The organism is Paenibacillus provencensis, from assembly GCF_042678545.1.
Lineage (GTDB): Bacteria > Bacillota > Bacilli > Paenibacillales > Paenibacillaceae > Paenibacillus > Paenibacillus provencensis.
Genome location: NZ_JBHTKX010000005.1, coordinates 1 through 57,182 on the forward strand (window position 1 = coordinate 1; position 57,182 = coordinate 57,182).

The 57,182-nt window shown below is 45.4% G+C and carries 55 protein-coding genes, 12 tRNA genes and 1 other annotated feature (1 of these 68 running past the window's edge); of the genes, 52 read left to right on the forward strand and 15 right to left on the reverse strand.

Annotated elements, in window-relative coordinates:
- Window positions 1-48 precede the first annotated feature (48 nt).
- The 12 genes from ACFQ3J_RS21775 (at window position 49) to ACFQ3J_RS21830 (ending at window position 1,114) form a co-directional block, all read left to right on the forward strand.
- Window positions 49-125: transfer RNA gene (locus tag ACFQ3J_RS21775), tRNA-Asp, on the forward strand.
- Between the two features lie 23 nt (window positions 126-148).
- Window positions 149-224: transfer RNA gene (locus ACFQ3J_RS21780), tRNA-Phe, on the forward strand.
- Window positions 225-239: 15 nt separating this feature from the next.
- A tRNA-Thr gene (locus ACFQ3J_RS21785) sits at window positions 240-315 on the forward strand.
- A gap of 11 nt (window positions 316-326) precedes the next feature.
- Window positions 327-412: transfer RNA gene (locus tag ACFQ3J_RS21790), tRNA-Tyr, on the forward strand.
- A gap of 7 nt (window positions 413-419) precedes the next feature.
- Window positions 420-493 (forward strand) — tRNA-Trp (locus ACFQ3J_RS21795).
- A 20-nt stretch (window positions 494-513) separates the two neighbouring features.
- Window positions 514-589: transfer RNA gene (locus ACFQ3J_RS21800), tRNA-His, on the forward strand.
- Window positions 590-600: 11 nt separating this feature from the next.
- Window positions 601-675 (forward strand) — tRNA-Gln (locus ACFQ3J_RS21805).
- 8 nt (window positions 676-683) lie between these two features.
- Window positions 684-758: transfer RNA gene (locus tag ACFQ3J_RS21810), tRNA-Gly, on the forward strand.
- 6 nt (window positions 759-764) lie between these two features.
- Window positions 765-838, forward strand: a tRNA-Cys gene (locus tag ACFQ3J_RS21815).
- Window positions 839-847: 9 nt separating this feature from the next.
- Window positions 848-933: transfer RNA gene (locus ACFQ3J_RS21820), tRNA-Leu, on the forward strand.
- A gap of 13 nt (window positions 934-946) precedes the next feature.
- Window positions 947-1,020: transfer RNA gene (locus ACFQ3J_RS21825), tRNA-Arg, on the forward strand.
- A gap of 14 nt (window positions 1,021-1,034) precedes the next feature.
- Window positions 1,035-1,114: transfer RNA gene (locus ACFQ3J_RS21830), tRNA-Leu, on the forward strand.
- Between the two features lie 182 nt (window positions 1,115-1,296).
- On the opposite strand, the gene ACFQ3J_RS21835 is transcribed toward ACFQ3J_RS21830, so the two are convergent.
- Window positions 1,297-3,282 (reverse strand): helix-turn-helix domain-containing protein, encoded by a 1,986-nt coding sequence (locus tag ACFQ3J_RS21835; RefSeq protein ID WP_251584088.1) that lies wholly within the window; start codon window positions 3,280-3,282, stop codon window positions 1,297-1,299.
- A gap of 396 nt (window positions 3,283-3,678) precedes the next feature.
- Here ACFQ3J_RS21835 and ACFQ3J_RS21840 point away from each other — a divergent pair, with 396 nt between their 5' ends.
- From ACFQ3J_RS21840 to ACFQ3J_RS21890, 11 genes are all read left to right on the forward strand, one after another.
- Window positions 3,679-5,199 (forward strand): extracellular solute-binding protein, encoded by a 1,521-nt coding sequence (locus ACFQ3J_RS21840; RefSeq protein WP_251584090.1) that lies wholly within the window; start codon window positions 3,679-3,681, stop codon window positions 5,197-5,199.
- A 238-nt stretch (window positions 5,200-5,437) separates the two neighbouring features.
- On the forward strand, window positions 5,438-6,976 hold the full coding sequence (locus ACFQ3J_RS21845; protein WP_251584092.1) for an extracellular solute-binding protein: 1,539 nt from the start codon (window positions 5,438-5,440) through the stop codon (window positions 6,974-6,976).
- 115 nt (window positions 6,977-7,091) lie between these two features.
- The gene (locus ACFQ3J_RS21850; protein WP_251584093.1) at window positions 7,092-8,039 is read left to right on the forward strand and encodes an ABC transporter permease; all 948 of its coding nucleotides are present in this window, start codon (window positions 7,092-7,094) and stop codon (window positions 8,037-8,039) included.
- Between the two features lie 22 nt (window positions 8,040-8,061).
- Window positions 8,062-8,937, forward strand: a complete 876-nt coding sequence (locus ACFQ3J_RS21855; protein ID WP_251584094.1) for a carbohydrate ABC transporter permease — start codon at window positions 8,062-8,064, stop codon at window positions 8,935-8,937.
- A gap of 273 nt (window positions 8,938-9,210) precedes the next feature.
- On the forward strand, window positions 9,211-9,534 hold the full coding sequence (locus ACFQ3J_RS21860; RefSeq protein WP_251584095.1) for a hypothetical protein: 324 nt from the start codon (window positions 9,211-9,213) through the stop codon (window positions 9,532-9,534).
- A gap of 36 nt (window positions 9,535-9,570) precedes the next feature.
- Window positions 9,571-10,242, forward strand: a complete 672-nt coding sequence (locus ACFQ3J_RS21865) for a PspA/IM30 family protein (RefSeq protein WP_251584096.1) — start codon at window positions 9,571-9,573, stop codon at window positions 10,240-10,242.
- Window positions 10,243-10,246: 4 nt separating this feature from the next.
- Window positions 10,247-10,705, forward strand: coding sequence for a PspC domain-containing protein (locus ACFQ3J_RS21870; RefSeq protein ID WP_251584097.1), 459 nt, complete (start codon window positions 10,247-10,249; stop codon window positions 10,703-10,705).
- Between the two features lies 1 nt (window position 10,706).
- Window positions 10,707-11,402, forward strand: a complete 696-nt coding sequence (locus ACFQ3J_RS21875) for a PspA/IM30 family protein (protein WP_251584098.1) — start codon at window positions 10,707-10,709, stop codon at window positions 11,400-11,402.
- 210 nt (window positions 11,403-11,612) lie between these two features.
- Window positions 11,613-12,260: a cell wall-active antibiotics response protein LiaF gene (gene liaF, locus ACFQ3J_RS21880; protein ID WP_251584099.1), complete on the forward strand. Its 648-nt coding sequence runs from the start codon at window positions 11,613-11,615 to the stop codon at window positions 12,258-12,260.
- Between the two features lie 25 nt (window positions 12,261-12,285).
- A complete protein-coding gene (locus tag ACFQ3J_RS21885; RefSeq protein ID WP_091161242.1) occupies window positions 12,286-13,338 on the forward strand; it encodes a sensor histidine kinase in 1,053 nt (350 codons plus the stop codon).
- Window positions 13,339-13,357: 19 nt separating this feature from the next.
- Window positions 13,358-14,002, forward strand: a complete 645-nt coding sequence (locus ACFQ3J_RS21890; protein WP_251584176.1) for a response regulator — start codon at window positions 13,358-13,360, stop codon at window positions 14,000-14,002.
- Between the two features lie 102 nt (window positions 14,003-14,104).
- Here the strand turns inward: ACFQ3J_RS21890 and ACFQ3J_RS21895 are convergent, their stop codons facing one another.
- On the reverse strand, window positions 14,105-14,434 hold the full coding sequence (locus ACFQ3J_RS21895; protein ID WP_091161240.1) for a hypothetical protein: 330 nt from the start codon (window positions 14,432-14,434) through the stop codon (window positions 14,105-14,107).
- Between the two features lie 314 nt (window positions 14,435-14,748).
- Between ACFQ3J_RS21895 and zwf (ACFQ3J_RS21900) the strand changes: the two genes are divergently transcribed.
- A complete protein-coding gene (gene zwf, locus ACFQ3J_RS21900; RefSeq protein WP_251584100.1) occupies window positions 14,749-16,305 on the forward strand; it encodes a glucose-6-phosphate dehydrogenase in 1,557 nt (518 codons plus the stop codon).
- 357 nt (window positions 16,306-16,662) lie between these two features.
- Entirely contained in the window at window positions 16,663-18,243 is a 1,581-nt protein-coding gene (locus tag ACFQ3J_RS21905) for a peptide chain release factor 3 (RefSeq protein WP_091161237.1), read from the forward strand.
- 107 nt (window positions 18,244-18,350) lie between these two features.
- Here ACFQ3J_RS21905 and sspI read toward each other — a convergent pair whose 3' ends face one another.
- Window positions 18,351-18,584 carry a small acid-soluble spore protein SspI gene (gene sspI / locus ACFQ3J_RS21910; protein WP_091161235.1) on the reverse strand — a complete coding sequence of 78 codons (234 nt, stop codon included), beginning with the start codon at window positions 18,582-18,584 and terminating at the stop codon, window positions 18,351-18,353.
- A gap of 231 nt (window positions 18,585-18,815) precedes the next feature.
- Here sspI and ACFQ3J_RS21915 point away from each other — a divergent pair, with 231 nt between their 5' ends.
- The 5 genes from ACFQ3J_RS21915 to ACFQ3J_RS21935 all read left to right on the forward strand — a co-directional run bounded on the left by ACFQ3J_RS21915 (window position 18,816) and on the right by ACFQ3J_RS21935 (window position 23,290).
- Window positions 18,816-19,478, forward strand: a complete 663-nt coding sequence (locus ACFQ3J_RS21915) for a potassium channel family protein (protein WP_091161233.1) — start codon at window positions 18,816-18,818, stop codon at window positions 19,476-19,478.
- Window positions 19,479-19,495: 17 nt separating this feature from the next.
- A complete protein-coding gene (locus ACFQ3J_RS21920; RefSeq protein ID WP_091161232.1) occupies window positions 19,496-20,290 on the forward strand; it encodes a TrmH family RNA methyltransferase in 795 nt (264 codons plus the stop codon).
- 159 nt (window positions 20,291-20,449) lie between these two features.
- Window positions 20,450-20,968 carry an NUDIX hydrolase gene (locus ACFQ3J_RS21925; protein ID WP_285850295.1) on the forward strand — a complete coding sequence of 173 codons (519 nt, stop codon included), beginning with the start codon at window positions 20,450-20,452 and terminating at the stop codon, window positions 20,966-20,968.
- Between the two features lie 311 nt (window positions 20,969-21,279).
- On the forward strand, window positions 21,280-22,167 hold the full coding sequence (locus ACFQ3J_RS21930) for a DUF1002 domain-containing protein (protein ID WP_311287553.1): 888 nt from the start codon (window positions 21,280-21,282) through the stop codon (window positions 22,165-22,167).
- Window positions 22,168-22,369: 202 nt separating this feature from the next.
- Window positions 22,370-23,290 carry a hypothetical protein gene (locus tag ACFQ3J_RS21935; protein ID WP_251584101.1) on the forward strand — a complete coding sequence of 307 codons (921 nt, stop codon included), beginning with the start codon at window positions 22,370-22,372 and terminating at the stop codon, window positions 23,288-23,290.
- A 105-nt stretch (window positions 23,291-23,395) separates the two neighbouring features.
- On the opposite strand, the gene ACFQ3J_RS21940 is transcribed toward ACFQ3J_RS21935, so the two are convergent.
- Complete coding sequence (locus ACFQ3J_RS21940; RefSeq protein WP_091161227.1) at window positions 23,396-23,722, reverse strand: winged helix-turn-helix transcriptional regulator; 327 nt, start codon at window positions 23,720-23,722, stop codon at window positions 23,396-23,398.
- A 432-nt stretch (window positions 23,723-24,154) separates the two neighbouring features.
- On the opposite strand from ACFQ3J_RS21940, the gene zwf (ACFQ3J_RS21945) reads away from it, so the two are divergent.
- From zwf (ACFQ3J_RS21945) to yunB, 4 genes are all read left to right on the forward strand, one after another.
- On the forward strand, window positions 24,155-25,609 hold the full coding sequence (gene zwf / locus ACFQ3J_RS21945) for a glucose-6-phosphate dehydrogenase (protein ID WP_251584103.1): 1,455 nt from the start codon (window positions 24,155-24,157) through the stop codon (window positions 25,607-25,609).
- Between the two features lie 50 nt (window positions 25,610-25,659).
- Entirely contained in the window at window positions 25,660-25,797 is a 138-nt protein-coding gene (locus ACFQ3J_RS21950; RefSeq protein WP_170862581.1) for a hypothetical protein, read from the forward strand.
- A gap of 12 nt (window positions 25,798-25,809) precedes the next feature.
- Window positions 25,810-26,703: a phosphogluconate dehydrogenase (NAD(+)-dependent, decarboxylating) gene (gene gnd, locus ACFQ3J_RS21955; RefSeq protein WP_251584106.1), complete on the forward strand. Its 894-nt coding sequence runs from the start codon at window positions 25,810-25,812 to the stop codon at window positions 26,701-26,703.
- A 182-nt stretch (window positions 26,704-26,885) separates the two neighbouring features.
- A complete protein-coding gene (yunB, locus tag ACFQ3J_RS21960; protein WP_251584107.1) occupies window positions 26,886-27,731 on the forward strand; it encodes a sporulation protein YunB in 846 nt (281 codons plus the stop codon).
- A gap of 262 nt (window positions 27,732-27,993) precedes the next feature.
- On the opposite strand, the gene ACFQ3J_RS21965 is transcribed toward yunB, so the two are convergent.
- The gene (locus ACFQ3J_RS21965) at window positions 27,994-29,049 is read right to left on the reverse strand and encodes a M23 family metallopeptidase (RefSeq protein WP_251584109.1); all 1,056 of its coding nucleotides are present in this window, start codon (window positions 29,047-29,049) and stop codon (window positions 27,994-27,996) included.
- Between the two features lie 196 nt (window positions 29,050-29,245).
- Here ACFQ3J_RS21965 and lipA point away from each other — a divergent pair, with 196 nt between their 5' ends.
- A complete protein-coding gene (lipA, locus tag ACFQ3J_RS21970) occupies window positions 29,246-30,133 on the forward strand; it encodes a lipoyl synthase (RefSeq protein WP_091161221.1) in 888 nt (295 codons plus the stop codon).
- Window positions 30,134-30,188: 55 nt separating this feature from the next.
- Complete coding sequence (locus ACFQ3J_RS21975) at window positions 30,189-30,713, forward strand: YutD family protein (RefSeq protein ID WP_251584111.1); 525 nt, start codon at window positions 30,189-30,191, stop codon at window positions 30,711-30,713.
- A gap of 16 nt (window positions 30,714-30,729) precedes the next feature.
- On the opposite strand, the gene ACFQ3J_RS21980 is transcribed toward ACFQ3J_RS21975, so the two are convergent.
- Both ACFQ3J_RS21980 and ylbJ read right to left on the reverse strand, forming a co-directional pair.
- Entirely contained in the window at window positions 30,730-31,533 is an 804-nt protein-coding gene (locus ACFQ3J_RS21980; protein WP_091161217.1) for an NAD kinase, read from the reverse strand.
- Between the two features lie 85 nt (window positions 31,534-31,618).
- Complete coding sequence (gene ylbJ, locus ACFQ3J_RS21985; protein ID WP_251584113.1) at window positions 31,619-32,842, reverse strand: sporulation integral membrane protein YlbJ; 1,224 nt, start codon at window positions 32,840-32,842, stop codon at window positions 31,619-31,621.
- A gap of 510 nt (window positions 32,843-33,352) precedes the next feature.
- Here ylbJ and ACFQ3J_RS21990 point away from each other — a divergent pair.
- A complete protein-coding gene (locus ACFQ3J_RS21990; protein ID WP_251584114.1) occupies window positions 33,353-33,736 on the forward strand; it encodes a globin domain-containing protein in 384 nt (127 codons plus the stop codon).
- Between the two features lie 46 nt (window positions 33,737-33,782).
- Here the strand turns inward: ACFQ3J_RS21990 and ACFQ3J_RS21995 are convergent, their stop codons facing one another.
- Both ACFQ3J_RS21995 and ACFQ3J_RS22000 read right to left on the reverse strand, forming a co-directional pair.
- Window positions 33,783-34,016 carry a hypothetical protein gene (locus tag ACFQ3J_RS21995; protein WP_091161211.1) on the reverse strand — a complete coding sequence of 78 codons (234 nt, stop codon included), beginning with the start codon at window positions 34,014-34,016 and terminating at the stop codon, window positions 33,783-33,785.
- On the reverse strand, window positions 34,013-34,207 hold the full coding sequence (locus ACFQ3J_RS22000; protein WP_091161210.1) for a YycC family protein: 195 nt from the start codon (window positions 34,205-34,207) through the stop codon (window positions 34,013-34,015). Before ACFQ3J_RS22000 ends, ACFQ3J_RS21995 begins: the two co-directional genes overlap by 4 nt.
- 143 nt (window positions 34,208-34,350) lie before the next feature.
- On the opposite strand from ACFQ3J_RS22000, the gene ACFQ3J_RS22005 reads away from it, so the two are divergent.
- Together ACFQ3J_RS22005 and ACFQ3J_RS22010 are read left to right on the forward strand one after the other, a co-directional pair.
- On the forward strand, window positions 34,351-36,153 hold the full coding sequence (locus ACFQ3J_RS22005) for a M3 family oligoendopeptidase (RefSeq protein ID WP_251584115.1): 1,803 nt from the start codon (window positions 34,351-34,353) through the stop codon (window positions 36,151-36,153).
- Window positions 36,154-36,423: 270 nt separating this feature from the next.
- A complete protein-coding gene (locus ACFQ3J_RS22010; RefSeq protein ID WP_091161206.1) occupies window positions 36,424-36,819 on the forward strand; it encodes an O-methyltransferase in 396 nt (131 codons plus the stop codon).
- A 172-nt stretch (window positions 36,820-36,991) separates the two neighbouring features.
- Here ACFQ3J_RS22010 and ACFQ3J_RS22015 read toward each other — a convergent pair whose 3' ends face one another.
- Both ACFQ3J_RS22015 and ACFQ3J_RS22020 read right to left on the reverse strand, forming a co-directional pair.
- Window positions 36,992-37,207, reverse strand: a complete 216-nt coding sequence (locus tag ACFQ3J_RS22015) for an alpha/beta-type small acid-soluble spore protein (protein ID WP_091161205.1) — start codon at window positions 37,205-37,207, stop codon at window positions 36,992-36,994.
- Window positions 37,208-37,416: 209 nt separating this feature from the next.
- A complete protein-coding gene (locus ACFQ3J_RS22020; protein ID WP_251584116.1) occupies window positions 37,417-38,382 on the reverse strand; it encodes an aldose 1-epimerase in 966 nt (321 codons plus the stop codon).
- A gap of 231 nt (window positions 38,383-38,613) precedes the next feature.
- Window positions 38,614-38,843 (forward strand) — a binding site (T-box leader).
- Window positions 38,844-38,909: 66 nt separating this feature from the next.
- Here ACFQ3J_RS22020 and trpS point away from each other — a divergent pair.
- Entirely contained in the window at window positions 38,910-39,890 is a 981-nt protein-coding gene (gene trpS / locus ACFQ3J_RS22025; RefSeq protein ID WP_091161201.1) for a tryptophan--tRNA ligase, read from the forward strand.
- A gap of 31 nt (window positions 39,891-39,921) precedes the next feature.
- Here the strand turns inward: trpS and ACFQ3J_RS22030 are convergent, their stop codons facing one another.
- Window positions 39,922-40,092: a hypothetical protein gene (locus ACFQ3J_RS22030; RefSeq protein WP_251584184.1), complete on the reverse strand. Its 171-nt coding sequence runs from the start codon at window positions 40,090-40,092 to the stop codon at window positions 39,922-39,924.
- 130 nt (window positions 40,093-40,222) lie between these two features.
- On the opposite strand from ACFQ3J_RS22030, the gene ACFQ3J_RS22035 reads away from it, so the two are divergent.
- Window positions 40,223-40,438: an alpha/beta-type small acid-soluble spore protein gene (locus ACFQ3J_RS22035; RefSeq protein WP_076315001.1), complete on the forward strand. Its 216-nt coding sequence runs from the start codon at window positions 40,223-40,225 to the stop codon at window positions 40,436-40,438.
- A 157-nt stretch (window positions 40,439-40,595) separates the two neighbouring features.
- Here the strand turns inward: ACFQ3J_RS22035 and ACFQ3J_RS22040 are convergent, their stop codons facing one another.
- Window positions 40,596-41,582, reverse strand: coding sequence for a metal-dependent hydrolase (locus tag ACFQ3J_RS22040; RefSeq protein ID WP_251584117.1), 987 nt, complete (start codon window positions 41,580-41,582; stop codon window positions 40,596-40,598).
- A 267-nt stretch (window positions 41,583-41,849) separates the two neighbouring features.
- Here ACFQ3J_RS22040 and cyoE point away from each other — a divergent pair, with 267 nt between their 5' ends.
- Complete coding sequence (cyoE, locus tag ACFQ3J_RS22045) at window positions 41,850-42,782, forward strand: heme o synthase (RefSeq protein ID WP_251584121.1); 933 nt, start codon at window positions 41,850-41,852, stop codon at window positions 42,780-42,782.
- Window positions 42,783-42,955: 173 nt separating this feature from the next.
- Entirely contained in the window at window positions 42,956-43,573 is a 618-nt protein-coding gene (locus ACFQ3J_RS22050; protein ID WP_091161196.1) for an SCO family protein, read from the forward strand.
- A 12-nt stretch (window positions 43,574-43,585) separates the two neighbouring features.
- Here the strand turns inward: ACFQ3J_RS22050 and ACFQ3J_RS22055 are convergent, their stop codons facing one another.
- A complete protein-coding gene (locus ACFQ3J_RS22055; RefSeq protein ID WP_091161195.1) occupies window positions 43,586-43,927 on the reverse strand; it encodes a toprim domain-containing protein in 342 nt (113 codons plus the stop codon).
- A 141-nt stretch (window positions 43,928-44,068) separates the two neighbouring features.
- Window positions 44,069-45,229: an MFS transporter gene (locus tag ACFQ3J_RS22060; RefSeq protein WP_251584122.1), complete on the reverse strand. Its 1,161-nt coding sequence runs from the start codon at window positions 45,227-45,229 to the stop codon at window positions 44,069-44,071.
- A 263-nt stretch (window positions 45,230-45,492) separates the two neighbouring features.
- On the opposite strand from ACFQ3J_RS22060, the gene ACFQ3J_RS22065 reads away from it, so the two are divergent.
- The 9 genes from ACFQ3J_RS22065 to ACFQ3J_RS22105 form a co-directional block, all read left to right on the forward strand.
- Window positions 45,493-45,927, forward strand: a complete 435-nt coding sequence (locus ACFQ3J_RS22065; protein ID WP_091161191.1) for a hypothetical protein — start codon at window positions 45,493-45,495, stop codon at window positions 45,925-45,927.
- 34 nt (window positions 45,928-45,961) lie between these two features.
- Window positions 45,962-47,101, forward strand: a complete 1,140-nt coding sequence (locus tag ACFQ3J_RS22070; protein WP_091161190.1) for a transglutaminase domain-containing protein — start codon at window positions 45,962-45,964, stop codon at window positions 47,099-47,101.
- A 48-nt stretch (window positions 47,102-47,149) separates the two neighbouring features.
- Window positions 47,150-49,195: a peptidoglycan D,D-transpeptidase FtsI family protein gene (locus tag ACFQ3J_RS22075; protein WP_244533643.1), complete on the forward strand. Its 2,046-nt coding sequence runs from the start codon at window positions 47,150-47,152 to the stop codon at window positions 49,193-49,195.
- A gap of 167 nt (window positions 49,196-49,362) precedes the next feature.
- A complete protein-coding gene (locus tag ACFQ3J_RS22080; RefSeq protein WP_091161188.1) occupies window positions 49,363-51,399 on the forward strand; it encodes a peptidoglycan D,D-transpeptidase FtsI family protein in 2,037 nt (678 codons plus the stop codon).
- A 176-nt stretch (window positions 51,400-51,575) separates the two neighbouring features.
- Window positions 51,576-53,621: a peptidoglycan D,D-transpeptidase FtsI family protein gene (locus tag ACFQ3J_RS22085; protein WP_091161187.1), complete on the forward strand. Its 2,046-nt coding sequence runs from the start codon at window positions 51,576-51,578 to the stop codon at window positions 53,619-53,621.
- 262 nt (window positions 53,622-53,883) lie between these two features.
- Window positions 53,884-54,855, forward strand: a complete 972-nt coding sequence (locus tag ACFQ3J_RS22090) for a metal ABC transporter solute-binding protein, Zn/Mn family (protein ID WP_091161185.1) — start codon at window positions 53,884-53,886, stop codon at window positions 54,853-54,855.
- Between the two features lie 54 nt (window positions 54,856-54,909).
- Window positions 54,910-55,710, forward strand: a complete 801-nt coding sequence (locus ACFQ3J_RS22095) for a metal ABC transporter ATP-binding protein (RefSeq protein ID WP_091161183.1) — start codon at window positions 54,910-54,912, stop codon at window positions 55,708-55,710.
- A gap of 6 nt (window positions 55,711-55,716) precedes the next feature.
- Window positions 55,717-56,649, forward strand: coding sequence for a metal ABC transporter permease (locus ACFQ3J_RS22100; RefSeq protein WP_379294023.1), 933 nt, complete (start codon window positions 55,717-55,719; stop codon window positions 56,647-56,649).
- A 17-nt stretch (window positions 56,650-56,666) separates the two neighbouring features.
- On the forward strand, window positions 56,667-57,182 hold the 5' portion of the coding sequence (locus ACFQ3J_RS22105; RefSeq protein WP_091161180.1) for a metal ABC transporter permease. The gene runs 375 nt beyond the window's last position; 516 of the gene's 891 nt are visible here — the first part of the coding sequence; its start codon is at window positions 56,667-56,669; the stop codon falls past the right edge of the window.

A 57,182-nucleotide genomic window follows, 5' to 3' on the forward strand; every position in this document is an offset into this window, starting at 1 on the left:
AACCCGAAGGTCGCAGGTTCAAATCCTGCCCCCGCAATTGAATTACATGGAACTGTGGTGTAGAGGCCTAACATGCCTGCCTGTCACGCAGGAGATCGCGGGTTCGAATCCCGTCAGTTCCGCCATTTTAGTTATTATGTTATAATATGGCTCGGTAGCTCAGTCGGTAGAGCAGAGGACTGAAAATCCTCGTGTCGGCGGTTCGATTCCGTCCCGAGCCACCATTTACAACACCTTATGCCGGTGTAGCTCAACTGGTAGAGCAACTGACTTGTAATCAGTAGGTTGGGGGTTCAAGTCCTCTCGCCGGCACCACAGTTTCATATGGAGGATTAGCGAAGTGGCCAAACGCATCAGACTGTAAATCTGCTCCCGTAAGGGTTCGGTGGTTCGAATCCATCATCCTCCACCAGTTTCATAGGGGCATAGTTTAAAGGTAGAACAGCGGTCTCCAAAACCGTTAGTGTGGGTTCAATTCCTGCTGCCCCTGCCAATTACCTTATAATTTATATGGCGGTCGTGGCGAAGGGGTTAACGCACCGGATTGTGGCTCCGGCATTCGTGGGTTCAAGTCCCATCGATCGCCCCATTTATATTTATTGGGGATTAGCCAAGCGGTAAGGCAACGGACTTTGACTCCGTCACGCATAGGTTCGAATCCTATATCCCCAGCCAGTTTATACGCGGACGTGGCTCAGCGGTAGAGCATCGCCTTGCCAAGGCGAGGGTCGCGGGTTCGATTCCCGTCGTCCGCTCCATAATAAGGCGCCATAGCCAAGTGGTAAGGCACAGCTCTGCAAAAGCTTTATCCCCAGTTCGAATCTGGGTGGCGCCTCCATTTTTTTAAGCGGGAGTGGCGGAATCGGCAGACGCACAGGACTTAAAATCCTGCGGTAGGTGACTATCGTACCAGTTCAAGTCTGGTCTTCCGCATGTTAGACAATATGTGCCCTTAGCTCAGCTGGATAGAGCGTTTGACTACGAATCAAAAGGTCAGGAGTTCGAATCTCTTAGGGCACGCTTTAATTAAATAAGCCGGTGTGGCGGAATTGGCAGACGCGCGCGACTCAAAATCGTGAGGGAAACCGTGGGGGTTCGAGTCCCTTCACCGGCATACATAAGCGAGGAGTATTACTATTACAGTAATGCTCTTCGCTTTTTTGTGCTGCAATCATCCTTTCTATATGTAAGGAGTTCCGTCTACAAATAAGTGACTATAAATCAAGTTAAACCTTCAGGATATCCGGATATTGTGATTTTAAATAGTGACAGAATAGGAGGTGATTTCGCCTATTCTTAGATTGCTTTCCTGTCTTCTCGGTATTTTCCAGGTGTGACGCCCTCAATTTTTCGGAAAGAGCGGATGAAGTTTTGTGAATTGTTGTACCTCAGTTTGGTGGCGATGTCCTTAATGGATATATTCGACGTTGTAAGCCACTTTTTTGCCATATTAAATCGATAAATTGTCAGGTATTCGCTAAAAGAACAGCCGGTCTCTTTACGAAAAACGCTGCTAAGATAATTGGCATTGTAGTGAAGACGATGAGCACATTCCTCGAGCGTAAGATCGGTATCATAATAATTCTGTACAAGGTCGATGATCTTCTCGGAAATATGATGATACTGTGTATCCTGGCGGTTGCGAAATACACCCACAACTGGATGGATCAGCTGGAACCAGAACCAATTACGGATCTCATCAACGGTGTCCAGCTTCAGAATATCTTCAAAGACGGAGCGTTTCTCATGATAGATTTGATGAACACTAATTCCAGACTCCTGCATGATCAGCAGAAGATTATTAAGCAGCCGAGTAATCGGTATTTGATACTCATGGGGGAGCAGCTCAAGATCGAAGATACTGTCAAGCAGCTGCTCAAATATATCTCGAGCCTTTCGCTCATCTGCCAGCTTGATGGCCTCTACCAGCTCATTCTCCAGCTGTGCCGGATAAGACAGATTAACATAGTGCTTACCATCATTTAAATCCTGATACTGGATGACGATGCCTTTGCCAAGCTTAATACGATGTCTGAGTGCCTCCAGTCCCTCCCGATAAGCCATAGAAACGCCGTGAAAAGATTCCACAGGAAGACTAATTCCAATGCTCACTGCTAGGTCAAGCACCTCATCAATATGATATTGAACATCTTCCGTTAAAGAATAGAGATAAGCATTAAATACGGTATCATTCGTTTCTTCACCACCGACAAGTATGACGATGGTGTTGTCTATGATCACCGGGGTGAGACGGTCCTTCTGTGAGACAAGCTCCTCCAGCATATTTTGCACGGCAAACAAAAGCAGCTCTAGATCCTTCTTCTCATAACGTGTTTGTTCTGTAAAATCAATCTGAATGGTTAAGACAGCCATCGTGCGCCATTCGTTGAGTTGTTTACCATAACCATATTGCTCAAGCTTATGAAGAAGCTCATTTGATTTGAACTGGCCTGTGAATACTTTTGTTAAATAGAAGGCTCTAACCTGCTGGATATGCTGATGCAGCTCCTTCTCAAGCCGGGACTTCGACTGAAACAAGTCAGAGACCTCAGCCCCGATATGCTCAAATTCGTTACGTTCAGGTCTAAGCCCAAGTTCATTCAGCAATCTCCGGATGGGTGAATAAATGCGTCTTGATCCATGAAAGGCCATACCGACGGAAATAAGCAGCAGAGCCAGACACATCAGAAGTGTGTACGTTCCAATTTGTGAAGATTTTTGAGTTAGGCTCTGGATGGAGGTTGCAGACAAATAGGTCCAGTCATTCAGTTCAGAGCGGTAATAAGAAACGGCATAATCCTGGCCCGACAGTTCGGTTGTGAACTGCCCTGACGGTTGATCAAGCCTGCCTTCAGCTAAGAGTCGACTTTCAGATAGGGGCTTGCCGATCAGGTTCTGATCATAATGAAATAAGATACGTTCATTGGAATCCAGAATAATAATGTCCTCGGTCGATTCGCCGTCCTTTTGAATAAAGTCCTTAAGCTCACAGGAGGGGATATTAGCGATCGCAAGTCCGGATTTCTCCATTCCGGTGGCCGGGAGTTTTTTGACTAAGCTGATATTGTACTTGCAGTTGGCACCGTCCGCATTCTCTTCGCTGTAGAACCACTTCGTCGGCGTAAGAGTCCACATCGAGTTATCTTTCATATTTTTGAGGTCTTGAATCTCATTGGCTAGGGGGTAATCATCGAACCGGTAGAGACCTGAATTTTTGATCATCCAGTTTTGGTCGAAATTGATGAGTACAACGTCATCGAGCTTGGTTTCAAACGACTGCATGTTACGGACTTCTGTGCGGAGATCATTATACGTTTTGAAATCGGTTACAAAAAGAGGGCTATGAAGAGAATTTTTAAGTACACTAGAGCTTACTACTTGATTAAGTGTGTGATTGACAGTCACGAGCTTTTGTTCTAAATTGGAATTAATTTGCAAAATAAGCTGCATCTTACTGTTGTTGACGTTCCGCTGTATTTCCTGTGTAGAGGTAACGTAAGCGAATACACCAATGAAAATGACAGGAATCGTGCTCAACAGGAGTACGAAGATGGTTATTTTGCTTAAAAAGCTCAAAGCGTTCCAGCGCATGGACATCACCTGTCTCGATTAGTAATTGAGGCTTCTTTATTTGATTATGCCTATTAATGGAAAAATCGGCAAGGGGGATGAGCTGTTATGATGATTCTTTTTAAGCGAAAAGCATGGGGGCTACGCATAATTGCGGCCGGAACAGGTCTATTATCCATTATGATCGTTAGTGCCTGCAGCAATGGACCCCTTAATGCTGAACTTCGAATACCAGTGAAGGAGAAGCTTCCCGTATCGCTGATGGTTCCGCTTCATTTTCCTCATCCGCCGAGTGATGAAATCATGGATCGAATTGAGCAGCTAACACATACTGAGCTGGAGATCAATTGGGTCACAGACGGTATATACACAGATAAGCTTAATACGGCACTCACGACCAATTCAATGAAAAAAGTGACCTTTGTGAAGCATATCGATTATCCGTTTATCAAAAACGCCATACGAACGGATACATTCTGGGAGATCGGCCCGTATATCGAAGAGTTTCCCAATCTCAGATACCTTGATTCCGGTATACTTGAGCAGACGGCAGTGGATGGACGTATTTACGGATTGTACACAGAGAGACCCTCTTCAAGACAAGGCGTCATCATTCGAGAAGATTGGCTGGATCGGCTGGGACTCGAAACACCAAGAACATTGGACCAGCTGTACGAGGTTATGAGAGCGTTTACCTTTTTTGATCCGGACGGAAATGGAATGGATGATACGATAGGATTAGCAGATCGAAACGATTTGACTTATGGTGCCTTCAAGACACTGTCTTCTTATTTTGGAACACCAAATAACTGGCTGGTTAAAGGAAACACACTGATTCCTGAGTTTGAGACGCAGGCCTACATGGATACGATGAATTTTATGAAGAAGCTCGTTAAGGAAAAGCTGATCAACCAGGATTTTGCTGTCACTAGCAAAGATGTACAGAGAAATATGATCATTACGGGTAAGGCCGGCGTATATATTGGAAGCATGACAGATGTGCAGCGTTTGTATGATGAGACCAAGGTGCTGAATCCAGACGCAAGATTTACGCTCTCTAATCGGATTCAGGGACCGGCGGGATATAAAGTGTGGTCTATTCCGAATTATAACGGCGTTTTTTTATTTTCAAAGAAAGCCATTGAAACAGAGGAGGAGCTGAGGAAGATTCTTGGCTTTTTTGACAGAACGATGGATGAGGATGTGGCTAATTTAATGCGCTACGGTATTGAGGGCAAGCACTACACTGTACAAGATGGCAAGGTGCTTCTGGATGAAGAAACCTCTATACTGCGGGTTAACGAAGTAAATCCGTTATACACATTAATGATTGCCGATCTCGGCAACCCTAATGTGATGCCGATTGCGCAGCAGGAAGCTTTAACCGCATTAGCAGAGGAATTAAGTATGGATAATGAGAAATTCTTGGTACAGGACCCGACTCTCCATCTGGAGTCCGATACGTATGCCGAAAAAAATGTGGAGCTGGAAACATTGATATCCGATGCAACCTATCATTATATTTTGGGGAATCTTGATCAAGAAGGCTTCGCCCGCGAGATTGAGCGTTGGAAGCAACTGGGCGGAGAAGATATTATTCAAGAATACACTTCTGCTTACTTCAAATAAAATAAAAAATAAATGTAGGGACCGTCCAATGGTGATTCGCAGGAATCTCATTTGGGCGGTTTTTTTCGATCCTTGAGAGCCATAGCTCTAGCTCTGGATAACCATGATAATCATTTGATTAGGTGTCATAGGGGATAAGGCGATATGGTCAAATGATTGTATTCGACTCCTGTTCTCAGAATGTAATGTGAAGCATGTAAGCAAGTTATCCATCAATTTAATGGAGGTCATGACAAATATGAAAAAAAGAACATTCGCCATGCTTAGTCTAGTGACGTCTTTTAGTATGGTCCTATCTGCCTGCGGAGGCGAAGGAGAGAGCGCTACGGGTACTCCTAGTGATCCTGGGGTGGCACAAGGCGGGGAAGAAGCATCCAATCAACCAGCAGAGATTACGATCATGCTTCCTCTGAACACAGCGGAAACTCCACCTGACACGATTAAAAATGAAGTGGAGAAGCTGACAAATACGAAGCTGACGTATCAATTTTTTCCGGCGGACACTTATGAAGAGAAATTAAATACATCCTTTGCTACAGGTTCATTGCCGGATGTAACTTATTTAAAGAATCAAGCCACATTCATTCAGATGAAGGAAGCGATTCGTGACGGACAATTCTGGGAAATCGGGCCGTACTTAAGCGAGTTTGAAAATTTAAATAAACTAAAACCGCTCATTCTCGAAAACACAAAGGTGGATGGAAAGCTGTATTCCTTATACATCGGTCGGCCACTAGCAAGGCAGGGGCTCATCTATCGTAAGGATTGGGCAGATAAGCTGGGCATTGAGGCACCAACCAATGTTGATCAATTTTACAATATGTTGAAAGCGTTTAAGGAGCAGGATCCGGACGGAGATGGACAGGACAATACGATTGGACTGACAGACCGGAATGATTTGGTCTATGGCGCATTCAAGACCGTGGCTTCCTGGTACAAAGTTCCGAATAACTGGGGGGAGAAGGACGGACAGCTCCAGCCAGATTTCACATTCCCTGAGTATATGGAAACACTCGATTTCTTCAAGAAGCTTCACCAGGAAGGGCTGATCAATCAGGATTTTGCTGCCACGAGTAAAACTGACCAAGTTAACTTGTTCACGAGCGGCAAGGCAGGAGCTTATGTGGGGGCTATGTCTGATATTAACTCCCTGCACAAAGATCTGATCAAGAATGCGCCAGAGGCTGTGCTGGATGTAGAGAGCATGATTGCTGGACCGACTGGTGAAGCGGCAACCTGGGCTATTCCTGGATATAACAATGTCATTCTGTTCCCAACTTCCGCGATTAAGGATGAAGCAGAGCTAAAGCAGGTGCTAGCTTTCTTTGACAAGATGATGACTCCTGAAGTCACCAATTTGATGTACTGGGGGCAGGAGGGCGTACATTATACCGTTGAGGACGGTAAGGCAAAAGCATCAGAGGATCAGGAAAAAACAGAACGTGAAGTTAAGGGGTACAAAGACAGTGTCATCGGGGAACCAGAAACGAATGGAATGTATGAGGGTTATCATGATCTGCCGGGCAGAATCCATGCAGAAGAGCTGACCGTGGCGAATGAGGAAATTGCCGTTCATGATCCTACTGCTGCACTTGACTCTGAGACGTATACGAACAAAGGCGTTGAGCTGCAAACGATTATCACGGATGCGACTTACAAGTATATCTATGGAACCTTAGACCAAGCAGGATTTGAAGCTGCCGTAGAGCAGTGGAAGCAGCAAGGCGGGGAGCAAATTATCCAAGAATTCAATGAGGCGTACGCGGCCAAGCAGTAAATGGGAGTCAGCCCTACAGCGATAAGCGTTTAAGTAACACAGAAAACATCCGAATGATGTTATATCCAGATGATCTAGTGCCGCCGGACACACCGGATAGAAAGGAAAGAGAGCTATGCAGGAAATCGCCGTTCCATCTGCAACAGCGCGTAAAAAGGAGAGCAGGCTGCGTAAAAGAATTTGGAAAAATAAATGGATTTACGTCATGCTGCTCCCAGGAATTCTCTATTTTCTTATATTTAAATATTTGCCGATGTATGGACTTATCATTTCATTTCAAGACTATAAGCCGTTCAAGGGGATACTCGGCAGTGAATGGGTAGGGTTTGAGCACTTTGCCCGTTTGTTCAACGAACCGGATTTTCTAAACATACTCACGAACACACTCATCTTGTTCGGGTTAAATCTGCTCTTCTATTTTCCAGTACCCATTATTCTTGCCCTTATGCTGAACGAGGTGCGGAACTCCTTCTTTAAGAAGACATTCCAAACACTCGTTTATCTGCCCCATTTCATGTCCTGGGTCATAATCGTGTCAATTGGCTATGTCATGCTGACGATGGACGGCGGAATTGTTAATGAGCTGCTCGTATATTTTGGCTTCGAAAAAATCAATTTTCTGCTCAGCACAGAGTGGTTCAGGCCAACGTATATCATTCAGGTTATCTGGCGTGAAGCAGGCTGGGGAACGATCGTTTACCTCGCTGCAATTGCCTCTGTCGATCCTCAGCTATATGAAGCAGCGAGAATGGACGGAGCAAATCGGCTTCGTCAAATATGGCATATCACGCTTCCAGCCATTCGCAGTGTCATCATTATTCTGCTCATTCTGAAGATCGGCGATGTGCTTGAGCTTGGCTTTGAGCATGTATATCTCCTGCTGAACTCCATGAATCGGGAGGTTGCAGAGATTATTGACACTTATGTCTACACAGCTGCGATGAAGCAAGGACAATTCAGCTATAGTACAGCGATCGGCTTTTTTAAATCCTTTGTCGGATTAGTTCTTGTGATGATCGCCAATAAGCTGGCCAAAAAAATGGGTGAAGAGGGCGTTTACTAATCTCGTCGGGAGGAGAGAGAAAATGGTTGAAGACAGAACGCTGGGCGGTAAAATGTTCTCGTGTGTAAATTTTATTCTGCTTGCCGTCATTGCACTGGTTACTGTATTGCCATTTGTGCATGTGGTCGCTGGTTCATTCACGACGAGTGCTGAAATGGCAGCCAAGAAGTTTGTGCTCATCCCGACAGATTGGAGTCTGGATGCCTACACGTTTATTTTTTCAACAAATACCATCTTTCGAGCGATGCTCGTATCAATCGGAGTTACTGTTATCGGAACGTTGTTCAGTATGCTGATTACATCACTGATGGCATATGGACTTTCGAGACGGGATTTGGATGGCCGCAAAGTCATCATGTTTATGGTCGTCTTTACGATGCTGTTCAGCGGGGGGATGATCCCTACGTTTCTCGTCGTGAAGGAGCTTGGTTTAATTGATACTTATGCAGCTCTGGTCTTGCCAAGCGCCATCAGTGCCTTTAATATGATCATTCTTAAGAATTTCTTTCAGAACATTCCGGAGGGTTTGGAGGAATCAGCGAAGATCGACGGTTCGAACGATTTTGGAATCCTGTTCCGTATCGTGCTCCCGTTGTCCATGCCGGCTATTGCGACCATTTCACTCTTCTATGCGGTTACGTATTGGAATACCTATATGAGCGCCATCCTCTACTTAAATGAAAGTAAAATGTGGCCGATTCAGGTGTTACTGCGTCAAATCGTAGTGCTCGCAAGTGGCATGGACTACAGCTCAGAGCTGGATTCCTCGGTTCCTCCGCCCGATCAGGCCGTGAAGATGGCGGTGATTGTGGTAGCGACACTACCTATCCTGCTGGTCTATCCATTCTTGCAGAAGCATTTCGCAAAAGGCGCTATGCTGGGCTCGATTAAGGGCTGAGCCAACTGAACAGGATTTCATTATCAAATTCCGCTCCTCTTCACAAGAGGGGCGGTTTTGTATTGTATTCATGCTTACGATGATGCATTTACATATATGGTCTTGGCTTATCCCCGACCTGAGTCTAGGTTAAAAAACCGTCCCCGGTCCGTTTTGAAAAGAAGGGAATTCTCCTAAAATAAAGTCATAAGGAACACGAAGTAAAAACAAGAAACAAAACATGAAGCAAATCGTAAAGAAGTAATACAAACCAGAAGGCGGTGATAACAACATATGAGATACAGTAAAGGTAAGAGCTTAGCTATCATCCTGATCGTTGTGGGTGCCTTGATGCTATTCGGGGGATTTCTTCCCTTCCTTGGGGCATTAACTAGAGAAATTATGGGTTATCTGGTTCCAATCGCGATGATCGCTCTAGGATACTACGGTGTCAAGCGAGGCAACACATTAATTGGTTACATTATTCTTGTCATTGGTGTGCTGGTTCTGATCAGCAAGCTGGCATGGTTAATTGGACCCCTCATTGCAATTGGGTTGATCGTATTTGGTATTTACATGCTCAAAGACAAAAGCAATCACAAAAGCAAACGTTACTAATCAATTGAACAGATGGAAAGGGAGGTCAGATTAAGAATGGGCGTATTTCGTCGAATGCGGGATATAACCGCAGCCACAATTAATGAACATTTGGAACAAAGTCAAGATCCGGTCAAGCTGATCGATCAATTTTTGATGGATACACGAAATGAGATTGGTGAGGTTGAGAAGCTTCACCAGCAATATTCCAGACATACCAGACAATTAAAGCAGCAGGTAGATGAGGCCTCAGCAATGATTGCCAAGAGAGAAGAGCAAGCTCTGCTGGCTCTCAAAGCAGAGGAAGATCATCTGGCGAAGCTCGCACTGCAGGAAAAAATGCTCTACGAGGAAAAGTACAAACAATATATTGGATTGTACGACCAGAGCAGAGACGCATTGACAGAGCTTGAGGGACAGCTTGACAATCTCAAGACTGAATATCAATCGGTATACAGCAAGCGTCAGTATTACTATGCGAGAATGCAGACGATACAGCTGCAGCAGCGAATGAATGAACGTTCTGGCCAATATGGCGGAAGACATGTTCCGGGAATGTTCAATCGTCTCGAGGACCGGGTGTCGGATCTTGAGTACGAAGCAAGAAGTCTTCGGGATCTGCGCCGCGGCGAGCAGACAAGAGAAACCAGCCAGTATTCCGTCTCTGATCTGTTGGAACGAGAGATGGCGAAGCTGAAGAAGAAGCTGGAGAACGGAGGAAAGGAGTAATTAGATGAGTAAATTATATCGATCAAGACGCGATAAGATGGTAACAGGGCTGCTCGGCGGGCTATCCGAAACACTCGGTATAGACTCTACACTAGCAAGACTAATATTCGTAGTCAGCATCTTTTTTACAGGCGGCGTAATGATCTTCCTCTATTTCATTGCTGCGCTTGTCGTACCCAAGGAATATATACCACCTTATGACCCTTACGGCCCCGGCCCAGGTCCAGGTGCAGCCGGATATTATGGAAAAGGCGGCGAATATGCGAACCAAGGCGGGTTTGCCTCCTATAAAGAACCGCAGAGAGACCGATTCAGCAGCAATCGTTATCAGAGTTCAAACGGTTTTGAGCCAAAGCAGGATGATCTCGACTCCATGATGGGAGACATTGAGAAAAAAGCATTAAAGAAAGAAGTAGAAGAGCTGCGCCAAAAACTATCGAAGTATGAGAAGGGAGATTTATAAAATGGGAGTATTTAAAAGAATTAAGGATATGACAAAAGCATCGGTAAATGAAGTTCTGGACAAAGTAGAAGATCCAATTGTAATGCTGAACCAATATATTCGTGATATGGAAGCAGAAATTCGTGAGGCAGAAGTCACTGTTGCGAAACAAATGGCGAATGAGCGCCGTATGAAGCATCGTTTGGAAGAAGCAGAACGTCTTGGTGGACAGCGTGAATCACAGGCTGAGTCAGCACTTGTAAACGGACAGGAAGAAGTCGCACGCAAGCTGCTTGAAGAGAAGATCTACTATGATCAAAAGGTAGAGGAATACAAGAACTTCCATGTGGAAGCAGAGACTCAAGCAAAAGAGCTTGTGCAGCAGCTTCATGACATGAAGGATGAGTTCTACAAAATGCGTAACAAACGCAATGAGCTTGTATCCCGTGCACAAATGGCCAAAGCCAAAAAACAAATGAACCAAATCAACAGTGTCCACACGATCGAAAGCGGCAATGCATCTCTTGGATTCCATCGTATGGAAGAGAAAATTATGCAGCTTGAAGCAGAAGCAGACGTAATGCGTGCTCCATACCGAAGCAGCAACACGAATAATCCGGTAGAAACGGAGAAACAATTCAAAGTAAACGAGCAGTTGGAAGCACTGAAGAGCAAGCTGAACGGTAAAGCCTCTTCTGAAGAAGCATCAAAAGAATAAGCTATTCAAGTTAGCATGAAGTTATGATAGAATCAAGCAGTAGGTTTGACTAGGGTGAATAGAGCCATACGGGAGCGATATTGTTCCGTATGGCCTTTTTTAAGATAATAGACCCGGTTCAATTACAGCAATGCGATATTCAAATTACATAATCAGCCGGATTGACCAGCTCAAGGTTCGGTTGAAAATTGACATGAGGGGGTGCGACAGATGAGTAACAGAAAGCAGTTTTTTGCAATACTGGCGATAGGGATCGGACTGCTGATGCTGCTTGGGGATTTTATCAGCTTCTTTACGATTGTCGCACTTCTCTTATTAATCTATGGTTACTTTAAATTCCAATCGGGCAATGCAAAAAAAGGACGCACTTATCTGGGAGTCGGTGCTGCCATTCTCATTCTTGACAATTTAATATTTGTCGTAGGTGTAACCCTTATTTCACTCGGTGTGTTCTATTGGAAGGGGCGAAAAGTCCAGCCGAGAGAGGGATACATCATCAATCAAAATTTTATGTCCAATTTTGCTTGGGATGAGGAGCCTTGGATGCTTCGGAACACATCGATCTGGCATGTCATCGGTGAAGTGGATGCCGACTTATCGCTGGCCATTCCGGAGACGAAGGAAACCGTTGTTTATTTGCAGGGAGTGATGGGAGATATTGATTTATCGATCCCAGAGGATTATGGTGTAGAAATCGAGGCATTTATACTACTAGGCAAGCAGCAGTTCGGAAATGATCAAAAAGGTGGAGCGATGAATCGGCTTGTATATCGAACGCCGGGTTATGAGAACAGTGAATATAAAGCGAAGTTTGTCATTTCCTATTTAATTGGCGACCTTAACGTACGATTAACGTAATACTCAACAGGAGGGAGGACTCCCTGTGCAATCCAATAAAACAAAAAATATGGTTACGCGTAGTATGGGACAGGGCATATTGCTTGCACTGCTGCTGGGTCTGATCACCTTTTATATATTTTACTCCTATGGATACTTGATGCCGTTTGATGAGTGGGATCATTGGTTTCAGGCCGGAGCCACCCTTGTATTACTGTTAATTGGACTCGGTGCGATTTATGGATTCTTCCAAATGTATAGAACCAAAGTGCAGCTAGAGAGACTGCGGGAAACATTGCTGCAGTGGGAGAAGGGGAGTGTAACGAGGGCCGTACCGGAGCTTGGATATGACGAAGTCGGCAGAATTGGAGAGCAGCTGGGCCGGATCAGCAAGAAGTGGGAAGAGCAGGTCAGCTCGCTTCAACGACTCTCCACCCATAATGCTCAGCTGGCTGAACAAGCAAGAGTGTCTGCCATTGTAGAGGAAAGACAGCGTTTAGCCAGAGAGCTGCATGATGCGGTATCCCAGCAGCTGTTCGCTATATCCATGACAGCTACAGCGGTAGGGCGTACACTTGAGAAGGATTTTGACAGGGCCCAGCGTCAGGTGGCATTGATCGAGGAAATGGCCTCTGTTGCCCAATCCGAGATGAGGGCTTTGCTGCTGCATTTGCGTCCCGTATATCTGGAAGGCAAGCATCTGGAGCAAGGACTCAGGGAGCTTGTGAGAGAGCTTCAGTCCAAAGTGCCTATGGAAATTCTGTTTGAGATGGATGAAGGAATACAGCTAGTTAAAGGGATAGAAAACCATCTATTCCGTATTATTCAGGAAGCCATGTCCAACGCCCTCCGGCATTCCAAGGCGGAAAAAATCGAGATTCGAATCCAACGCAAAGATAAAGCAATACGGGTCATTATCCGGGATGACGGCGAAGGCTTTGAATTGGATGACAAGAAGCAGGCTTCGTATGGGTTGTCCAACATGCAGGAGCGTGTAAATGAGATTGGCGGCTCGATCGTATGGATTACGGCTCCGGGCAAAGGAACCCGAATCGAAATAACGGTGCCGGTCATGGAGGAAGAAAGCGAGGGAGCATAGTATTATGGAAGATGAAAGTATGGAAGTTGCCATTAAGGTTCTGCTGGTTGATGACCATGAAATGGTGCGGATTGGACTGGCGGCTGTACTGGATACAGAGGATGGGATCGAGGTTGTCGGTGAAGCAGGGAGCGGAGAGGAAGGCATTCGTCTTGCTCAGGAGTACCATCCTGATGTCGTACTGATGGATCTGGTTATGGAAGGAATGGATGGGATCGAAACGACCAAGCAGGTGTTAAAAATGCAGCCGGAATGCAAAGTTATCGTACTTACCAGCTATCTGGATGATGAGAAGATGTATCCCGTCATCGAAGCTGGAGCATTTAGCTACTTACTTAAAACTTCACGCGCTTCCGAGATTGCGGATGCGATTCGCGCTGCTGCCCGTGGTCAGTCTGTTCTTGAGTCTCAGGTAGCCTCCAAGATGATGAATCGCTTCCGCCAGCCGCAAGAGCAGGCCAAGGCGCATGAAGCCCTCACCGAACGTGAGATGGATGTACTAAGACTGCTCGCACAAGGCAAATCGAATCAGGATATTGCGGACACGCTGATTATCGGTATTAAAACTGTAAAGTTTCATGTGACGAACATTCTCGCAAAGCTGGGGGTGGATGATCGTACGCAAGCTGCAATCTATGCTTATAAGAATGGCCTGGCTGAATAAGAATGAACGATTCCCAAAATTCAAATAAACGGTGCGTAACAATGTAAGGCCCCGAGACTCTGTATAGAAGAGCCGGGGCTTTTTATTACTTGTATAGAAGGGTTAGATGAGGAAGAGTAAAGCGAGGAACGAGAGACCAAGAGCCCAATCGTAGCCATAGCCGTAAGGATAGAAGGCTTTAACTACGGCCTGCTTCTTTAATTTCTTCTTTTTTTTCTTCGGCTGCTCGGCTTGTTTGCTCTCGAGCACACTCGATTTGTAAGCACGGCAGGATCTATATTTGCCTTTGCGTTCATCGGTTAGAAAAATATGGGTTTCATTACAGCCGTGCAGTCTGCCTACAAACCGTCTGCCATCTTTCATGACAGCACAGACCATTTTTCCGCAATGCTGGCTTATGTTTTCCGGGGATAACGGACGTACAGGATACATATAATTCACCTCAATCGTAAATATAGTATTAGAGAGAATGAACTTAAAGCAGGTGCGAAGGAGTCTCCATTCTGTCTAACTTATAAGTATTCTCATAAAGTTGAACAGGTATAGACCTTTAACCAAGCCCTGTATGATAGATGAGCAATTATTTCAGAAGCTGGTTATAAGAATAAGCAGATACCTATAATAGGAGGAGATGAGGATTTCAAGACATAGCTTCGCAAGCTCAGCTATGCTAAAATGTCAGCAGCATCCAGAGGAACGGCGTATTTATTCTAAATAAAAACTATTCGATAGGGAAAGAAGGAGCCATGGCGAACAATCAAAAGGTCGAGACAATGCAGGCGTCGAGTGCGGTATTTTTCATTTTTGGAGCTACGGGCGATCTTGCCCGGCGCAAGTTGTTTCCAGCGATCTACAGTCTTTACAGGGAAGGTAAGCTGTCCGATCACTTTGCAGTGATCGGTCTGGCAAGAAGTCAGCGCACACGTGAGCAGTTCAGAGAAGATGTACTGTCCTCGATAGAGGAGTTTTGCCGCTATAAGCCATGCGATGGGAAGCATGAGGAGTGGGCTGAATTTGTACGGCATTTTGAATATAAAACTTTAGATATTAATCATATCGATGGGTTTCGTGAGCTGAATGCCTTCACAGAGGAGGTGGAAAATGAATTTTCCACTCCCGGCAATCGTCTGTTTTACTTGGCGCTGGCTCCTGAGTTGTTTGGAAGGGTGTCTTCCCATCTTACAGAAGGCGGGCTGCTGGAAAGTGCAGGCTGGCACAGATTAGTCATTGAGAAGCCTTTTGGCTATGATTTGGGCTCGGCGAAGCAGCTGAATGAGCAAATTCGTGAAGTGTTCCGTGAGGAAGAGATTTACCGGATTGATCATTACTTGGGCAAAGAGATGGTACAGAACATAGAAGTGATCCGTTTCGGCAATGCTTTTTTTGAGCCGTTATGGAACAACAAGCATATCTCCAATATACAAATTACGCTGGGTGAGACGGTCGGAGTTGAAGAACGCGGAGGATACTATGACCAGGCCGGCGCCCTACGTGATATGGGACAGAACCATATGCTGCAGATGCTTACGATGATTGCCATGGAGCCGCCAAGCCGGCTTGTACCAGAAGATATCCGGGATGAGAAGGTGAAGGTGCTTCGCTCCTTACGGGCGTTCGCTTCAAGTGAGGATGTGAGCGCCAATGTCGTTCGCGGCCAATATACAGAAGGTGATGTGAAGGGTATACATCTGCCCGGTTATCGCCAGGAGGATAAAGTAGATCCCGATTCCAATACAGAAACGTATTTTGCAGCGAGAGTATTTGTGGATAACTTCCGGTGGGCAGGTGTGCCCTTCTATATTCGTACAGGTAAGCGACTGCCCGTGAAGACGACAGAAGTGGTTGTGGAGTTCAAATCCATGCCGAATAATGTGTATCTTGGCCAAAAATATAAGCTTGAGCCTAACCTTCTGGTCATTCGTGTAAATCCTATGGAGGGTATTTACATCAAGATCAATGCCAAGAAGCCAGGCACAGATTCTGAGATTGAGCCGCTGGCGATGGATTTTTGCCAGAGCTGTATGATTGGAATTAACTCCCCGGAAGCTTATGAACGGCTAATTCATGATGCGGCAGAAGGAGACTCAACCTATTTTACAAGATGGGATGAAGTTGCAACGGCATGGTCCTTCGTAGATCGTATTGCAGCCGTATGGCAAGAACAGCCGGAGAGTCTGGCATATTATCCTGCAGGCAGCTGGGGGCCGTCTGCAGCGCATAACCTGCTGGAGCAAGACGGGCATCACTGGTGGCCGGTCAACGGACAGGATGAAGACAACGTCATCTGGATTAAGAACAAATAAGGATAAATAAACGAATGGAATAGTGACATTAATGATACAAAGCAGAGACCTCTCAATAATCCCGGGGACTCTGCTTTTTTAGGTGATGTAAAATATACAGGTAAAAATAAATAACAAATGTGGTACAATAGGAGAGTTGAGCCATTTAGACGAATAGGCTCTATGGTAAGATAACGACAGAGAGTAGGTGACACCCTTGTGAGTCCATTGCAGCAAATGGTAATACAGGTTTCAATAGCGGGATGGTTCACAATGTGCTGTTCGAAATATAATCTGTTTTGAGTGAATTATAGGAATACTATATATTTTAAAATATAAAGTTTGATGAATACATGAGTATGAGAGGGATTAATGAATATGAGCAAAACCACGAATATTTTGCAGGAGGAGGTCGACAAACGCAGGACGTTTGCGATCATCTCTCACCCGGATGCCGGGAAGACGACGCTTACTGAGAAACTGCTGTTATTTGGAGGTGCAATTCGCCTTGCAGGTACAGTAAAGGCTCGGAAGGCAAGCAAGCATGCGACAAGTGACTGGATGGAGATTGAGAAGCAGCGGGGGATTTCTGTAACATCCTCTGTAATGCAGTTTGATTATTTGGATCATCGTATCAATATTCTAGATACACCGGGTCACCAGGACTTCAGTGAGGATACTTATCGTACACTTACTGCAGCAGATAGTGCGGTCATGCTGATTGACGTGGCGAAGGGTGTCGAAGCACAGACGATTAAATTGTTCCAGGTATGTGCGAAGCGTGGAATACCGATTTTTACATTTATCAACAAGCTGGACCGTGAAGGGCAAAGCCCATTTGACTTGATGGAGGAGCTGGAGCGTGTTCTTGGTATTCGTTCGGTACCGATGAACTGGCCAATTGGTATGGGCCGGGATCTCTGTGGTGTATATGACCGGATGAAAAATCAGGTAGAGCTGTTCCAAGGCGACGATCACTCCAAGATTAAGGTGCAAAAAGTGGATAGCTATGAGGATCCGGTGATTCGTGAGATGGCCGGTGAATTTTTGCATGATCAATTAAAGCAGGAGCTTGAGCTTCTGGATGTAGCGGGTGATCCGTTTGATCTGGAGAAGGTGCTGAAGGGAGAGCTTACACCTGTATTTTTCGGCAGTGCGGTCAATAACTTTGGTGTTCAAACCTTCCTTGAGAACTTCCTGGAGCTGGCGCCGAAGCCAGAATCGCGCAAAAGTACGGAAGGCGTGGTTGAACCGACGAATGAGAAATTCAGCGGATATGTCTTCAAGATTCAGGCGAATATGAATCCGGCACACCGTGACCGTGTTGCATTCCTGAGAATTGTTTCGGGTAAATTTGAACGAGGCATGAGTGTTAAGCATGTTCGGGTAGGTAAGGAGATTAAGCTCTCTCAGCCGCAGCAGTTTCTGGCTCAGGATCGTGACATCGTACAAGAGGCCTATCCAGGCGATATTATTGGTCTATTTGATCCGGGGATTTTCCGAATTGGAGATTCCTTAAGCCAAGGCGGTGAAGTCGTCTTTGACGAGCTTCCGACATTCTCACCAGAGATTTTCTCGAAGGTAACAGCCAAGAACGCCTTGAAGCATAAGCAGTATCAGAAAGGCATTGATCAGCTGACAGAGGAAGGGACGATTCAAGTATTCCGTACAGCGAGCTTTGACGAGACGATTCTTGGAGTCGTCGGACAGCTTCAATTTGAAGTGTTCGAGCATCGCATGAAAGCAGAGTACGGTGTTGAAGTACAGCTGCAGCGCATGCCCTATCAATTTGCCCGCTGGATTGTTGACGACAAGATCGATCCAAGCAAATTCCGGATTAACTCGACCCTTGTTAAAGATAAAAAGGACAATTACGTTGTCCTCTTTGAAAATGAATATGCGATGAGAACAGCAATTGAGAAGAACCCGACTGCTAAATTCCTGGAGACTGCACCGTAAGGCTGGTACGAAATAAAGGAATTAGCATCATATACCAAAGAAATCCCTCCGTCCGGAAAAGGACGGGGGATTTTTTTTGCAGTTCCAAGGCTATGGATAGATCGTTCCTAGGTTAAAGGAACTGGCTTGACTGTCTTCAGATGTTCTTGCAGTACCTGAATCAGTTCATCCTGCTTCCCTTTCGGCAAATCCTTCCATATCATTTCAAACAGGGTTCCGAGACCCGGCAGAGCTGCTTCAGGTCCATCAACCGATCCCTCAATCATCTCTCTGATATCCTTGTCCGGCTTGCCATGTACCTTGTGAACAATCGCTTGGCGTAAATCCAGTACGATAGACATGTGTTTGTCCCTCCAACTGTAGTCTTTTCCTGCATGTATACTGTACCCTGAGACGAGCGTATAAATTCAAGTTTTCCATTCATTGTGCTATACTACTTAGGATGAATTAGTTGACAGCATTTATAATAATGAAGAATCCGAATCAATTTCACACCTTTTTAATGAGTTACGAAATTGATTCATCTATAGAATGATTTTCTTATACCTAAGATGATATGGAGGTACCATATTATGGCCAAAAAACAATATGCCGTGATCGGCATGGGCCGCTTTGGATCGAGTGTAGCTTATGCACTTAGCGAAATGGGTTTTGACGTTCTGGCAATTGATCGGGATGAGCACAGAATTCAGGACATATCAAACGTAGTGACACATGCCGTGTCCGCAGATTGTACGGATGAGGAAGCGCTCAGAGCGCTAGGCATTCGAAACTTCGATGTGGTGGTCGTTGCGATAGGTGAAGATATCCAGGCGAGTATATTAACGACGCTGATCTTGAAGGATATGGGAATTCAGTATTTGATCGTGAAGGCCAAATCCGAGCTCCATGGCAAGGTGTTATCCAAGATTGGTGCGGATAAAGTGGTTTATCCGGAACGGGATATGGGAATGCGGGTCGCACATCATCTGGCATCGCCTAACATTTTGGATTATATTGAGCTGTCAGAGGAGTATAGTATTCTGGAAATGAAAGCTTCGTCAAATATTATTGGAAAAAATTTAGTACAGCTCAACATTCGTGCCCGTTATGGCTGTAACGTAATTGCGATTCGCAAAGGCACTGAAATGAATATTTCACCGGATGCTGACTATGAATTACAACCCGAGGATGTGCTTATTATTGTGGGGCACAAGGATGATTTAACCAAGCTAGAGCTTGCCTATTCGAGATAGAGAAGGATTGAAGTCAAATGGAAATCGTTTCGGTACATAATCCGAGAGTGAAGGAATGGGCGCAGCTGCTCGACAAAAAGTATCGAACCCGGCACAACAAATACATCATTGAAGGAATTCATTTGGTTCAAGAGGCGTTAAATTATGATGCTGATATCGAATGCATTGCTTATGATATGGATAAAGGAATACCGGGAGAGCTAACAGGCTTTGCTGATTCACAAGGGCATGCGGAGTGGGTTCCTGTATCTACTGCCGTCATTGAAAAGTGCACCGATACCGTGACACCGCAGCCGGTGTTTGCGATTGTTAGAAAAGATGCAGCCGGGCTAAATGAGTTCTTAGACAAGAAGGACAGCTTGATTATCGTACTGGATCGGCTTCAGGACCCAGGCAATGTTGGTACAATTATCCGCAGTGCAGATGCAGCCGGGGCAGACGGCGTGATTGTAGGCCGTGGGAGCGCCGATGTATATAATCCCAAAACGATACGCTCCACGATGGGATCCTTTTTTCATTTGCCTGTTGTTGAAGCAGATCTGGCCGAAGTGCTTCCAAAAGCCAAAACGGAAGGAGTTACACTCGTCAGTACGTCGCTTGCTGCGGAGAACTCCTGCTATGATTATGATTTTAGAGGAGCAAAATGGCTCGTGATCGGTAATGAAGGCAGTGGGGTCTCCGAGGAGGTAAGCCGTCTTGTGGACGATGCCATTATTATTCCAAGTCCAGGGCAGGCTGAATCACTGAATGCGGCGATGGCTGCTACAATACTCATGTTTGAAGCGATGAGACAGCGGCATTACTCCGCTTGAACTGCGTATAGGTGAATTAAATATGACAAAAGACATCGAGATGGCAGCGAGACCTTTGGATAACAAAGGGACGTTGCCATTTGATTTATGCGAAGCGGTGCGAAAGATTGCCGAACGACTGGAATAATTATAGATTGCATAGTGATTGGGTGATTACATATGAACTTAATAAGCCGGATTACGGATTATGACATATTGGGTGAACGTTCAGAGCTTCTGCACTCAGTGTCCCGATTTGGGGCTAGAGGGGTGCTCGTTGATGAAAATTTCAATATTGCGATGATGCATATGACAAAACGGAAGTTATACAAGCTGCCTGGCGGGGGAATCGAAGGGACAGAGACGCCGGAAGAAGCTTTTTTACGTGAAGTAGAAGAAGAGACAGGCTATCGAGCAAAAATTACACATCAGCTGGGCCGCATTGAGGAGCATAAGACTAAAAATCAGTTCCTGCAGCTATCCTACTGCTTCATTGCAAAATCAGTGGAGGAGAACACGGTGAAGCTGACAGCCAAAGAGAAGCAGCTTGGTTTGACGGTAATCTGGATGACAATGGATGAAGCTCTCAAAGCAATGGATCGATCATTCAGGAATTGTCGTGAGTATTCGAGCAAATTTATGATTCTAAGAGATAAAACCATACTTGAGCGGGCTGTTGCCGTTCTAAGAAGCTTATAAAATTGCTTTAAGGTGAATCAATTTCATAACTCATTAAAAACGTGTATTCGAACCTATGTATAGACAAATTAAATCATTTTGATCTATATATACTCTTGATTTAAGCAGCTAAAGGTATTATGAAATTGATTCAGGTTAAGAAAATATTAATTTTCTGTTAAAAATTGAGGTTTAGAAACATGGTATAATGCTCGCAAATAAATTTAATGGGAGGTTAAGTGCCTTATTGAGAGGTGCAAGCTTAAAATTGGGTAATCCATAATATGGAATATAAAGCGATATAAAAAATTAGAATTGTATGAGGAGAGTACATGATGATGAAATTGCGCAAACTGATGGCAATTCTATTAATACCTGCACTTATTTTACTAAGTATGTGTATTGCTCCCGCTGCTTCTGCGGATGCTGTAGAAGGAGATGTCATTGTTATTTTGGGGGAGGATTTGACCACGGCACAGAAAGAACAAGTGCTTGCTGATCTGGATGCCCCTGCAGATACGATGACGATTCAGGTGACAAATGAAGAAGAACATAAATATCTGGGCAGTCACATGTCCAAGGCGCAAATCGGAAGCAAGGCGCTCAGCTCGGCTAAAATCGTAATCGGTAAGCCGGGAAGCGGCGTGTCAGCGACTTCGAATCACATTAATTGGGTTACCAACGATATGTATCTCAACGCCATGATTACAGCTGGGGTTAAGGATGCCCATGTTAGCATCACGGCGCCATTTGATGTATCGGGTACAGCTGCGCTGACAGGGATTATCAAAGCATACGAAACAACGACAGATACCGAAATCCCGGAGGAGCAGAAGCAGGTTGCTAACGAGGAGATCGTAAAGACCGCCCAATTATCCGATTCCATCGGTGCGGAAGAAACGACGACGCTGATGACGAACATCAAAGAGGAGCTTGCGCAGAATCAGCCAGAGACGAGAGAAGAAATGCAAACGCTGATTATTAATATAGCAAATAATCTAAACATTACTATTCCCGAAGCTCAGCTGACCGGCTTAGTGGATCTATTTATGAACATGAAGGATGCGAATGTTAACTGGAATGCGGTAGGTGATCAGCTGGAGCAAGCCAAGCAGCAGTTTACTGATTTTATAGAGTCAGAGCAGGGCCAAGGTATTCTGGCAGCCATTAAGGACTTTTTTGTAGGACTAATCGAAATTATAAAAGGCTGGTTCTCCTAATATAATTGGATATTGTTAAACAGCACTGCTTCCAATGGATTGCGCAAATTTATCCATGGAAGGGTGCTTTTTTATTTTCGATTAAATAACCTATAACAAAATATCAGTTGGACGCGTTGATTACTTTAATTGAAACGAGAAATCCTCTTCTCAATAAGACCTGCATCAACAAAATCTTAGCTCGAAAGGAAGATCATAGGTTATGCGTAAAGTGATCGCCGGATGTGTTATCGCTTGTATCCTCCTTAGTACCTCTTGTTCAGACCATGCTGACAAGGAGAATGAGCCAGAGGAGGCAGCATCCGCGGAGCAGATTCATATTCTCAATAAGGAGCAGCAAGAGCAGACGAAAGATGGGGGCGGAGAAGCTGATCAGGGTAGCAGTCAGCAGGAATTTACAGTCCAATCGAAGCCCGAACTGCCTCGAGCTCAGTTCTTGACCAATCGAGTTAAATTGGAATATATCGAATATAACAGGGACACTGTGTCTTTTGAAGACTTAGATAAACTAGTGGAGCTTGATGAATGGCAAGCAACTGAGATTTTGGAATGGTATAACGGTATAAAACCGGATACACTCCAGCAGGTAAGTCAGCTTGAACTTGTGCCAAGTGTGCAGATAAAGATTCAGCTGCCAGGGACTGAGAAAGTCAGAATACTATATGAGTCGATTTCTCCAGATACAGTGTATCTGCAGGTGCATTCGTCAGAAATAATAACATATGGTACAGATGCAGAGAATATCAGGCTGTTGCTGGAGACGCTTATATTGGATGGACCTTATGAGCCCATTGCAGGTACAGAATACCGGATTTTGACCGAGGAGTATCTTGTGAATGACGATCCGAACAATCCGAAAATCAGTTTATTCTATCGGGAATATAAAGTGTATAAGGATTATATGACGGGGTCTATTGAAGGGGTTGGTATAGAACGAGTTGAAAATATAATTGAGGCAAAAAAAGTGCTGCAAACTGATAAACTAAAATTACCACCTAATACGATCGTTAGCCCAAAGGTCCTAAAACAGTGGCAGGCAGAAGGATACTATCCTGTACAGGAATATTCAGAGGAGTCTATACGCGGTCTAACTTATGATGATCTTCTTGAACGAGATAAATAGATGGAAGAGATATACTAAACGTAAGCACGACAGTATGAATATTAATGAACCCCCGTAAGAGCATACGGGGGTTCTTTGTGTATTATTTCCTAAGATAAGCCGAGTCTAGAGCCACTTCCTGGCCCATAATCCTATGGAGCTTAAGGCGCGGGCAAGTTCTGTCCCTTTGCGGGTAAGTGAATATTCGGTACGGACAGGTCTGTCGGCAATGACGTTTCGAATGACAATACCTTCCTCCTCAAGTTCTTTCATTCGTTCGTTCAGGACGCGTTTGCTTAGATCGGGGATAACGGCGTGTATTTCACTAAAACGCTTGGGTTCCTCCATTAAGGTGTGAACAATAGGCGCAACCCATTTCCGACCAATAATTTGATACGAACGCGAGACCTTCTCACACATCTGCATATGATTTGTCGTCGATTGTTCATCCATTTTCAAGGCCCCCTTATTCACTTGATTATTAAAAGTAACTTCTTTTGTACATGGAGTAATTCCATATTGTGAATAAACAGTTATTAGAATTATTTATAGAATACCATGGAAAGCGCTATCATAACAGAATAATTTTGTTGTTCACAGATTCGACATTTTTTGTTGACGAAAGGTGTTAGCTAGGTGTATGATAATCACGTTAATTTATTTGGTTACAAATAATAACCAACATCGAACGGAACTTGTATTTTTTGTAAAGGATACTTGTGGTGGTGTTGATTATGGGAGTGCAAATTATCGTTCTTTTATTGATGTTATATGAGAAGGAATAATGTGGGTCATACTTTTAATAAATTTTACTCATAAACATTCGTAATTTTCACAAGATAACTAGCGCACAATATAGAGTAGAAACACGGGAGGCATTTCAGAATGGATTCAATGACTTTTGTCCTGTTCGGGGCTACTGGCGACTTAGCCAAGAGAAAAATTTACCCAGCACTATACAACCTGTATGTTGATCAAAAGATGCCATCATCATTTTCTGTTATTGGTCTAGGAAGAAGAGATGTATCCGATGTAGATTTCCAGGCAAGAGTTGAAGCTTCGCTTCATACATTCTCTCGCCGTTCTCCAGAGGACGCGGCTAAGGTACGTGATTTTCTAGGCGCTTTTCGTTATACATCGCTTAACAATACCAAGCTTGAAGATTATAAGAAACTGCTTGAAGTGGTTGAAAAACGTGAGCAGGAGCTTGGCATTCCGCAGAATCGGATGTTCTATTTGTCTGTTGCTCCAGAATTTTTTGAGCCGATTGCCGAAAATATAAAGGAGAGCGGACTCGGTTCAGGCAGCGGATGGAAACGACTCATTATTGAGAAACCGTTTGGGCATGACCTCGAATCCGCAATACAACTGAATGAGAAGCTGAACAGTACTTTTGCTGAGGAAGAGATTTATCGGATTGACCATTTCCTCGGTAAACCGATGGTTCAAAATCTTGAGGTGCTGAGTGCAACGAATCCTGTCATGCATGCACTATGGGGAAATCATTATATTTCCAATGTGCAAATTACAGCGAGTGAAACGGTTGGTGTCGAAGAGCGGGCTGAATACTATGACCATACCGGAGCAGTAAGAGATATGTTCCAAAATCATATGCTGCAGCTGCTCATGATGATCTCACTTCACCTGCCGAAGAAATCTTCTCCAGATGAGGTTCGTGCGAAGAAGAGAAATACGGCACAGTCCTTAATTCCGTTGGAGGTAGAAGCGCTTGACCAGTATATTGTAAGAGCACAATATCAAGCAGGTGATCTGCAAGGCAAACCGGTGGTTGGCTACCTGGAAGAGCCTGGTATTGAAGGGACCTCCAAGAACGATACGTACTTTGCCGCACGCTTGTTCCTGGATGATCCATTCTGGACAGGGGTTCCTTTCTATATTCGTACAGGTAAACGTATGAGCGAAAAATCGACCCGTATCGTGGTTGAATTCAAGCAGCCGCTAAATACAGGAATGTCTGAAGACGAAGCGGTATCTGCTAACCTGCTTACCATTGATATTGGACCGAAGGAAGGCATGCGCCTGACGCTTAATTCCAAGAGCCCAATGCATCACGATACGATTGAGCCGATGGAGCTGAGCTTCAATTCCTCGTATGACAATGTGCCTGAAGCTTATGAGAACCTTATTTTTGATGCGCTTCGCAAAGATGCAACATTCTTCGCGCATTGGGATGAAGTCGAGCTGTCTTGGAGATGGGTTGAGCCTATCCTCAAAGCTTTTGCAGCGGATGAAGTTCCACTTCACTATTATGCAGCGGGATCAGAAGGTCCGGAAGCAGCGGATGAACTGCTTGCACAGGACGGAAATCGCTGGCATTAATATCTGTTCTAAAACGTTATCCGGCTGATTAATACAGTCGATGACATAGATTGGTTGTTGGATTGCAGATGGTTCATCCGAACGGCATGCTCCGTCAAATCCAACAACAGGCCGCTTCTGACTATGCGGCTGAACCTAAGGGACTCGTCTACGGGCGTTTGTTCTTTCAAAAAACAGAGAAGATCTAGGAGGCAACATACATGAAGGTAGGACTTATTGGATTAGGAAAAATGGGATTAAACCTGGGGAAAAACTTGATTGATCATCAGCATGAGGTCGTAGCTTACGACTTGAATGCAGGTGCAGTTGAAGAAATGAAAGGTTATGGTGCAGCAGGTGCTGCTTCTTACAAGGAAGTCATTGATCAGCTGGAATCGCCGCGCATTCTCTGGATCATGGTTCCTCATGCTGTCGTTGATGGTGTTATTGCTGACCTTACTCCTCTGCTGGACAAAGGCGACATCGTGATCGAAGCAGGTAACTCTCATTACAAAGAATCCATTGCCCGCTATGAGCAGCTTAAACCGCATGGCGTTCATTTCATGGACGTAGGTACATCTGGCGGTATGGAAGGCGCAAGAAACGGCGCTTGTTACATGATCGGCGGAGACGAAGAAGCATGGAACATCGTTGAGCCTCTGTTCAAAGATACATCTGTAGAGAACGGCTATCTGTATGCTGGCAAAGCAGGAAGCGGACACTTCCTGAAAATGGTTCACAATGGCATCGAGTACGGTATGATGGCTTCCATCGGGGAAGGCTTTGAAGTGCTGGAGAAGAGTGACTATGATTTTGACTACGAAAAAGTAGCACGTGTATGGAACAATGGATCGGTTATTCGTTCTTGGCTGATGGAGCTTACGGAGCGTGCGTTCTCCAAAGATGCGAACCTTGATGAGATCCGCGGGGTTATGCACTCTTCTGGTGAAGGTAAATGGACGGTAGAAACGGCATTTGATCTGCAGGCAGCTACCCCGGTTATTGCTCTATCCCTCCTGATGCGTTACCGTTCCCTTGAGAACGATACGTTTACAGGTAAGGTCGTTGCTGCACTTCGTAACGAATTTGGTGGACATGCTGTAGAGAAGAAATAAGACTGTACTTACTTCTGATCTACCACAAATACTTTGAATTCAATCATGAGAAGGAGTTTCGCTGTTGGGCGAGATTCCTTCTCTTTTGTTTTTCGACCAGACTTACAGCTTGATCTTCTTTTTTGGAGACGGTCTGCATAAGGATAAATGGACACACCTCTCTTAAGGGAGGAATGCGAAGCATGGCATTCAAACGAGCAAAATGGCGTACACAGCGTCAAAAAACCGGGGGTCAGCGTAAAAAGTGGATTTTGATTGTATTGTTGGTAATGATCATCGTGACCATCCAGTCCATTACTTATGTGGAGCGGAACTTGAAGCCTCCTATTATGCATTTGGCAAAAATCAGGGTGAAGCAGCTTGGGACGGAGGCGATTAACAAAGCAATTACGAGTCAAATTTCTGCAGCCGGTCCTTCCAACGAGTTGATTGACTGGAAGACAGATGCAGAAGGGGAAATCAGTGGCTTTATGCTGAACTATAACGAACATATGCGGATCACATCAAGCGCGTTATCTGTCGTTCAGACCACTCTGCAGGAAATGGAGACGATCGAGGATCATGTCCCCGTAGGGCAGGCGCTGGGCAGCCCATTGCTGTCTTCCTTCGGGCCAAAGGTGCCAATACGAATTGAGCCGCAAGGCGCAGTTAAGGTTGACCTCAATACAAGGCAGCAAAATGCCGGCATTAATATGATTTTGGTTGAGGTATACATTCATATTGTGGCAGAGATTGCTGTTGTCGTCCCGCTGGATATGGAGCCGGAAGTGGTTGATACGGAAATTCCGATTTCTTATTTGCTTGTTGTAGGGGATGTGCCAATGTATTATTATGACGGCAATGGAAATCCGGTTGGAGAGAATGGGGCGAGTGCGCCAAGTATTGCTATACCGTCATTGCCAGGCGGAACAGTTCCTAATACAGGAGTAACCACTCCAGATGCGGGCACGACTGTTCCTAGTGGAGAGGAAGAGAGCGAGCTGTACATGGAGGAGCCTGACTTATCCCTTCCGACAGGTAACGAGTGAGTTCAATGACAAAGAAAGAACTTGCAGTAATGCGAGTGAATTCAATGACAAGGAAAGAACTTGCAGTAATGCGAGTGAATTCAATGACAAAGAAAGAACTTGCAGTAATGCGAGTGAATTCAATGACAAAGAAAGAACTTGCAGTAATGCGAGTGAATTCAATGACAAGGAAAGAACTCGCAGTAATGCGAGTGAATTCAATGACAAAGGAAGAACTCGCAGAACAGGAGTTGTCATACATACTCTTGATTCTGCGAGTCCTTTATTTTTTGCTATTTTTCTTGGCTTTACGTGCTCGATACTCGTCATTCTCCCATTGTCTCAATAGCGGATAAGGGTCAAAGGACCATTCAGTTAAGCCGCTGTCACGGTAAATACCATAGTGCAGATGAGGGGGGAATTTCCCTTGGGTACCCGGCTTGCCATAACCTGAGCTGCCCACCCATCCGATGTTTTGTCCTGGAGTCACAAGGCTGCCAACATGAACAGATTTATCAAAACCGGAGAGGTGCGCGTAATAATGATAATGGTTATCCAGGTCTCTTATTCCTACCCGCCATCCTCCAAAGGGATTCCACCCTTTGATCTCAATAACCCCATAGCATGTGCTTCGAACAGGATATCCGTGAGGGGCAAACAGGTCTGTTCCTTCATGGATTCGTCGACCGCCCCAGCTTCGGCTCATTCCCCAGGTGCTGCGATAGGAGTAGGAGTTGCTTAGGGGTAAAGGAAAAGCATGCTGAGCAAGATCCAATGTATCAAAATGCTTATAAATCTTTGCGAATTGCTGGATACGCTGTACGGATCTGGAATTTTGATAATACTGCCACAAGGCAATGCCTAAATCATCTGAAGATAAACCGTATTTAGATGTGATTCTCGCCATACTGTAGAGGACATCATAATCATTGTTAGGATCGGCAATATTGTCACCAGTGCCATCTAACCCATATCCGCCGAATACCTCAATGGATAATGGATTCCTATCTGTAGAATCTGGATTTAAGATACCGGACCAGAGCTGAGGTTCAAAAAACACCCCGGTCAACCGCTCTTCATGGGCGCGGTCCTTCGGATGTACCTTTGTCATCGTACGTTCATATTGATCAATGGCGGCCAAGTAATACCATGGAACACCGCTGACAGCACTGATCTGGTCATACAGAATTTTGCGTTCCTTATAAATCTCTTCCTTAGCAACAGGCTTATTATCCTCACTTTTTGCATAGGCTTCCGGTATTGATGAAGCAAAGAGAGCAGCAGATAAAATCAGCGTTACGCCGAGGTTCAACCATTTTTTCTTCTGAATCCGTATCAAAAAAGCCAATCCTCCTTTCTTCATATTTTCGTTGTATTTAGGTTCACACATCAGCATCGTTTTTATCCGTCTTTTACATAAAAAAGCTGGAGTCCAAGATCCACAAATATTTTGATTTGGAGCTTATTTCCATAAAACCATGTTATAATGTGTTCCGTGCGAAAATTCTAACTTGATATAGAAAGAAGGGTCTCTTTTGGCGAATAAAATAAAAGAACCGAAACCCGAATGGATCAAGATCAAGCTGACTACGGGAGATAACTATCAAGAAATCAAAGATATGATGCGTTCAAAGACGCTGCACACGGTTTGTGAAGAAGCACGTTGTCCGAATATTTATGAATGCTGGGCTAACCGAACAGCAACTTTTATGATACTGGGTGACATATGTACAAGAGCCTGCCGATTCTGTGCTGTTAATACTGGGCTGCCTACAGAGCTGGATTTGAAAGAGCCTGAGCGAGTTGCAGAAGCAGCAGAGCAAATGAATCTTAAGCATTGTGTCGTCACAAGTGTGGCCAGAGATGATCTTCGAGACGGAGGAGCTTCCATCTTCGCAGAGACCATTCATGCCATTCGCAGAAAACTGCCTTTTTGCAGTGTAGAGGTACTAATTCCGGATTTTCTTGGAAACGAAGAGGCTTTAAAGATTGTGATGGACGCGAAGCCCGACATCCTTAATCACAACATGGAAACTGTCGAGCGTTTGTCTGACAAAGTGCGGGCAAAAGCCAAATATAAGCGTTCACTCATGCTGCTTGAGCGTGCCAAAAAAATGCAGCCCCATATTCCAACGAAATCTAGTATTATGCTGGGCTTGGGGGAGACTTGGGAAGAAATACTGCAAACCATGGATGATTTGAGAAGCGTAGACTGTGATATTATGACGATCGGTCAGTATTTGCAGCCTTCGGATAAGCATTTGTTTGTTGAAAGATATGTAACACCTGAAGAATTTTCTAAGCTCAAAGATGAAGGCCTTGCTCGTGGCTTCAGCCATGTTGAATCAGGGCCAATGGTCAGAAGTTCTTACCATGCACATGAACAAGTTAAGTCTGCCGCGAATGCTAATAATGTAGTATGATAAGAGCAGGCCTGAACTTCATGGGCGGTTTGGATAGAAAGGAAGGAAGACGGTTTTGATTCAGATTAGCGGCAAAACTTACGAAGTATTACAGGACTATCGAAATGGTTGGAATCCGGAAGCCTTTCGTGACCGGTATAGTGAAGTCCTGGAACGCTATGATTACATCATTGGGGATTGGGGCTACAATCAACTCCGACTCAAAGGCTTCTACCGCGATAACCATCCAAAAGCGAGCAAGGATACATCGATAGCGGGAATGGTTGATTATATTAACGAGTACTGCAACTTTGGATGTGCTTATTTTGTGCTACAGAAACATAAGGAACCTAAAGAGAACAAAGAACACAAAGATAACAGCAGCAAGGAGCATAAGGAATCCAAGACTGCGAAGGAAGCTAAGGAGTCCAAGGAGCCTATGGAGCCTAAGGAACCAAAGGAGTCCAAGGAGCCTATGGAGCCTAAGGAACCAAAGGAGCCTATGGAGCCTAAGGAACCTAAGGAACCAAAGGAACCCAAAGATTCCAAAGAATCCAAGGATAAAGAGAAGATGGACAAAATAAAAAGCAGCTCCTCATAAGGAGCTGCTTTTTATTTTAGTCCAAAAATGCAGTTCGCACCCGATCCCAGAAAGGATACGGGCGATATCTGGCAAAGCTGACCTTCTGGGTGGAAACCTGGCATTTTACAGATATCAGATCATCTACTGTCAGGTTTACATGGTCAATGGTCAGCAGCAGTCGTTGAGATTTGCGAGAGAAGATATCGCAATGATGGTGCTTCGGTAAAACAACCGGCGAACCTAATGTCCGGTAGACCCGATTATTAATGGATGCAATCTCTGCAATCTGCATCGCTTCAATGGTGGGATGAACCATAGCGCCGCCGAGCGCTTTGTTGTACGCCGTGCTTCCAGAAGGAGTGGATACACAAATTCCGTCACCGCGGAACATTTCAAACGTGACATCGTTAATATCGACCTGGGCAACCACGGTGCCATCTACACCTTTTAACGTGAATTCATTAAGGGCGATCATGGAACTGACACCAGATTTGCGACGAATCTCCAGTTCAATTAACGGATACTCAACGATACGAGGGGAATGGGCAGTATCCTTATTCCCTTCAGCCATAAGCTGTATCAGATCTTCGAGCTCGTCTGCCTTCCAATCTGCGTAAAAGCCCAGATGGCCGGTATGAACTCCGACGAATGCGATATCGGGAATCCGGTCTGTGAAGGTGTGAAATGCTTGCAGCATGGTTCCATCTCCACCGATCGATATCACAATCTCCGGTGATTTGGCATCGAGAACAAATCCATGCTCCTTGGCCAGCTTATGAAACTGCCCAGCTAATTCAATGGATAAAGAGTCTCCTCTGTCCTGAACATAATATCTCAAGATGAAAGCTCCTTTGTCATCAGTATAACTCGATGATATCCAATTTCAGGAGAGAAAACAATCAATATACGTAAAGTTCTAGACATTACCTGAATCTGGAACTGAGATGCTGGATGAGGATACGGATCAAGGTCAGCATGAATAAAAAGGAGATGATCACTAAGGTGAGTGCTATTTGATAAGGTACAGCTTGGAAGATGGCCGATGGAAATGATAACGAATCAAATTTATTAGGCCACAGCATGATGGATGTATTCTGATCAAACATGACCAAGTCCCAGCACAGAAATACAATCATTCCCGATAGCAATGCATGGACAAGTCGTGCTATTAAGAAAGGCGCATATCGTAATGGAGTGGGGTTAAGGATACTGACGACCTGGGCGTGGACTGAAAGTCCTCCCCAAGATAAAACACAAGCAGCAGCAGCCACTTTATACATTAACGGAATTTCTGCAAGCGTTCCGGCATAACGAGCACCGAGTGTAACTTCAAATAGCCCTCCTACTAGGGATTGGGAAATCTCCGGCGGCAGCCCGAGAGTCTTAAGCATCAGCTCCACTGTATGATACATGCCGGTCATCAGTCCTGCTTGGGTGAAGACTTCCAATATAACGCAAAAAAAGACAACAAGGCCCCCGACGACGGTAATAAGCTGAAGAGATGACTGTATAGCCTGCCTAAGCAATTCCCCCATGGTTCTACCGTCCTCAATACGTGCCTTGTGCATGGCTTCAAGCGCACCTCGGAGACGATTGGGCTTATCAACAGGCTGATCTGACTCAGCAGTAGAATCTTTTTTTCCGTGAAATCGCATAAGCAGGCCCACGATCAGTCCTGCTCCATAATGAGCGATAGCAAGCATAACCGCAACGGCAGGGAGCTGAAAAAAACCGACGGATACGGCCCCGATCAGGAAGATGGGATCGGATGTTGTCGTAAAGGCGACCAGACGCTCGCCCTCATCACGGGTAATTTGTTTCTTCTCCCACAGCTTGGCCGTCAATTTGGCTCCAATTGGATAACCTGAAGCATAGCTGATCGCAGCAACAAAGCCGCCTGTGCCAGGTATACGAAATACAGGTCTCATAAGTGGATGAAGGAGTGTGCCTGTAAAATGGACGATGCCAAGACCGAGCAGCAGCTCAGATATGACAAAGAACGGGAATAAAGAAGGAAAGAGAACATCCCACCAGATGGACAGACCGCGCACTCCCGCATTCCACACCGCTGCCGGATAAACCATCATGAATATGCATATAATGAGAAGGCCAAATACTATGCTTAGCGGAATAACTAGACGTTTCATGAGCAGTAGTTCCTCCCGTAACTTACATTTCTCATCAACTGAGTCTAGTTAATATATGATCTTTTTTGGACAAACAGGACAAAAAAATAAAGTAAGCGTTTCCAAATCAGCTGTAATTTAAAGTATTCTATGATAATATATATTTAATATAAAAAATAAGACTAAAGTCCTTTTTTCAAATGTCGGATATTCAAATTTTTGAGGATGGAGTGATGTCATGATGGGAATTATAGCCGGTATACTCGTCTGCGCTATCGTGTATGTGATGCGTGAAGCTCACACCCATCCGGGTGAAGAAGATTGGCGCAGTTATTAAATGGCTGGATGCGTCAAACAACGCTGCTAAGCGTTACTTGAGATGTAATATTTATAAGACAAGAGACCTATAGATAGAGAGGCTCTTGTCTTTTTTTGTCTGTAGAGCCATGTAAATTAGGTATTGTATTTAGTTATGCTGAGCGACATGATAAAATAGCTTCAAGTTGATTATAGAAAGAAGGCGCAGTAGTAATGGATCCTAACAAAACGCTATATGAAAATCTGGGCGGAGACAAGGGAGTTCGGGCATTGGTGGAAGCATTTTATCCCAAGGTTCAACAGAATGAACTGTTGGCCCCTCTATTCCCTGAAGATATCCAGCCTGTTATGGATAAACAATATATGTTCCTAAGTCAATTCTTTGGAGGACCCTCCCTTTATTCGGACGCCTTTGGTCATCCTATGATGAGGGCAAGGCACCTACCTTTCCCTGTCACGGAGGAACGGGCTCAGGCTTGGCTATCCTGTATGGCAGCAGCTCTGCAGGAGCAGGATTTGCCCGATTCTGTAAGAGAATTTACGCTGAAACGTCTCTCAGGTCCGGCTTATCATTTCATTAATACCCCGTCAGAATAAACAGAAAACAAAAAAACGCCATTCGGCGTTTTTTTTTTGCACTATTTTATTTACGTAGCCGCTGATCTGCCAGAAAATAATCCTGGTCATTATCGAGCAGTGTGACCCGGTTGTTGCAGCATGGAAATACGAGCAGTCTCTTTTTGCCTTCGCGAATGCGAATCAGTTCTTTAGGCTTCAGCGGCAGCAGCACATTTTCTTGATCACAGAAAGGACAGTACTGGACATAAATATCCCCCATCACGATATCATAAGGCCAGGTGTTCTCAAATGGAATCATGAAGTGGAATCCTTCTCGTTGTCGTCAGGAGACTCGGCTTGATTCTGCTCTTGCTTGATGTCCTCCTTGGAAAGCTCGGCCAGCTTTTGCATAAGAATGTGCTGTGGCATATGCATCAGCTGCTCAATGGGAATTCCTAACTTCTTGGACAGTGTGACTGCGGTATCCGCAGATATTTGTAAAGGTCTCATTAAGTTTCCTCCGGTAATAAACAATTTAATCAAAGTGGGCTTGGCTAAATTCTGATATAGTATTAGTTATACACCTTGAATAAGCGTACTTCAAACATGTTTTGTGTATTTTATTATAATTTTTGAGATTGAGGTGGAGAAAAATGAGTACAACACTGAAGCAAACCTGGGATTTGGAATCCGTTTTTAGCGGCGGTTCATCCTCAGCATCATTTGCAGAATACTTGAAGCAGCTGGAACAGGATGTCGCTGTACTGGACAAGGCAATTAATGAATATCAAGTACCGAAGGCTATAGAGGATACATATGCTTTGGATTCTTTGCTTGACCAGCTTCAAGATGCAGCAGCGAGGTTGTATGAAGGATCTTCTTTTACAGCTTGTCTTGGAGCCCAGAATCAGGATGACAAGAAGGCTGTACAGTTAAGCGGCAGAATCGCCGCCTTATCAGCAAGACTCGCAGCTGTTCAGACGATGTTTGACAGCCTTTTTGAAAGAACGTCGGATGCAGTGTGGTCCGCATGGATGGAACGGCCTGAAATTAAGCCAATCTCATTTGTATTAAATGAGAGCAGATTAAAAGCCAAAGAAAAGATGTCTCCTGAGCTGGAGAATCTTGCACTGGATCTTGCCGTTGATGGTTACCATGGCTGGGGAGAATTCTATGATACGATCGTGAGCAAGGTTCGTGTCCCATTTGAGGTGAATGGAGAAACCGTATATCTATCCGCTGGCCAAGCGGCTAATAAATTGCAGGATCCAGACCGGAATGTACGGGAGAAGCTTCTACAAGACTGGGAGAAGGCATGGAGTGATGCCGCTGATTACTGTGCGGATACGCTGAATCATCTGGCTGGATTCCGTCTGAAGCTGTATGAAAGACGCGGCTGGGATTCTGTTCTGAAAGAGCCTCTGAGCATTAACCGCATGTCCCAGGATACGCTTGATGCGATGTGGAATGTGATTACACGGGCCAAACCGACACTCGTAAAGTTTCTGGAGCGTAAGGCACAGCTCTTAGGAGTCGAGCAGCTGTCATGGGCAGATGTTGATGCTCCGATAACTTCCGCCTCTGAGAAGATATCGTATGATGATGCTGCAGTGAACATCGTGAATCAGTTCCGCAAATTCAGCCCAAGAATGGCAGAGTTCGCTCAGCATGCCTTTGATCATCAGTGGATTGAGGCAGAAGATCGTCCAGGCAAGCGGCCAGGCGGGTTCTGTACAGGCCTTCCTGTGAGTAAGGAAACTCGTATTTTTATGACGTATGCAGGAACAGCCTCCAATGTGTCCACACTGGCACATGAGCTGGGGCACGGATACCATCAGCATGTGATGGATGATATGGAAATGTTGAATCAAAATTATGCCATGAACGTTGCAGAGACGGCTTCAACCTTTGCGGAGCTCATCGTATCCGATGCATTGATCAAAGAGGCGAAGGATGAAGAGGCTCAAATTGCATTGCTTGAAGAGAAGATACAGAATTCAATTGCTTTCTTCATGAACATCCATGCCCGTTTCTTGTTCGAAACTCGCTTCTACGAAAAACGTAAGGAAGGACTTCTTAGCAGCAGCGAGTTGTCCGAACTGATGGAGGAAGCTCAGCGCGAAGCGTATTGTGACGCACTCGGAACGTATCATCCTACTTTTTGGGCATCAAAATTGCATTTCTATATTACCGATGTTCCATTTTATAACTTCCCATATACTTTTGGATATATGTTCAGTATGGGGATTTACGCACAAGCGCAAAAAGAAGGCAGTGATTTTGCAGAGAAGTACGATGCATTGCTTCGTGATACGGGTCGCATGACGGTTGAGGAGCTTGCTGAGAAGCATCTGGGTACAGATGTGACTAAACCTGCTTTCTGGCAAGGAGCAGCCGATCTCTGTATTTCAGATATTGAACAATTTTTGAGTATGACACAGCATCGAGTAATCTAAGTGTGAAGAAATTCTAGTGATAACCTATAAGTAGGACCTCGACAGTTTTGCGTTGAGGTCTTTTTTTCTTATTTTGATGGAAAAATACAATTTACGTGTCGAATAATGAAGATATTCGACTGGATACTACCCGATTCAATTGACATAAACGCAAAAATTAGTATATTACTCCTAATTTAATATAGATTTGTTGTATTAAGGAAAATATTGTCATATACTGAGTCACAAGCCCTATATAAAATAGGTCTAATATGCTAAGGAGGTTGACATATGGTCTCACTAGATCAACTATCATTGCCTAGACAGCTGGATATTGTGTTTAAGGAGCTTGATGAAGAGCTAAAAGGAATGGACTCTGGAATTGTATTTGTGCAAATACGGAATAATGTTATTGGTAAATTCGGTATTAAGCATTATCCGGTTCAGTTGCACAGCGAGATCCATGCCACTACCGGATTGACGGAGATGCAGCGGCTTTCTTTTCGACAGATGGCTTTAGAAACCTTGAAGCTGAAGAGACACTGGACACATGGAGAAATCACCTATGATTTTGGAGTTCGACAAGGAATGATTGTAGTGGACGCCACGCTTGAGTCCAATTACAATTTAGCAAGCCTGATGATTCGCTATCCGCGAAATACATATCAAGAGAAGACTTCTGGTTAATATAGCAAGAGAGTCGGCAGCACGAATATATAGAGCTTGAGTTAGAATGAAACAAAGCGGCCCTCTGGATAGAAGACCGCTTTGTCATCTGCCGCAGGCCTCTTCTGATACGAAACGAGTGAATGTTCGTTCACAGAACAGTTAGGCTAGATTTATGAGGAAAATTGCATCATTATTGACGACCAGACAATTGCTGCTCAGCCAATTGAACAAGACGTTTCGTGATGTAACCTCCAAGAGAACCAGTCTCACGGGAAGTATAGTTACCGTAATAACCATCTTGTGGAATAGTTACACCAAGCTCTTGTGCAGCCTCCATCTTCAATTGTTGAAGAGCTGCAGTTGCTTGAGGAACGACAAGGTTGTTAGAAGATCTTCCATTTGCCATGTGTTGTCACCTCCTTTGTGCTTTGTGAGTTTAGTATGGTTTCAAAGAGACAAAATATACTTAAAAAAGGGGAAGGTAACAAGTGGAAAAATGTGAGGCTCACAACAACAGACAACAGAGTAATTTGGATCTAAGAATTACATAACAAAAAAGCAGCTGAGGACAGTGTCAGCTGCTGATTCATATTCAAATGAATCTATTCTTTGTGTTCAGGGCTGTATTATTTCTATAGCTGTATGAAGCAAGATTGACTCTCCAGGCTCCATATGAATCAAGCCGGTAAATTCATTATCTTTGTTAAGATTAGGGGCGTCTGGAAGCCAGGTATAAGGCTCAATACATAGATAATCGCTGGCCTCGCCTTTTGTAAACAACACCCAATGCTTAAAGGAGTCCTTGTTCGCCGTATACTTGATAGTATACCCGTCATTTCGCCGCAGAACAGCAGTATCCTGCTCCATATTTGATCTGTATATCGTGTCAAGATTTTGACCAGAAAGATTGATTCCTTCAGGAAGATCAGCTTGTTCATCTAAACTGGCTAATTCACCTGTTGGCAGCTGTTCTTCATTCAATGTGTAAATGCCAGTAACAGGTAAACTAATATTCCATCGTTCCGGTTCACCATCAAGCAGGAGCCAGGTATGGTACCCCATTCCAAAGGGAACAGCATGACTGCCAAGATGAGTTACACGAAGCTGCTGTGTCAGGAGTGACCCCTGTAAACGAAATGTCATCTCAAGCTTGAGCGGAACAGGAAAATGCTTCATCCATAATTCATCTTCCTGAGTCCTGAATTCAGTCGTGACGATGCATCCTTCTTCGTCTTCTTCAATATCACTGACGCACCACGCCTGTGTGCGGTGTAATCCATGAATATGATTGGAATTGTTGGAGTTTTGAGCGAATTGGTATTCCTGGCCCGCATACTCAAAGTGACCTCGGCAGATACGCCCTGGAGGAATCAGCATCGGAACGCCAAAATGGTAAGGTTTCTGAAGATAGAAAGCGAGATCCTGTTCATCCGGTCTTCGAACAACTTCTCGATTCTGAGCTCGATCATAGATGGATATAATATTGTTACCGAGGCGGGGCAGCAGGGTGACTTCAAGATCACGGCTGTTCAAGGTATATGTATCGTAGCCGTTCCAAAGTCCTTTGGTCACTTGTTTCATCTTATTTACTCCTTTTCCCACAAAAATCATAATGCTATGATAACCACAAAGAACAAACTTAAGACTATCATATCAGATAATCGAGTCTGGCTGTGAAGAAGGATCTGTCATTTCCCAATGAAAATAATGTAATCTTTGGTAAATGTAATATTTACGTTTGACAATTAGAGCAATAGATGCTTATGATATAGCAAAGCTCAAATGTAATATGACGAGCGGCGAATAATACAATTTAAAGCGTTGATGGGGATAAGTAAGCTTAGCATTAGCAAGTACAGAAAGCCGGTGGTGGATGCGAATCGGTGTTGCATGCTTTGTCTGAATGGACCTCAGAGCTCCCAGGCACAACGAGAAGGTATATTCTTCTTCAGTATGCCGGACGAAGATTTCCGCGTTAAGGAAAATGAAAGGCTGATGAATTTCAGTGAATTAGGGTGGCACCACGGTCTCACGTCCCTTCTACGGGATGTGGGGCTTTTTTGTATTTCTCGTGAATCATATTAGGATTTGTTTAGGAGGACAAAAAAATGAAAACTGTTTTTTCTGGTATTCAACCCAGCGGCAAATTGACACTAGGCAACTACATCGGCGCAATGAAAAATTTTGTGAAATTGCAGGACGAATATCGTTGCCATTTTGTAGTCGTTGACCTGCATGCAATTACGGTTGCCCAAGACCCTGCGGCATTGCGGGAGCAATCGAAGGATGTTGCGGCTCTCTACCTTGCAGCAGGCATAGACCCGAAGAAAGCGAATGTGTTTCTTCAATCCCATGTACCACAGCATGCGGAGCTTGGATGGATGTTAACCACGCTGACCGCAATGGGTGAGCTTGAGCGTATGACACAATTCAAGGATAAGTCTCAAGGTAAAGAATCCGTTGGCGCAGGGCTGTTTGTATATCCGTCACTTATGGCTGCAGATATCTTGCTGTACAATGCGGATCTGGTTCCTGTAGGGGAGGATCAGAAGCAGCATCTTGAACTGACAAGAGATCTGGCACAGCGCTTTAATCATCGTTACGGTGAATTTTTCACCATTCCTGAGGTCTACACACCAAAAGTAGGAGCGCGCATCATGTCACTGGATGATGCTTCTAAGAAGATGAGCAAAAGCAATCCGAACCCAGGCAGTTATATTTCCCTCTTGGATACACCGGCAGAAATTCGCAAGAAAATCAGCCGTGCGACAACGGACTCCGATAGTATTGTCCGGTTTGATCCTGAGAACAAACCGGAAGTCAGCAACTTAATGAGCATTTACAGCGAATGCTCAGGCCTCTCTTTGCAGGATGTAGAGAAAAGGTTTGAAGGACAAATGTACGGCGGCTTCAAGAAAGAATTGGCCGAAGTAGTCCTGTCCGTTATCGAACCGATGCAAGAGAGATTCCGGGAAATTCGGGAATCTGATGAGCTGATGAACATTCTGAATACGTCTGCTGAACGTGCTCGCGAAGAAGCCTCCAATACGCTTGATGAAGTCAAAAAAAGAATGGGATTCGTACTTTAAGATAAAAGAGCAAAGAAGAGCTTGATCTTGATCAAGCTCTTCTTTTTTTGGCCTTTATAACAAAGCCCCAGCCGATATTGGCTACGGACAAGACAGCGAATAGCAGAGCATACCACAAGGAATAGCTAAGGGCTACGGCAGTTGCCATAAGCAGAAGCATCGAAGAGATCGCAAACCAAGCGGACAGACCTTTACTCATCATTTTGTAAAATACCTCCAGGTAAATGTTTTTTTGAAAAAGAGAATAGCTTCAAATAGTAAGAGACATAATAATCTTGCAAGCTTGCACAGCACATATTAACAGCATGAGAAGCGAAAGGAGATTACACATTATGGCATCTCGTTCTAACAATCTGGTAGTACCACAAGCAACGGCAGCTCTTCAACAGCTTAAAATGGAAGCGGCTCAAGAATTGGGTGTAACTATTCCAGCTGACGGCTACTACGGTAACTACACTTCCCGTGAAACAGGTTCACTCGGTGGATACATCACAAAACGTCTTGTGCAATTAGCTGAACAACAACTGTCTGGCCGCAGCGGCATGTAACTTAGACAGTATATAATTCGAAGTCATAAGCCTAGAGCGGCATAAAGCCGATTTAGGCTTTTTGTGCGTTAATCCCTTTGTGCTGATTTTGCCTGAATAAACCGCTTTCCGTCAAGAACAAAAAACGGCCTTGATGGGCCGTTTCAAGTAGATCGTACTATATATTCGAGCTGATGGAGAGCTTCTTCTCCATCTTATCTTCACTAAGCCAGCCGACGTAGGTGCTGATCGGCTCGTAGTTCTTATCCATGACAACACAGGCGACAAAAGGATATTGCTTGCGATGCCGGTATCTAACATCACCCCAGCGGACAAAGTATCCGAAGCTCAGCTCTTCTACCTCTGCGACTGCAAAGGATGTGAAGTAGAGAAATGCTTGGATGTCGGGATGTTCTTTGGATTTAGCAACCGCCGGATGGTTTGAAGATACGGCATGCTTTTTCCAGGTAAGCTCATTTCCGTCCAGCTTGCCGATCTCGTAGCTTCCATCTTCATGGGCTTTAACGACATGCCAGCGGTTCAAATGGATTGTCGGAATGACATAATATTTGTCGCTGGCTTTAGAAGCAGGGTCCATCCGTCTGACATGAGCTGTTCTGGCGAAGTGAACCCATGTGCGCCAAACGTAATAAAACGCTAAAAATATATACAGCACGGTAAAAATTCCAGCAGGGTGAAATACACCGAAGGCCCATAGCAGGATAGCTGCGATATGGGTGCCGAATAAAACCGGATCGAAGATGTGAATGATATTCCATGAGATCCACTTCTCCGTAATCGGCCGCAGAGCTTGTGTGCCGTAGGTGTTGAACACATCTGTGAATACATGGATGCATACGGCGATACCGGTCCAGAGACCGAGATGCCCGATGGGAACGTCCCTGAATAGAAGAGCAATGACGGCAGTAATCAGTACAGTCCATATCGCAAGAAACGGAAGCGAGTGAGTAATGCCACGATGGTTACGTATATAAGTAGCATTGTTTTTCATACGAAGCGCTGTGTCGATATCAGGTGCTTGTGAACCGACGACGGTTCCGATCATGACGGCGAAGGCTAGTTCAGGATTAGCCGCAACTACCGGATCGACGTAGCTGAGTCCGGCAAGTCCTATGCCCATAACAAAATGTGTAGCGGTATCCATCTAAGATATTCTCCTTTGTTTTTGATATAAATGATAGCAGTAATACTTATTTTCCTGATAATGATCTGTTCAATTAGTAGATGCCCTATTCGCACATCCTGTATTCCATGAATTGAGATCAGCCCTAAATATAGATGAATTTGTCATATCCTATTCATATTTTCAAGTTTGATGTCAAAGACTTTCTTATTTTGTTATGTTAAAATTTAGTGCGGAGGCAATAATTACTCCCTCCACACGACGCAAAGCAAGGAGGATTATAGAAGCGTGAGTAATCGATATCGAGCCTCCTCCGATGCGGCAGCGCTCTCATCTCGGCAAACACCGCCGCAAGAGTCTGTCACCTGGAGAGACTTCGTTACATTGGCTAAACCCGGCATCCTCCGGAGCAATCTTATCGCCGCTTTTGGCGGATATTGGCTTGCTTCTCAATGGGACATAAATTACCTCAAAATGATAATAACCTTGCTCGGAACGGTTCTCGTTATGGCTTCAGCCTGTGTGTTCAATAACTACTTTGATCGTGAATTGGATAAAAAAATGGAACGTACAAGGGATCGCGCACTTCCTACGGGAAAGCTTAGCCCACAGCTAGTGCTCACTTATGCATTCATACTGGGCATTGTTGGACTTGCCCTATTGTTTGCTTTCTCCGGCTGGCTGGCAGGAGTACTTGGCATATTTGGAATGTTTGTATACGTTATTGTGTATACGTTATGGCTTAAGCGCTCCTCAACATGGAGTACTTCCATGGGAGGCTTCTCCGGAGCGGTACCTCCTGTCATCGGATATGTTGCTGTGACCGGGACACTGGATATGGGAGCGATCCTGCTCGGTGCTTTGCTGTTTTTGTGGCAGCCGCCACATTTCTGGTCACTCGCCATTCGCCGTTTGGATGATTACAAGAATGCCGGTTATCCGCTGCTTCCGGTAGTAAAGGGAATCCATCGTACCAAAATTCAAATGATTCCTTATTTGATCCTTCTGGTTCCCGTACCCATATTAATGTATGTCTACGGATACACAGGCATCATTTTTATGGGCGTATCCTTACTGCTGTCATTAATATGGCTGTTCCTCGGCTTTCAGGGCTTCAGGGCCAGAGACACCGATGCCTGGGCCAAAAAGATGTTTTTCTTCTCCATCAATTATTTAACCATTAGTTTTATTTTAATGATCCTGGATACCGTGCGCTATTAGATTTATCTCTAAGCCCGGTATGAACAGTAATTACACTTTCAATGAAGAATTCAATCAATGAACATACAGGAGTCCCTGTCAGGCGTACAGTTGAAAGGATCCTCCTTTTCTAGATCCGATTTTAAATTTGTTACATACTTTGGGGATAATGTAAGAAGGGGAGAGGGGATATCATGGCGCTGTTCAGAAAATACATATGGACCTGGATATTGCTGCTGATTGCAGCAGCGATGGCTGGTTATCTCATTTATAATGCTCTTGATCTAGGGGAAGAAGCGTTTCCGGTAGCAGGGGAAGTAACTGACTTTAGTATGGAAAATGTAGATGGAAGCACCGTTTCACTATCGGATACGGAGGGGAAGGTAAGGCTGTTTTATTTCTATTTTACAAGCTGTCCAGACGTATGTCCGGTAACGACGTTCTCGATGTCTCAAGTGCAGGAATTATTGAAGGAAGACGGCACTTTCGGCAGAGATGCTTCCTTTGTATCCATCTCCTTTGATCCAGAGGTGGACACGAGAGAGAAGATCAAAGAGTTCGCTGATCGTTTCAAGGCAGATTATTCAGGCTGGTACTTCTTGAGAGGGGATGCGGAAGAGACGAAGCAGCTGGCGAGAGACTCTTTCAAGATTATTATTGAAGGAGACAAGGCGGATAACTTCGTCCATGCCAATTATATTGGTCTTGTAGATAAGGACAATAATCTTCGGAAGGTGTATAACGCATCGGATATGGAAGCCTCAGCTCCGGATGTCATCGCAAGAGATGTTAGGACACTGGTAAACGAGTAGCACTTCGTTCTGCTAGAACACCTCCGGATAAATGATAAAAGCTTCAAGACCGGCCTTCTCCAGCTGCGCAACTAGATACTCATCAGGTGTACCTTCGACGCCCGCGTAGCCTTTTCTTGTGTATATTTGTTCTGCATCGGGAAAGGTGTCGCGCAGCATGGCCCTTATTCGTTTGCCTGAGCTATCATTGTCCATGAACAGATAGACTTCATCATCCTGGACACGCTTGCGAAGCGTCTCCAGCTTCTCGCTGTTGAGCGTACCAAAGGTGCATAGTATGGATATTTCAGGATCAAGCAGCCTTCGGAGCTTGCTGCGGTCGTTCTTACCTTCAACAATGACATGAATCGGCATCGTAGGCTTCACCTCTAGTATATTAAGTATCGAAATTCCCCGGGAAATGTTTGTTTATATTTTAGCGCAATTTTGGAATTTGATGCAAAAAAGGTCTGCCATGAAGAAGGCAGGCCTTTTATGTATGGGTATCATCTATTGTTAAACATGCTTGGCTTCCGAATGGGACAAGGTAGATGCTTTGAACTTGTTAGGGAAAGGAAGGAGAAGCAGACCAAGCATTAATACTATAAATGCAAGGAAATATGGCGAGACATCCAAACGGATTTGTCCTGCTGCGATCGGCCCTACGAAGGAGCCCAGTGAAGTGGCAATTGACTGGATCGAGAACACTCTTCCAAGCCGCACTCCTTGACTGAGCTGAACAAGCATGGAAGCCAGTGCAGGGAAGATAATCCCTTTGGAACTACCGAGAATAAACAGAATCAGCCACAACGGAATTTGGGGTGCAGCGGCCATAAGAAAAAAACTAAACGCCATGAGCAAAACACCGCTTGCCAGCCTCAGAGTGGGCGAATAGAGATTGAGAAAGAGCATGCTCAGCGTACCGAGGGCACCCAGACTGATGATGGAGAATAACAGTCCTGTAGATAGGATCGAGGCCGACCCACTGCCTCTAAGGGGCAGTTCGAAGAAAAGAATGCCTTGTGCACATGCGATAACCAGTGGAAGCACGAAAAAGCGCCATGAAATTGGAAAGAAGCTGCGAGTCGGGCTGTCCTCTGTCTGTGGGGGTGGTGCATTAGCTGCACTCATTTTTACGGCTGGCAGTGTGAAGTATGCCATAATTCCAGTAATGATCAGCAGGATGCCAAGACTCTGGAAAGTTCCCGAGAATCCAATGCCTGCAACGATAAATGCTCCTGCAGCCGGAGAGACAACGGAAGCGAGGGTGTGAACCACGCCATGCCCAGACATATATTTGCCTTGGGTAATGGGATCTGATGATAGCTGGGCAAGAAGGGTCATACAGGCTGGAGACAGAAAAGCAAGCACAAAGCCGCTAATGGCCCGAAGCAGAAGCAGTTGCCAAGGAGTTTCGACTTGGGATTGCAGGAGCAGTACGATCCCAGCAGCAGTCAAGCTGAAGATGATATACCGCCGGCTCCCATGCTTATCAATCTGAGTGCCTGCAATGAGATTGCCAGGAAGGTGGGTAAGCGAGTAGATCCCCATCATCCAGCCTATAAATGTAGGGACGGCTCCAAGCGAAAGCGCAAAGGGAGTGAGTATCGGATATTGAGCATGCAAATCAAAAAAGGCGAGAAATAGAAAAAGATAGAGCCATACGGCTGTTTTCAAGCGAACTGCACCTCCTTTTTTCGAGTCGAACAAGCATAAGCACACATGATATACTTGTACGCTGGACAAACGTGTCTTATACCGTTTTTTTCCACAGGATGGTGCTTATATGACAGGGACATCGGTAATCATGTATAATATTCGGGAGATTGAACCAAGAGCAAGGCGAGTAACCGTTAAAGATTAACCTCGATGATGACACAATCTTGAATGGACCGATAAAGTGGTTTAGAACTAAAAGTTTTGAAAAGGTGGTCAAATGGATGGATATAGAAGTTTGGAAAGAGTTTATTTCGCAAAATTGGCTTGTTATCGTAATCGCGCTTATTCTGTTATTCGTCGTAATTAATGTGCTGAGAACCGTGCTCAAATGGGTAATTGTCGTCGTTATTGTTGCGGCGCTCATCATCTATAGTGGTGTTTCATTTGAACAGATTAAGACCGTTGTCAGTGATGTCGGTACAAGCACGATGGATACATTGGGAACAGAGGCCGCTGAGCTCATGCAAAAGGAAGCGGAGAAAGCGGAGTATGTAGTGAATCCGGATGGTACCTTTACCATCACGAGTCCAAATGTTGAAGTGAATGGCAAGCAGGGTGAAGATAAGGTTAAAGTGTCTGTCCGCGGCATATCACTCGGAGAGTGGAGTGTAAACGATACGGTTAAATTGTTTATGGAAACAGCTCAGAATAAATAGGCACGTTGTAGTGATGCAAGAAAGCAGGTGAATTATGATTGAAGCTTGGATAGGGAGTGTGAAGGAGGGGAACCTCATTACGCTCATACTAATGGTGATCATCCTCATATCGTTGTTGCAGGGCTTTGTCCGAGGAGCATCGCGTTCGGCAGGAACACTGGTGAACCTGATTACCGAAGGTGTGTTCACGATCGTCGGGATCGCAGGTGCATTCTTGCTATCCTTGAAGCTGTCTCCTACCGTACAGGCATGGCTCTCGGGTTATAGTGAAGCGATGCCGAGCCGGGACTTGAACACATGGGAGCAAATATATTACACGGTCCTTACGGCACTGGCTGATTTCCCGCTGTTACGGTTTGCCGTGCTGTTTGTTATAAGTTATAGCATTATTCGTTTCATTCTAAGCTTGATTGGCGGATTCTTTAGAGGAACCTCAACCGGTGAAGCCCGCAATAATCCAGGCTTTCTCAGCCGACTAATGGGAGCTTGCTTCGGTGCTGTTGTTGGGGCGGCTAGATGCGTATTGGTTATAGCACTGCTATTTATTGTAGTGAGTCTGTATCCTGGCAGTTCTTTCAGCAATTATGTAGAGTCGTCACCGATGTATCAGCAAGGTGCCAAATCCGTAATTGAACCGATATCTGGAAACCTTATTAAGGACAAGCTTCCGGTTATCAGCCAAGCGGCTCAGAAGGAATTTAACGGCATGATGCAGCGGAGATACGAGGTTATTGATCGTAATATTCCTGAGGATATTGAAGGAGCTGCAGCTAAGATTGTGGAAGGTGCCGCTACAGACGAACAGAAGGCAAGAGAGCTCTATGAATGGGTAGGAACCCGGGTTGAGTATGATTATGGAAAGGTCGAGGATTACGAGCAGCGCGGAATATGGAATGAGCAGACGCCGCAGGATACATTCGATACCATGATGGGTGTATGCATTGACTATGCCAGGTTATATGCGGTGATGGCTCGTTCACAGGATCTCGAAGTGAGAGTGGTTACGGGTCTTGGGTACAATGGTCAAGGCGGCTATGGTGCTCATGCCTGGAATGAAGTATACCTGAGTGAGCAGGATACTTGGGTCCCACTTGATCCGACATGGGCAAATAGCGGCGATTGGTTCAATCCGCCTCATTTTTATGACACCCATATCAAAGATCAGACCGTCTAAACAGGCTCTCTGGTATATTTCGGAGTAGCAAGAAAGGGTAGTAGCATAATGAACAAAGAGGAGATGGCTTCGTATCTAGGTAAGCAAACAAACAATGAGAAGGGCTTTGCCTTTCGCTTAAATGTTTTTTTTCTTGCGACATTTCTTATTTTTACTGTACTGATTGTAAGATTAGCTTATTTGCAACTGGTGCAGGGACCGACGATGCAGAAGGAAGAAGCAAGTATTGCAACCAAAAGCGTATCTATTGCGCCCATTCGTGGAACAATCTTCGATTCGACAGGCGAGAACAAAATTGCATATTCTTCATCCACTCAATCCTTGTACATGAGCTTGGATAAGAACTACAGTCTTGAAGAGAACAAGGCTGAACTGGAGAGCATCATTTCGGAGCTTAAAGCTGTTTTGGATGAGTATGGCGATCCAGAAACAACCATGACTGAGCAGGAGATTGAAGATGCGCTCGATATTACGTATCGACAAAATTATGGATATACCCCTCGGCGGATTAAAACAGATCTGACCAATGAGGAAATTGCCTATTTCTTGTCTCATAAAGAGGATTTCCCCGGTGTTGAAGTGGTAGAGGAGAATATTCGCCATTATGACAAGGATACGGTTGCTGTGCAGACCGTTGGGTACATGAAGCCTTTCCGTTCCGTTATTGATCCGGAGTATGGTATTGAATTTTACATTCAAGCCAAGGAAGAGGAGGACCCGGCGCTCCAATATCTCGATAATGAAGAGGTCGGATATGACGGAGTGGAGCTGATGTTCCAGGAGGAGCTTCGCGGTACAAAAGGGCTCAAGACCTTCCCGGTGGACTCGCAGAATCGGATCTCGGGCGAATCGACATTGACTTCTCCCGACAAGGGCAACAATGTCTGGTTGTCGATCAATAAAGATGTGCAGCTGGCAACCGAGCAGGCCATTATGGATCAGCTGGAATATCTGCGGACTACTAGCAATTCGGCAGTCAATGCCCCGAATGCCAAAACCGGCTTTGCCGTTGCCATGGAAGTGGATACGGGTCAGATTGTGGCGATGGCGAGTATGCCTGACTATGACTCGAATGTGTGGTCCGAGGGCAGCAAAACTCAGGATGAAATTAATCAGATCTCACCATTCTCCTCTAATGGAGCCATTCGTGAGGTATATCAATCATACGGAAGCCAGGAAGAAAGCTATAAGCATCCTTCTTCTACCGTGCTGCTCGGTTCCGTCATTAAACCGCTGTCGGTATTGATTGGACTGAATGAAGGGTTGTTTACAACCTCGACAGTATATAATGACACGGGAGCAGGCAAGTTCGGGAAGAAGGGGTACGAAACAACGGTCAGAAACTCAAGCAGTCACGTATACGGTTTGATCGATCCGGCATCCGCAATCGAACATTCGTCCAATGCCTTTATGGTAGAGATGGTAGCCAATAAGCTGTTTGATAAATACAACACCGGTGGTGTGGAAGTATGGGACAGCTACATGAAGCAGTTTGGGCTTGGTGTGAGCACAGAAAGTGGTTTGCCTGGTGAGCAGGATGGATTACGCGAGTATATCCATGAGCAGGAAAGTACGGGGACTCAATCGGCTCTGGCTTACGCTTCATTTGGTCAGCAGGGCAAGTATACAACGCTGCAGCTGGCACAATACACGGCTATGCTTGCGAATGAAGGGAAAAGGCTGAAGCCCCAAATCGCCAGCAAGATTACCGATGAGGACGGAAATGTCGTCAAGGAATTCGGAGCGGAAATCTTGAATACGGTCGATATGGATGATGCCTACTGGGATGAAATCAAGCAAGGGATGAACAGCAGTGTGCAGGGCTTTGAGAATTTTCCTTATGATTATGCCCGCAAAACAGGAACATCCCAGCAGAGTGTAGGTGGGGCAGAAGTGGAGAATGGGGTGTTCATCACCTTCGCGCCGCGTGACAATCCGAAGCTCGCGATTGCTGTCGTTATTCCGGAAGGGAAATACGGCTCCAACAGTGCGGCACCGGTAGCAAGGAAGATTTATGACGCCTACGATCAGTACATCGGTCTGGACGGTACGCCTAAGGGAGAGAATGGGGTAACCACAGATTCTGAAGAGTAAAGGTTCGGATTCATATTTATGATGGAACAGTGTGTCTTGTATAGGTTCATATAAGGCATGCTGTTTCTTGTCGTTTGATGACGAAACTGTAACCGGCAGAGAGGAAATTTATTGTCCGGATATGGTAGAATGAAATACAGCAAAAGAAACACAAAGCGAGGTATCGTATGGCACAGCAGCAAAATCATGAAAAGGAAGAACTTTCGAACAAACGCCGTTTCAGTTTTCGATTGAACTTTTTCTTTTTTAGCTCTTTTCTTATCTTCTCTATTATTATTATAAGATTGGCCGTGCTGCAGTTTGTAGAGGGACCCGTGCTAGCTCAGCAGGAGAGCAGCAGTGTAACGAAGAGCATCCCATTGCTCCCTGTCCGTGGAACAATCTATGATGCAACCGGTGAAACCAAACTAGCGTATTCCGAGCCGATTCAATCCCTGTATATTACGTTGTACAAAAACTACAGCCAGCAGGAAGGCGGTCCTGAGAATCCGAATCGTCCAGAAGCAGAGGCCATGGCGGAGAAGCTGGCAGAAGTATTTGCTGAATATGGGGATACAGACCGGGAGCCGATGACCACCGAGGATATCATTAATGCTATGGATCTGGAGTATCGTCAAACTCATGGCTATACGCCGAGGCTGATCAAGAGCGATCTATCGGAAGAAGAGATTGCCTACTTCATGCAGCATAAGAAGGATTTTCCTGGTGTGAGTGTTATTGAGGAAACGGTTCGCAAATATGATGAGGATTCTGTAGCTGTACAAGCGATTGGTTATCTTAAGACGTTTAAGACGTCCAAGACACTGGCAGAGTATGATGCAATCGATAAGGAAAATGCCAGCCAAACTGATCCAGGGCTCGTATATTCTGAGCTTGAGTATGTGGGTGTAGATGGTCTGGAAAGACAGTATCAGGATGAACTGCGCGGGAAGGCCGGATACAGCCAGATTCCAATTAACCCGCTGAACCTTCCAGAGGAGGGAACGGTGATTCAGCCTCCACAGAAGGGTCATAATCTGATCTCGTCCATTAATAAGGACGTTCAGGTTGCGACCGAACAGGCAATTATGGATCAACTGGATTGGCTGCACAGTAACCCAGTCTCCGGTAAGCTCCATCCCAACGCCAAGACAGGCTTTGCTGTCGCCATGGAAGTCGACACAGGGAATATAGTCGCGATGGCCAGTATGCCGGACTATGATCCGAATGAGCCTTGGGATTATGACAAGGTCAAATACATTTATCGGAATGGTACGGTAGAGTCCTTCCCGCCGGATGATACGGGAAGACATCCCGAGTCGACGGTGTTGTTGGGTTCAACGGTGAAGCCGCTAAGTGTGTTAATTGGATTGAAGGAAGGCTTCTTCTCCCCTAATGGAACCGTTTATCAGGATAGAGGGATCGCCTATTTTGGACGGGATGATTCAAGTGTAAGGAACTCCCAGGGTCATGTATACGGATCTTTATCGGCTGCGACCGCAATCCAGCATTCCTCCAATGCCTTTATGGTTGATTTGATTGGAGAGGAGCTATGGAAAAAGTACGGCAGTGAAGGAATTAACATCTGGGATGATTACATGAAGGAGTTTGGTCTTGGAGTAGAGACAGGTGTGGATCTGCCCAAAGAATACGAAGGCTTCCTTGAGTACACCAATGAAGGGGAAACGGCACTAGCAAGACTTGCGTTTGCTTCATTTGGTCAGCAGGGCAAATATACGACGATGCAGCTGGCTCAGTATGCCACGATGCTAGCTAACAAAGGAAAGCGAATGGAACCGCATTTGGTGAAGGAAATTCGTGATGCGGAAGGCAATATCGTAGAGAAGATTGAGCCTAAGGTGCTCAATGAAGTCGACTTTAATAACACCTATTGGGAAACGATTCATCGTGGGATGAATACGGATGTAAGTATGGCCTTCTCCGGATTCCCTTATGACTTTGCTCGTAAGACAGGTACATCCGAGCAGGATATTTATTTTAATGGAACACGTAATCGGGTCGAGAACGGGGTATTTATCGCGTTTGCCCCGCGTGAGAATCCGAAGCTGGCTGTTGCGGTCGTCGTACCGGAAGGTGGATACGGCTCAAGCAGTGCTGCTCCAATTGCCCGTAAAATCTTTGATGCATATGATGAGGTATACGGTCTCGATGGTGTTCCGAAAGGAAAGCCAGAGAATACGGAAGGCGATACAACAGAACAATAAGCCCGACCAAAGCTGCCGAGATATTTTCTTTTTCTCGGCAGCTTTTTTTTGCCTGTGAATGGAATAAATTAGTATAATTAGAGTTGATAATCCATATAACCGTGCGAATCACATATGGCCTTAGTAATGAGCAGCAAAAAATACAGTTTGTATGACGATGGGGGAGGATTCATCCAATGAACCGTTACGAGCAGGAGCAAGAAAAGCTGCTTAAGGCGAATAGAAGAAATTTCCGTCTTAATCTCACCTTTTTCTCTGCCTTTCTGCTGTTTTGTGTACTGATCGTACGCCTGGCCTTTTTACAGTTTGTCGAAGGTGCTGAATTGACTGCTCTAGAGCATGGAGAGAATCGGAAGGCGGTGCCGATGATGCCTGTACGAGGTACGATTTATGATGCAACCCATACGCCGCTTGCTTATTCAGAGCCTTCGCACTCGTTATATATAACCCTCTACAAAAATTACGCGAATGCAGACGGCATACCATCAGCAAGCCGGATTGAGATGAACCTGCTGGCTGAGGAGATTGCAGCTGTATTCAAGCAGCATGGTCATGCGGATGCGGAGGAGATAACCGCCGGGGACATTGTCGGTAAGCTGGATTTGAATTACTCCAAAGCTGGAGGATATGTACCGCGTTTGATTAAGAGCAACTTGTCTGCGGAAGAAGTGGCTTATTTTCTCCAGCATAAAGAACGATTTAAGGGAATCGACATCGTTGAAGAAACGGTGCGCAGATATCATAAGGATTCGCTCGCGGTGCAGACGGTAGGTTACTTGTATAAGTTCAAGGGAGCTAAGATAGAGCCGCTGTACGAGCAGATGGATCAGCGAAATGCAGAGATGGCTGTTAAGCAGCCTGGGCTATTTTATCAGGAGAATGAAAATGTCGGGTTCGGTGGTTTGGAGCTTCAATATCAGGAAGAGCTTCGAGGTGAATCGGGATATTGGCTCATTCCGGTGGATCCTCGTAACATGCCGATCGGGCCGGCAGAGCTTATACCCCCGCAAAAGGGTCATCATCTGTACACTACACTGCATAAGGACGTACAGAAGGCAACGGAGCAGGCCATTTTGGATCAGATACAGGCCCTTCGTTCGAGCGGGAAGAGTGAGTCGAAGAATGCATCAACCGGGTATGCGGTCGCGATGGAAGTGGACACAGGTCATGTAATCGCCATGGCCAGTATGCCGGATTACGATACAAATGTGTGGGAACAGGGCGGTGTATCTCCAGAGGTATATGACCAAATTCGCCATATTTATCAGAATGGTACCATTCGATCCTTCTTCCCTTCGGACAAAACAAACACGCCGGAATCGGTCGTTCTTCTCGGTTCCACTGTTAAGCCGCTCAGCGTTCTAATTGGTCTAAAAGAAGGGCTGATCAGCCCTTCCACAACGTATAATGACCTCGGTTCTGCTGAATTTGGCCGGGACGGATCGAGCGTCTCGAACTCAGGCGGTGCTGTCATGGGAAGACTGACGGTACAAGATGCCATACGTCGTTCCTCGAACGCGTTTATGGTCGATTTGATCGGTGAAGGGCTGTACCGGAGATATGGCAGTCAGGGAGTTGACATCTGGGATGAATATATGAAGGAGTTTGGGCTCGGAGTGGCGACCGGCGTGGACTTGCCGAATGAATTCAGGGGGCGGATTGAATACAGACAGGAGGGACAGACGGCACTTGCATCACTGGCGTTTGCCTCCTTCGGTCAGCAGGGCAAATATACCACATTGCAGCTTGCACAATATGCGGCGATGCTTGCTAATAAGGGAAAACGCATGGAGCCTCATCTCGTTAAGGAAATACGAGATTCACAAGGCAATGTCGTGAAGAGTATCAAGCCCAAGGTGCTGAATGAAGTTCAATTTGACAACAGCTATTGGAGCATTATTCATCGGGGTATGGATACGAATGTGGGTGCTGCCTTTAACGGTTTTGCATACGATTACGCGAGAAAAACGGGTACCTCACAGCAGATGATATATCCCGGCAATGGGCAGGCGCCAATCAACGTGGATAACGGGGTGTTTATCGCTTTTGCCCCTCGTGAGAATCCCAAGCTTGCGGTTGCAGTCGTCATTCCACAAGGAGGATTTGGAGCGAGCAGTGCTGCCCCTGTAGCACGTAAAATATTTGACGCTTATGACAAATACTATGGACTCGACGGCACTCCAGCATCAGATCGACCAGACAGCAATCGCAATTCGGACTGAGCTTTGCTAGCCATATTCGTGTCCAAGATTTAATCACATAAGGTAGATATGTTCAAGCAGGAGAAAATTTTCTCTTGCTTTTTTTTGTGGAATTCAATAAAATTTGCACTAAGGAAACATTATTGTGCTTGTATAATAAAAAAGTGCATGTACAAAATTATTTTACTTACGTAAATAACTTGGCCTAATGCTAAGTTACTTGTCTAACTATTGTCTGACCGCTGTTTAACCACAAAAAAATGGGTAAGGGGGAAATTGAAGAATGAGAAGATGTACAAGTAGAACCGGAAGTAAGTTGCACAAAATGATGATCAGCGTGGCTGTTGTGAGCTCGATGCTCGTATTGGCCGCATGCGGAAATGCCTCGGATGATGGAAGCTCGGCCTCTGCTGAGGATAAGCTCCAGATTACAACAACGACTGGGATGATTGCTGATGCAGCCCGCGAGGTTGGCGGTGAGCTCGTAGAAGTAACAGGACTGATGGGGCCAGGGGTTGACCCGCATCTGTACAAAGCTTCACAGGGAGATATTCAGAAGCTGGAATCTGCCGACGTTATTCTGTACAACGGTCTGCATCTTGAAGGGAAAATGTCAGATATCTTGATTAATATTGGCAAGTCAAAGCCAGTGGTGCAGGTAACCAAGGATATTCCGGAAAGTGAGCTGTTGATGGTGCCTTATGGTGACAGCGAGGAAGCAGATCCGCATATCTGGTTTGATGTTGAGAAATGGATTCAGGTTACAGATACGATCCGTAATGCACTGATTGAAGAAGATCCGGACAATACAGATACGTACAACACACAGGCGGATGCATATATTGAAGAGTTAAAAGCATTGCATGAAGAGGTAAAGACTCAGATTGCTACCATTCCACAGCAATCCAGAGTGCTTGTTACCGCTCATGATGCATTTGGATATTATGGCGAAGCATATGACATCGAAGTAGCGGGACTTCAGGGTATCAGCACATCGGCCGAAGCGGGTGCCAGCGATGTCAGCGAGCTAAGGGATTTTCTAGTGGAGCACAAGATCAAAGCGGTATTTGTGGAGTCCAGTATTTCGCCTAAGGCAATGGAAGCGATCGTAGCCGGAGCAGAAGAGAAGGGACATACCGTATCGATCGGCGGGGAGCTGTTCTCGGATGCCATGGGCCCTGAAGGCACAGAAGAAGGAACATATATCGGTATGGTGAAGCACAATACGAAGACGATTGTAGATGCACTAAAATAAACGTTTAAGCAGAGTAACAATGGGCCTTAGGCTATAGGAAGGGGTTGAGTGGGGATGAGCTCACTATCGTATGAACAATCAGGGAGGGATCATTCTCAGGGCAGCGATCAAATTCCGTTCTCGGTACGGAACCTGGCCGTTGCATATCATAAAAAACCGGTTCTGAGGGATGTAACCTTCAGTGTGCCGGATGGCAAGCTGATCGGAATTCTCGGTCCTAACGGAGCCGGTAAATCTACGCTGATCAAGGCTGCACTTGGGCTTGTTCCTACAATCAGCGGCGATGTCCGTATCTATGGCAAGCCGTATAAGGAGCAGCGCAAACGAATCGGATATGTCCCTCAGCGGGAGTCTGTGGATTGGGATTTCCCGACGAACGCCCTGGATGTCGTCTTAATGGGGCAGTACGGGCAGCTGGGCTGGTTTAAAAGACCGGGCAAAAAAGAAAAAGAGCTTGCATTGGAATGCTTGAGCAAGGTGGGTATGGCTGATTTTAGCAATCGTCAGATCAGCCAGCTCTCTGGTGGTCAGCAGCAGCGTGTCTTTTTGGCGAGAGCACTTGCGCAGAATGCTGATATATATTTTATGGATGAGCCGTTTGCAGGAGTCGATGCCACAACCGAGAAGGCGATTATTGGGCTGCTGGAGGCTCTTAAGAAGCAGGGCAAGACCGTTCTTGTCGTACACCATGATCTGGCTACCGTGGAAGAATACTTTGATCATGTACTGCTCTTGAATGGCAGGCTGGTTGCTGCAGGGCCGACAGCAGAGACGTTCACCCCCGACCTGCTAGAGCAGACTTATGGAGGCCGGATTGCCATGATCGGGCATTCCGCACCGAAGGATGGAAGGTGAGTTGGCATGTTTGAATGGATAGCTTCTGTAGTGACCGATCCTAATGTCAGATGGATTTTGTTTGGTTCAATGCTGCTCGGCTTCAGCAGCGGCCTGATCGGTTCCTTCACCTACCTTCGCAAACAAGGTCTGATCGGGGACACCCTTGCTCATGCGGCACTTCCGGGCATATGCATTGCGTTCATGCTGAGCGGGGTCAAGTCCACCTTCTTGTTCATGATTGGTGCCCTTGCTGCAGGCTGGCTGGCGACGATTGGGATATCACTTATCACACGCTATTCTCGAATCAAGCAGGATACCGCACTCGGCATCGTATTGTCTGTATTTTTCGGTATAGGAATTGTACTGCTGACACAGATCCAGCATGGGGACTATGGAAGTGCAAGCGGGCTGGATAAGTATATGTTCGGCCAGGCTGCTTCCATGGTCAGAAGCGATGTGTATATGCTGCTGGGAGTATCTGTTCTTCTGCTTGTCGTATGCTTCCTGTTATTTAAGGAGTTTAAACTGATTAGTTTTGATGCCGGCTTTGCAAGAGGAATGGGTTATCCATCAGCCTTTCTGGAGCAGCTGTTATTGTTCTTGACGGTTGTTGCAGTAGTCGCAGGTGTTCAAGTCATAGGGGTTGTGCTGGTCGCTGCTCTGTTGATTACGCCTGCTGCCGCAGCACGATATTGGACGAATGCACTTGGACTAATGGTCTGCCTGGCAGGGCTGTTCGGCGCAATCAGCGGGGCACTGGGCACGCTGATCAGTGCAACAACGCCGGATCTTCCTACAGGACCGGTTACAGTGCTGGTGATAACACTGATCTTCGGTGTTTCTGTCTTGATCGCACCCGGCCGTGGTTTACTTGCCAGAGAAATTAGGAAGTGGAGAACCAAGACGGAATACAACAATCAGCAGCAATCGGTAAATCGTGCTGAGGTCAGTAAATAGGAAGGGGGAAATCAACAATGTCAACATTCTGGATCTTACTAACAGCGATACTGGTTTCCTCGGCCTGTGCACTGCTCGGTACGTTTCTGGTGCTCAGAAAGATGGCAATGGTTGGGGATGCGATTAGCCACGCGGTCCTCCCTGGCATCGCCGTTGCCTTTTTGATCAGTGGTCGTGATTCACTGTGGATACTTGTCGGCGCTACCGCCTTTGGACTGCTTGCTGTCTTTCTGATGCAGCATCTGGAGTCCAGCGGGGTACAATCCGATGCTTCCATCGGAATTGTCTTTACAGCTCTGTTCGCCTTAGGTGTCATTCTGATCAGTTTAAATGCACAGAATGTCGACCTTGATCTGGACCATGTATTGTATGGTGAAATTACGTATGTTCAATGGGACCGACTGATCATTGGAGAGGCGGATCTCGGACCTAGAGCGGTATGGATGCTTGGAATTACACTGGCCATTATCCTTATGCTTCTAACCCTGTTTTACAAGCAGTTTAAGCTGGTATCCTTTGACCCGGCTCTGGCG

Excerpts from the sequence above, each read along its gene's own strand:
- ACFQ3J_RS21895 (WP_091161240.1), bottom strand. The coding sequence starts at position 14,434 with ATGTATCCTGTACGTCCGTTATCCCCGGAAAACATAAGCCAGCATTGC.
- ACFQ3J_RS21995 (WP_091161211.1), bottom strand. The coding sequence starts at position 34,016 with ATGATTCCATTTGAGAACACCTGGCCTTATGATATCGTGATGGGGGAT.
- ACFQ3J_RS22095 (WP_091161183.1), top strand. The coding sequence starts at position 54,910 with ATGAGCTCACTATCGTATGAACAATCAGGGAGGGATCATTCTCAGGGC.
- ACFQ3J_RS22100 (WP_379294023.1), top strand. The coding sequence starts at position 55,717 with ATGTTTGAATGGATAGCTTCTGTAGTGACCGATCCTAATGTCAGATGG.
- zwf (WP_251584100.1), top strand. The coding sequence starts at position 14,749 with ATGGCGAACAATCAAAAGGTCGAGACAATGCAGGCGTCGAGTGCGGTA.
- ACFQ3J_RS22055 (WP_091161195.1), bottom strand. The coding sequence starts at position 43,927 with ATGCCGATTCATGTCATTGTTGAAGGTAAGAACGACCGCAGCAAGCTC.
- ACFQ3J_RS21925 (WP_285850295.1), top strand. The coding sequence starts at position 20,450 with ATGAACTTAATAAGCCGGATTACGGATTATGACATATTGGGTGAACGT.
- ACFQ3J_RS21835 (WP_251584088.1), bottom strand. The coding sequence starts at position 3,282 with ATGCAGTCGTTTGAAACCAAGCTCGATGACGTTGTACTCATCAATTTC.
- trpS (WP_091161201.1), top strand. The coding sequence starts at position 38,910 with ATGAAAACTGTTTTTTCTGGTATTCAACCCAGCGGCAAATTGACACTA.
- ACFQ3J_RS22075 (WP_244533643.1), top strand. The coding sequence starts at position 47,150 with ATGAACAAAGAGGAGATGGCTTCGTATCTAGGTAAGCAAACAAACAAT.
- ACFQ3J_RS22010 (WP_091161206.1), top strand. The coding sequence starts at position 36,424 with ATGGTCTCACTAGATCAACTATCATTGCCTAGACAGCTGGATATTGTG.
- ACFQ3J_RS21860 (WP_251584095.1), top strand. The coding sequence starts at position 9,211 with ATGAGATACAGTAAAGGTAAGAGCTTAGCTATCATCCTGATCGTTGTG.
- zwf (WP_251584103.1), top strand. The coding sequence starts at position 24,155 with ATGGATTCAATGACTTTTGTCCTGTTCGGGGCTACTGGCGACTTAGCC.
- gnd (WP_251584106.1), top strand. The coding sequence starts at position 25,810 with ATGAAGGTAGGACTTATTGGATTAGGAAAAATGGGATTAAACCTGGGG.
- ACFQ3J_RS22065 (WP_091161191.1), top strand. The coding sequence starts at position 45,493 with ATGGATATAGAAGTTTGGAAAGAGTTTATTTCGCAAAATTGGCTTGTT.
- ACFQ3J_RS21940 (WP_091161227.1), bottom strand. The coding sequence starts at position 23,722 with ATGGATGAACAATCGACGACAAATCATATGCAGATGTGTGAGAAGGTC.
- ACFQ3J_RS22040 (WP_251584117.1), bottom strand. The coding sequence starts at position 41,582 with ATGGATACCGCTACACATTTTGTTATGGGCATAGGACTTGCCGGACTC.
- ACFQ3J_RS21990 (WP_251584114.1), top strand. The coding sequence starts at position 33,353 with ATGGATCCTAACAAAACGCTATATGAAAATCTGGGCGGAGACAAGGGA.
- ACFQ3J_RS21865 (WP_251584096.1), top strand. The coding sequence starts at position 9,571 with ATGGGCGTATTTCGTCGAATGCGGGATATAACCGCAGCCACAATTAAT.
- liaF (WP_251584099.1), top strand. The coding sequence starts at position 11,613 with ATGAGTAACAGAAAGCAGTTTTTTGCAATACTGGCGATAGGGATCGGA.
- ACFQ3J_RS22030 (WP_251584184.1), bottom strand. The coding sequence starts at position 40,092 with ATGATGAGTAAAGGTCTGTCCGCTTGGTTTGCGATCTCTTCGATGCTT.
- ACFQ3J_RS21845 (WP_251584092.1), top strand. The coding sequence starts at position 5,438 with ATGAAAAAAAGAACATTCGCCATGCTTAGTCTAGTGACGTCTTTTAGT.
- ACFQ3J_RS22070 (WP_091161190.1), top strand. The coding sequence starts at position 45,962 with ATGATTGAAGCTTGGATAGGGAGTGTGAAGGAGGGGAACCTCATTACG.
- ACFQ3J_RS22080 (WP_091161188.1), top strand. The coding sequence starts at position 49,363 with ATGGCACAGCAGCAAAATCATGAAAAGGAAGAACTTTCGAACAAACGC.
- ACFQ3J_RS21890 (WP_251584176.1), top strand. The coding sequence starts at position 13,358 with ATGGAAGTTGCCATTAAGGTTCTGCTGGTTGATGACCATGAAATGGTG.
- ACFQ3J_RS21870 (WP_251584097.1), top strand. The coding sequence starts at position 10,247 with ATGAGTAAATTATATCGATCAAGACGCGATAAGATGGTAACAGGGCTG.
- sspI (WP_091161235.1), bottom strand. The coding sequence starts at position 18,584 with ATGTCTATCGTACTGGATTTACGCCAAGCGATTGTTCACAAGGTACAT.
- ACFQ3J_RS22020 (WP_251584116.1), bottom strand. The coding sequence starts at position 38,382 with ATGAAACAAGTGACCAAAGGACTTTGGAACGGCTACGATACATATACC.
- ACFQ3J_RS21855 (WP_251584094.1), top strand. The coding sequence starts at position 8,062 with ATGGTTGAAGACAGAACGCTGGGCGGTAAAATGTTCTCGTGTGTAAAT.
- ACFQ3J_RS22000 (WP_091161210.1), bottom strand. The coding sequence starts at position 34,207 with ATGAGACCTTTACAAATATCTGCGGATACCGCAGTCACACTGTCCAAG.
- ACFQ3J_RS21915 (WP_091161233.1), top strand. The coding sequence starts at position 18,816 with ATGGCCAAAAAACAATATGCCGTGATCGGCATGGGCCGCTTTGGATCG.
- ACFQ3J_RS21935 (WP_251584101.1), top strand. The coding sequence starts at position 22,370 with ATGCGTAAAGTGATCGCCGGATGTGTTATCGCTTGTATCCTCCTTAGT.
- ACFQ3J_RS21920 (WP_091161232.1), top strand. The coding sequence starts at position 19,496 with ATGGAAATCGTTTCGGTACATAATCCGAGAGTGAAGGAATGGGCGCAG.
- ACFQ3J_RS22090 (WP_091161185.1), top strand. The coding sequence starts at position 53,884 with ATGAGAAGATGTACAAGTAGAACCGGAAGTAAGTTGCACAAAATGATG.
- ACFQ3J_RS22085 (WP_091161187.1), top strand. The coding sequence starts at position 51,576 with ATGAACCGTTACGAGCAGGAGCAAGAAAAGCTGCTTAAGGCGAATAGA.
- ylbJ (WP_251584113.1), bottom strand. The coding sequence starts at position 32,842 with ATGAAACGTCTAGTTATTCCGCTAAGCATAGTATTTGGCCTTCTCATT.
- ACFQ3J_RS21905 (WP_091161237.1), top strand. The coding sequence starts at position 16,663 with ATGAGCAAAACCACGAATATTTTGCAGGAGGAGGTCGACAAACGCAGG.
- ACFQ3J_RS22050 (WP_091161196.1), top strand. The coding sequence starts at position 42,956 with ATGGCGCTGTTCAGAAAATACATATGGACCTGGATATTGCTGCTGATT.
- ACFQ3J_RS21850 (WP_251584093.1), top strand. The coding sequence starts at position 7,092 with ATGCAGGAAATCGCCGTTCCATCTGCAACAGCGCGTAAAAAGGAGAGC.
- ACFQ3J_RS21875 (WP_251584098.1), top strand. The coding sequence starts at position 10,707 with ATGGGAGTATTTAAAAGAATTAAGGATATGACAAAAGCATCGGTAAAT.
- ACFQ3J_RS21930 (WP_311287553.1), top strand. The coding sequence starts at position 21,280 with ATGATGATGAAATTGCGCAAACTGATGGCAATTCTATTAATACCTGCA.
- ACFQ3J_RS21840 (WP_251584090.1), top strand. The coding sequence starts at position 3,679 with ATGATGATTCTTTTTAAGCGAAAAGCATGGGGGCTACGCATAATTGCG.
- ACFQ3J_RS22035 (WP_076315001.1), top strand. The coding sequence starts at position 40,223 with ATGGCATCTCGTTCTAACAATCTGGTAGTACCACAAGCAACGGCAGCT.
- ACFQ3J_RS22015 (WP_091161205.1), bottom strand. The coding sequence starts at position 37,207 with ATGGCAAATGGAAGATCTTCTAACAACCTTGTCGTTCCTCAAGCAACT.
- ACFQ3J_RS22005 (WP_251584115.1), top strand. The coding sequence starts at position 34,351 with ATGAGTACAACACTGAAGCAAACCTGGGATTTGGAATCCGTTTTTAGC.
- yunB (WP_251584107.1), top strand. The coding sequence starts at position 26,886 with ATGGCATTCAAACGAGCAAAATGGCGTACACAGCGTCAAAAAACCGGG.